The 57,671-nt window shown below is 37.5% G+C and carries 52 protein-coding genes and 1 pseudogene (2 of these 53 cut by a window edge); 11 read left to right on the top strand and 42 right to left on the bottom strand.

Annotated elements, in window-relative coordinates:
- Together L990_RS04775 and L990_RS04770 are read left to right on the top strand one after the other, a co-directional pair.
- A protein-coding gene (locus L990_RS04775) for a hypothetical protein (protein ID WP_047446041.1) crosses the window boundary here: on the top strand, nucleotides 1-433 show its 3' portion. It extends 242 nt beyond the left edge of the window; the window shows 433 of its 675 coding nt (coding positions 243-675); its start codon lies beyond the left edge, outside the window; it ends in the stop codon at nucleotides 431-433.
- A 112-nt stretch (nucleotides 434-545) separates the two neighbouring features.
- Complete coding sequence (locus L990_RS04770) at nucleotides 546-1,001, top strand: copper resistance protein NlpE (RefSeq protein ID WP_047446151.1); 456 nt, start codon at nucleotides 546-548, stop codon at nucleotides 999-1,001.
- A gap of 10 nt (nucleotides 1,002-1,011) precedes the next feature.
- Here the strand turns inward: L990_RS04770 and L990_RS04765 are convergent, their stop codons facing one another.
- Nucleotides 1,012-1,488, bottom strand: coding sequence for a DUF1847 domain-containing protein (locus L990_RS04765; protein WP_052180735.1), 477 nt, complete (start codon nucleotides 1,486-1,488; stop codon nucleotides 1,012-1,014).
- 132 nt (nucleotides 1,489-1,620) lie between these two features.
- Here L990_RS04765 and L990_RS04760 point away from each other — a divergent pair, with 132 nt between their 5' ends.
- Nucleotides 1,621-2,319, top strand: a complete 699-nt coding sequence (locus tag L990_RS04760; RefSeq protein ID WP_081981597.1) for an SIMPL domain-containing protein — start codon at nucleotides 1,621-1,623, stop codon at nucleotides 2,317-2,319.
- A gap of 69 nt (nucleotides 2,320-2,388) precedes the next feature.
- On the opposite strand, the gene L990_RS04755 is transcribed toward L990_RS04760, so the two are convergent.
- The 33 genes and pseudogenes from L990_RS04755 to L990_RS04590 form a co-directional block, all read right to left on the bottom strand.
- Nucleotides 2,389-3,693 (bottom strand): sugar MFS transporter, encoded by a 1,305-nt coding sequence (locus L990_RS04755; protein WP_052180734.1) that lies wholly within the window; start codon nucleotides 3,691-3,693, stop codon nucleotides 2,389-2,391.
- 1 nt (nucleotide 3,694) lies between these two features.
- Nucleotides 3,695-4,090, bottom strand: coding sequence for an L-rhamnose mutarotase (locus L990_RS04750; protein WP_047446037.1), 396 nt, complete (start codon nucleotides 4,088-4,090; stop codon nucleotides 3,695-3,697).
- Nucleotides 4,091-4,100: 10 nt separating this feature from the next.
- Nucleotides 4,101-6,965, bottom strand: coding sequence for a bifunctional fucokinase/fucose-1-phosphate guanylyltransferase (locus L990_RS04745; RefSeq protein WP_047446034.1), 2,865 nt, complete (start codon nucleotides 6,963-6,965; stop codon nucleotides 4,101-4,103).
- A gap of 199 nt (nucleotides 6,966-7,164) precedes the next feature.
- Nucleotides 7,165-8,265: a GDP-L-fucose synthase family protein gene (locus L990_RS04740; protein ID WP_047446033.1), complete on the bottom strand. Its 1,101-nt coding sequence runs from the start codon at nucleotides 8,263-8,265 to the stop codon at nucleotides 7,165-7,167.
- Between the two features lie 56 nt (nucleotides 8,266-8,321).
- Nucleotides 8,322-8,696, bottom strand: a complete 375-nt coding sequence (locus L990_RS04735) for a GxxExxY protein (protein WP_047446031.1) — start codon at nucleotides 8,694-8,696, stop codon at nucleotides 8,322-8,324.
- A 99-nt stretch (nucleotides 8,697-8,795) separates the two neighbouring features.
- Entirely contained in the window at nucleotides 8,796-9,953 is a 1,158-nt protein-coding gene (gene gmd, locus L990_RS04730) for a GDP-mannose 4,6-dehydratase (RefSeq protein ID WP_047446029.1), read from the bottom strand.
- A gap of 256 nt (nucleotides 9,954-10,209) precedes the next feature.
- Nucleotides 10,210-11,166 (bottom strand): carboxypeptidase-like regulatory domain-containing protein, encoded by a 957-nt coding sequence (locus L990_RS04725; protein ID WP_197057236.1) that lies wholly within the window; start codon nucleotides 11,164-11,166, stop codon nucleotides 10,210-10,212.
- Between the two features lie 899 nt (nucleotides 11,167-12,065).
- Nucleotides 12,066-13,280, bottom strand: coding sequence for a glycosyltransferase family 4 protein (locus tag L990_RS04715; protein ID WP_047446022.1), 1,215 nt, complete (start codon nucleotides 13,278-13,280; stop codon nucleotides 12,066-12,068).
- A complete protein-coding gene (gene wecB / locus L990_RS04710; RefSeq protein WP_047446020.1) occupies nucleotides 13,280-14,410 on the bottom strand; it encodes a non-hydrolyzing UDP-N-acetylglucosamine 2-epimerase in 1,131 nt (376 codons plus the stop codon). Before wecB ends, L990_RS04715 begins: the two co-directional genes overlap by 1 nt.
- Nucleotides 14,411-14,461: 51 nt before the next feature.
- A complete protein-coding gene (locus L990_RS04705; protein ID WP_047446018.1) occupies nucleotides 14,462-14,833 on the bottom strand; it encodes a GxxExxY protein in 372 nt (123 codons plus the stop codon).
- A 127-nt stretch (nucleotides 14,834-14,960) separates the two neighbouring features.
- The gene (locus tag L990_RS04700; protein WP_047446016.1) at nucleotides 14,961-16,085 is read right to left on the bottom strand and encodes an NAD-dependent epimerase/dehydratase family protein; all 1,125 of its coding nucleotides are present in this window, start codon (nucleotides 16,083-16,085) and stop codon (nucleotides 14,961-14,963) included.
- A 10-nt stretch (nucleotides 16,086-16,095) separates the two neighbouring features.
- Nucleotides 16,096-16,530, bottom strand: a complete 435-nt coding sequence (locus tag L990_RS04695; RefSeq protein ID WP_047446014.1) for a dTDP-4-dehydrorhamnose 3,5-epimerase family protein — start codon at nucleotides 16,528-16,530, stop codon at nucleotides 16,096-16,098.
- A 107-nt stretch (nucleotides 16,531-16,637) separates the two neighbouring features.
- Complete coding sequence (locus L990_RS04690) at nucleotides 16,638-17,654, bottom strand: polysaccharide biosynthesis protein (protein WP_047446012.1); 1,017 nt, start codon at nucleotides 17,652-17,654, stop codon at nucleotides 16,638-16,640.
- A 5-nt stretch (nucleotides 17,655-17,659) separates the two neighbouring features.
- Nucleotides 17,660-18,436, bottom strand: a complete 777-nt coding sequence (locus L990_RS04685) for an AglZ/HisF2 family acetamidino modification protein (RefSeq protein ID WP_047446010.1) — start codon at nucleotides 18,434-18,436, stop codon at nucleotides 17,660-17,662.
- Between the two features lies 1 nt (nucleotide 18,437).
- Nucleotides 18,438-19,052: an imidazole glycerol phosphate synthase subunit HisH gene (hisH, locus tag L990_RS04680; RefSeq protein ID WP_047446008.1), complete on the bottom strand. Its 615-nt coding sequence runs from the start codon at nucleotides 19,050-19,052 to the stop codon at nucleotides 18,438-18,440.
- Complete coding sequence (locus L990_RS04675; protein WP_047446007.1) at nucleotides 19,049-20,185, bottom strand: N-acetyl sugar amidotransferase; 1,137 nt, start codon at nucleotides 20,183-20,185, stop codon at nucleotides 19,049-19,051. The genes hisH and L990_RS04675 overlap by 4 nt, the downstream gene beginning before the upstream one ends.
- Nucleotides 20,175-21,413 (bottom strand): glycosyltransferase, encoded by a 1,239-nt coding sequence (locus L990_RS04670; RefSeq protein ID WP_047446005.1) that lies wholly within the window; start codon nucleotides 21,411-21,413, stop codon nucleotides 20,175-20,177. Before L990_RS04670 ends, L990_RS04675 begins: the two co-directional genes overlap by 11 nt.
- Complete coding sequence (locus tag L990_RS04665) at nucleotides 21,385-22,629, bottom strand: O-antigen polymerase (protein WP_047446003.1); 1,245 nt, start codon at nucleotides 22,627-22,629, stop codon at nucleotides 21,385-21,387. Before L990_RS04665 ends, L990_RS04670 begins: the two co-directional genes overlap by 29 nt.
- A 1-nt stretch (nucleotide 22,630) precedes the next feature.
- The gene (locus L990_RS04660) at nucleotides 22,631-23,836 is read right to left on the bottom strand and encodes a hypothetical protein (RefSeq protein ID WP_047446001.1); all 1,206 of its coding nucleotides are present in this window, start codon (nucleotides 23,834-23,836) and stop codon (nucleotides 22,631-22,633) included.
- Nucleotides 23,817-25,262 carry a hypothetical protein gene (locus tag L990_RS04655; RefSeq protein WP_047445998.1) on the bottom strand — a complete coding sequence of 482 codons (1,446 nt, stop codon included), beginning with the start codon at nucleotides 25,260-25,262 and terminating at the stop codon, nucleotides 23,817-23,819. Before L990_RS04655 ends, L990_RS04660 begins: the two co-directional genes overlap by 20 nt.
- A 279-nt stretch (nucleotides 25,263-25,541) precedes the next feature.
- Complete coding sequence (locus tag L990_RS04650) at nucleotides 25,542-26,273, bottom strand: SDR family oxidoreductase (RefSeq protein WP_047445997.1); 732 nt, start codon at nucleotides 26,271-26,273, stop codon at nucleotides 25,542-25,544.
- Nucleotides 26,263-27,147, bottom strand: a complete 885-nt coding sequence (locus tag L990_RS04645; RefSeq protein WP_047446146.1) for a Gfo/Idh/MocA family oxidoreductase — start codon at nucleotides 27,145-27,147, stop codon at nucleotides 26,263-26,265. The genes L990_RS04650 and L990_RS04645 overlap by 11 nt, the downstream gene beginning before the upstream one ends.
- 1 nt (nucleotide 27,148) lies before the next feature.
- Nucleotides 27,149-27,874: an SDR family NAD(P)-dependent oxidoreductase gene (locus tag L990_RS04640; RefSeq protein ID WP_047445995.1), complete on the bottom strand. Its 726-nt coding sequence runs from the start codon at nucleotides 27,872-27,874 to the stop codon at nucleotides 27,149-27,151.
- Nucleotides 27,846-28,574, bottom strand: a complete 729-nt coding sequence (locus L990_RS04635) for a cytidylyltransferase domain-containing protein (RefSeq protein WP_047445993.1) — start codon at nucleotides 28,572-28,574, stop codon at nucleotides 27,846-27,848. Before L990_RS04635 ends, L990_RS04640 begins: the two co-directional genes overlap by 29 nt.
- Entirely contained in the window at nucleotides 28,574-29,620 is a 1,047-nt protein-coding gene (locus L990_RS04630; RefSeq protein ID WP_047445992.1) for a sugar phosphate nucleotidyltransferase, read from the bottom strand. The genes L990_RS04635 and L990_RS04630 overlap by 1 nt, the downstream gene beginning before the upstream one ends.
- Nucleotides 29,614-30,777, bottom strand: coding sequence for a UDP-N-acetylglucosamine 2-epimerase (gene neuC, locus L990_RS04625; RefSeq protein WP_047445990.1), 1,164 nt, complete (start codon nucleotides 30,775-30,777; stop codon nucleotides 29,614-29,616). Before neuC ends, L990_RS04630 begins: the two co-directional genes overlap by 7 nt.
- On the bottom strand, nucleotides 30,778-31,800 hold the full coding sequence (neuB, locus tag L990_RS04620) for an N-acetylneuraminate synthase (RefSeq protein ID WP_316932975.1): 1,023 nt from the start codon (nucleotides 31,798-31,800) through the stop codon (nucleotides 30,778-30,780). It abuts the gene before it with no gap.
- The gene (locus L990_RS04615; protein WP_047445988.1) at nucleotides 31,797-32,429 is read right to left on the bottom strand and encodes an acetyltransferase; all 633 of its coding nucleotides are present in this window, start codon (nucleotides 32,427-32,429) and stop codon (nucleotides 31,797-31,799) included. The genes neuB and L990_RS04615 overlap by 4 nt, the downstream gene beginning before the upstream one ends.
- On the bottom strand, nucleotides 32,426-33,574 hold the full coding sequence (locus L990_RS04610) for a LegC family aminotransferase (protein ID WP_047445986.1): 1,149 nt from the start codon (nucleotides 33,572-33,574) through the stop codon (nucleotides 32,426-32,428). Before L990_RS04610 ends, L990_RS04615 begins: the two co-directional genes overlap by 4 nt.
- 10 nt (nucleotides 33,575-33,584) lie before the next feature.
- Nucleotides 33,585-34,562: an NAD-dependent 4,6-dehydratase LegB gene (locus L990_RS04605; RefSeq protein ID WP_047445984.1), complete on the bottom strand. Its 978-nt coding sequence runs from the start codon at nucleotides 34,560-34,562 to the stop codon at nucleotides 33,585-33,587.
- Nucleotides 34,555-35,706 (bottom strand): Wzz/FepE/Etk N-terminal domain-containing protein, encoded by a 1,152-nt coding sequence (locus L990_RS04600; protein ID WP_081981595.1) that lies wholly within the window; start codon nucleotides 35,704-35,706, stop codon nucleotides 34,555-34,557. Before L990_RS04600 ends, L990_RS04605 begins: the two co-directional genes overlap by 8 nt.
- A 161-nt stretch (nucleotides 35,707-35,867) precedes the next feature.
- Nucleotides 35,868-36,136: pseudogene (locus tag L990_RS04595) on the bottom strand (four helix bundle protein).
- 186 nt (nucleotides 36,137-36,322) lie between these two features.
- Nucleotides 36,323-38,680, bottom strand: coding sequence for an SLBB domain-containing protein (locus L990_RS04590; protein WP_047445982.1), 2,358 nt, complete (start codon nucleotides 38,678-38,680; stop codon nucleotides 36,323-36,325).
- Nucleotides 38,681-39,051: 371 nt separating this feature from the next.
- On the opposite strand from L990_RS04590, the gene L990_RS04585 reads away from it, so the two are divergent.
- Together L990_RS04585 and L990_RS04580 are read left to right on the top strand one after the other, a co-directional pair.
- Nucleotides 39,052-39,636 carry a DUF3575 domain-containing protein gene (locus L990_RS04585; protein ID WP_047445980.1) on the top strand — a complete coding sequence of 195 codons (585 nt, stop codon included), beginning with the start codon at nucleotides 39,052-39,054 and terminating at the stop codon, nucleotides 39,634-39,636.
- Nucleotides 39,637-39,741: 105 nt separating this feature from the next.
- A complete protein-coding gene (locus L990_RS04580; protein ID WP_047445978.1) occupies nucleotides 39,742-40,899 on the top strand; it encodes a DUF4493 domain-containing protein in 1,158 nt (385 codons plus the stop codon).
- A 215-nt stretch (nucleotides 40,900-41,114) separates the two neighbouring features.
- On the opposite strand, the gene L990_RS04575 is transcribed toward L990_RS04580, so the two are convergent.
- From L990_RS04575 to meaB, 6 genes are all read right to left on the bottom strand, one after another.
- Nucleotides 41,115-42,407 carry a nucleotide sugar dehydrogenase gene (locus tag L990_RS04575; RefSeq protein WP_047445976.1) on the bottom strand — a complete coding sequence of 431 codons (1,293 nt, stop codon included), beginning with the start codon at nucleotides 42,405-42,407 and terminating at the stop codon, nucleotides 41,115-41,117.
- A gap of 150 nt (nucleotides 42,408-42,557) precedes the next feature.
- A complete protein-coding gene (locus L990_RS04570) occupies nucleotides 42,558-43,493 on the bottom strand; it encodes a Gfo/Idh/MocA family oxidoreductase (RefSeq protein WP_047445973.1) in 936 nt (311 codons plus the stop codon).
- A gap of 53 nt (nucleotides 43,494-43,546) precedes the next feature.
- Nucleotides 43,547-44,119: an acyltransferase gene (locus tag L990_RS04565; RefSeq protein WP_047445971.1), complete on the bottom strand. Its 573-nt coding sequence runs from the start codon at nucleotides 44,117-44,119 to the stop codon at nucleotides 43,547-43,549.
- 15 nt (nucleotides 44,120-44,134) lie between these two features.
- Nucleotides 44,135-45,274 (bottom strand): DegT/DnrJ/EryC1/StrS family aminotransferase, encoded by a 1,140-nt coding sequence (locus L990_RS04560; RefSeq protein WP_047445969.1) that lies wholly within the window; start codon nucleotides 45,272-45,274, stop codon nucleotides 44,135-44,137.
- Nucleotides 45,275-45,433: 159 nt separating this feature from the next.
- Entirely contained in the window at nucleotides 45,434-46,549 is a 1,116-nt protein-coding gene (locus L990_RS04555; RefSeq protein WP_081981594.1) for an AhpC/TSA family protein, read from the bottom strand.
- 167 nt (nucleotides 46,550-46,716) lie between these two features.
- On the bottom strand, nucleotides 46,717-47,808 hold the full coding sequence (gene meaB, locus L990_RS04550) for a methylmalonyl Co-A mutase-associated GTPase MeaB (RefSeq protein ID WP_047445967.1): 1,092 nt from the start codon (nucleotides 47,806-47,808) through the stop codon (nucleotides 46,717-46,719).
- Between the two features lie 233 nt (nucleotides 47,809-48,041).
- Between meaB and prmA the strand changes: the two genes are divergently transcribed.
- Entirely contained in the window at nucleotides 48,042-48,884 is an 843-nt protein-coding gene (prmA, locus tag L990_RS04545) for a 50S ribosomal protein L11 methyltransferase (RefSeq protein WP_047445964.1), read from the top strand.
- 105 nt (nucleotides 48,885-48,989) lie between these two features.
- On the opposite strand, the gene L990_RS04540 is transcribed toward prmA, so the two are convergent.
- The gene (locus tag L990_RS04540) at nucleotides 48,990-50,165 is read right to left on the bottom strand and encodes a hypothetical protein (RefSeq protein WP_047445962.1); all 1,176 of its coding nucleotides are present in this window, start codon (nucleotides 50,163-50,165) and stop codon (nucleotides 48,990-48,992) included.
- Nucleotides 50,166-50,328: 163 nt separating this feature from the next.
- Here L990_RS04540 and L990_RS04535 point away from each other — a divergent pair, with 163 nt between their 5' ends.
- The 4 genes from L990_RS04535 (at nucleotide 50,329) to L990_RS04520 (ending at nucleotide 54,502) form a co-directional block, all read left to right on the top strand.
- Nucleotides 50,329-51,051, top strand: a complete 723-nt coding sequence (locus L990_RS04535) for a hypothetical protein (RefSeq protein ID WP_197057235.1) — start codon at nucleotides 50,329-50,331, stop codon at nucleotides 51,049-51,051.
- Nucleotides 51,052-52,010: 959 nt separating this feature from the next.
- The gene (pckA, locus tag L990_RS04530) at nucleotides 52,011-53,618 is read left to right on the top strand and encodes a phosphoenolpyruvate carboxykinase (ATP) (protein ID WP_047446138.1); all 1,608 of its coding nucleotides are present in this window, start codon (nucleotides 52,011-52,013) and stop codon (nucleotides 53,616-53,618) included.
- Nucleotides 53,619-53,726: 108 nt separating this feature from the next.
- A complete protein-coding gene (locus tag L990_RS04525) occupies nucleotides 53,727-53,936 on the top strand; it encodes a YwbE family protein (protein ID WP_047445958.1) in 210 nt (69 codons plus the stop codon).
- A 2-nt stretch (nucleotides 53,937-53,938) separates the two neighbouring features.
- Nucleotides 53,939-54,502: a pentapeptide repeat-containing protein gene (locus L990_RS04520; protein ID WP_047445956.1), complete on the top strand. Its 564-nt coding sequence runs from the start codon at nucleotides 53,939-53,941 to the stop codon at nucleotides 54,500-54,502.
- Nucleotides 54,503-54,572: 70 nt separating this feature from the next.
- Here L990_RS04520 and L990_RS04515 read toward each other — a convergent pair whose 3' ends face one another.
- On the bottom strand, nucleotides 54,573-56,366 hold the full coding sequence (locus L990_RS04515) for a hypothetical protein (RefSeq protein ID WP_047445949.1): 1,794 nt from the start codon (nucleotides 56,364-56,366) through the stop codon (nucleotides 54,573-54,575).
- Nucleotides 56,367-56,701: 335 nt separating this feature from the next.
- On the opposite strand from L990_RS04515, the gene L990_RS04510 reads away from it, so the two are divergent.
- Nucleotides 56,702-57,671, top strand: the beginning of a protein-coding gene (locus L990_RS04510; RefSeq protein ID WP_047445947.1) for a glycoside hydrolase family 3 protein. Its footprint extends 1,691 nt past the window's final position; only the first 970 of its 2,661 coding nucleotides appear in the window; it begins with the start codon at nucleotides 56,702-56,704; its stop codon lies beyond the right edge, outside the window.

Genomic DNA, 57,671 nt, shown 5'->3' with positions numbered 1-57,671 from the left:
TATGCCAGCAGGCTACGAGCCTCCAATCTGGCGCCAATTCGAAAAAATTGCCAACCCTAGCGACCTTTCCGACTCTCTAATCATCGAAAAAATTGCCTATGGCCCAAGAATGCGCCTATTTGTCGACCCAATCACCACCCAAGTTCCCAAATTTACCATTCGGAATATTGGCTTTTCTGTTGGGACTTATGGTTCGGGAATCAGCATCGACTTAGGTGCCCATAAAGAGCCATTGCAGTCTTTTATCATCATAAAAGGGAAAAATCAGCCAATATTTATCACCCCAAAAAACTTTAGTAGGCTCTACTTCGTGCTTTTTAACGACTGCAACGAGTTTATGACCTTCATAAACAACCATCCCGAATATAAACGTTTCGAGGAGCTTCCGAATTTGGTAAGCGAGTATAACCGCTGCTGCAGCTACGTAAGATAGGATGCTAAGCTAAAACTTTATGGCTCGGTACATCTCCAAATCATTACATTACCACTAAACATTCGAGCCATTTTGTTTATCTTGCATGGGTAAAACCCAAATTATAAGATTTATGAAAACAAACCTTTACATTACAGCCCTTATGCTAGGCATTTCGCTAATTTCCTGCCAAAGCAAACCTGCAGGCCAACTAAATGCAGATTCGGCCAACAACACGGACACCGTACAGGTTGCAGACATGCATAATGCAGAAAATTCGCTTGATATTGCAGGAACTTATGCGGGAACAACTCCATGCGCCGATTGCCCTGGAATTAAAACGGAGGTAACCCTAAACAAAGACAATACCTACACCAAATCGATGCTTTACCTCGAAAAAAATGACAACAAACCATTTATTGAAACAGGAAAATGGAGCATCAAAGGATACGTAATTACCATTACCCCATCAGATAATAGCGGAGAAATGAAGCTGTTTGCTGGCGAAAATTATATTCAAATGCTAGATGCAGACGGAAATAAGATAGCAGGCGACCTCGAAAAGATGTACATTCTTAATAAGAAATAAAAAAGGCGCTTTAAAGCGCCTTTTTACTATTTATACCTTCGAGTGGATTGTGCTTATGCGCCCGATCCTTTACAAGTAGCGTTGTTGTTGGCACGTGGCTGTTCATTCCAAAAACCATATCGTGACCAACGCAAAGCCCCATCACAATATTCATTTGAGCGCCACATTCGGCCAAATAGGCTGCCTGCCCCATCGGGTTGCAGCTAATACCAACCAAGCTGCCATCATCTAACATTTCGCTTTTAGGAAATTTCCCGGTTTTGCAGTCGATGCGTACCACCTCAAAATCTTTCGACAAAAAATGGTCTACAACCTCGGCCTCCTTGGCTACCGCAGCGCAGTAGGCAATTCCGATCTTCTTAAACCCCGAGTTCAGCGCAAAATTTCGCACCTCAATAAGACGATCGGCCCCCTTTTCCAGCGATGCCTCCGCCAGCTTCATTAGCGCCAAATCGCTATCGGCATATAGAGCTTTTAAATCTTCCATTTCTTAAAATTTGGGGCAAAAGTAACAAAATGAAGCCCAAACCATCAAAAAAAACTGTTTTTATCCTATCTTTAGGTAGCGATTGTAACTTTTATATCACATCAATCGTCACAGTATTAAAACCCAAACAGTATGAAGAAGCTACTTTTACCACTTTTATTTTTGATGCCCAGCATCGGACTATTTGCTCAAGAACAGGAGCAAAAGCGATTCATTGAAGTTGCAGGAGCAACAAGAATAGAGGTTACTCCAGACATTGCCTACTTTAACCTACTCCTGGCTGATAATCCCAAAGAGGGAATTAGCGTAGAAAAGCAGGAGGTGGAGATGGCTAAAATTCTAAAAAAGTACAATGTACCTGCCGAAAATCTCACCATCGACAAGCTAAGCGGAATTCGCCAAAAAGTAAGCTTTTGGGGAACCAAAGATGTTGTTAACCAAAAGCTATACCTGCTTAAGCTAACCAACATCAGCAATACCGACAACATCGTAGAGGAGCTTTCGAAGCTGAAAATTAATTCGATTAGCCTTTTGAAGGTTGAGAGCAGCCAAATTGAGAAGTATAAGCTAGAAGCCTGCGAAAAGGCAGCCAGAAATGCCAAAGAAAAAGCGGCAGCAATGGCCAAAGGCATTGACGTAACGCTAACCGCTCCCCTAAACATTTACGAGCAAACCCTTTTTGTATCGGGCGAAGAGGAAGAGTATCAGCCCAGATATATGATGATGGCCAAGGCAAGTGAAGCTGCCGAAATGCAGGATAGCCAGCCACAACAAAACTTTAAGAACATTATCGTAAAATGCACCGTTAGGGCTAAGGTGGAGATTAAGTAAAATCCGCTATAAAAAAGAAGAGGGGGCTTTTATAAAGCCCCCTCTTCTTTTATTCTAAAAAGTTATCTGCTACGACACCAGCTCCTCCTCCAAAATTTCGCTCCCTACCTTCTCTTTTATATTCTGAGCCTTTGCATAAAAAGCAAACAGCATAATACCTGCAAAGCAAGCCAGAGGAACAATAAATGCAAGGCTCATATTTAATGCGTCAGCAATAGCGCCCATTAAAATTGGCGATAGTGCACCTCCTACAATCGACATTATGATAATAGAAGAACCTTTCTCCTTCTTGTCCCCCAAGTTTCGAATTCCAATCGAGAATATGGTAGGAAACATAATGGACATAAAGAAATAGGTAAGAAAAAGAGCAATAATCGATGCGAAACCCAAATTGACAACCGTAACTGCCATCAGTATGGTACTGCAAATGGCGTAAAGCATCAGCAATTTTTCAGGCTCAACCTTTTTCATTATAAAGCTACCAGATAGGCGACCTATAAAGAAACACCCCATTCCTCCAAAGGAAAGAATCACAGCAGCAGTTGCCTCTGGAGAAGCAAACATCGATAAAGTAGGGCTTAAGCCAAGCACGCCAGCTAAGGTGATATTTATATTTGCAGCATTTTCAACAACATAGTTTATAAACATGCTATTTACGCCTGTTTGTGCCGCTACATATAAAAACTGAGCACTAACTGCAAAAATGAAGAGCCTATTCTGTAGTAGGCTACCCGAATTTGCCTTTACTGAAGTTTTTTCATGCCTAACATCGGGCAACTTCACAAACATAAAGAGCAACGCTACGGCAAACACAGAAAAACCAAGAATTATGTAAGGTATCGAAAGAGAATCAAAATGATTTCCACCTCCACCAAAAACTATTAAACCGGCAAGAGGTCCAATAATCCATCCTATCCCGTTTAGCGACTGAGAAAGATTTATTCGTCGTTCGGCCGATTCTTTTGGCCCAAGTATGGTTGAGTATGGATTTGCAGCGGTCTCCAAACATGCCAAACCGCATGCAATCGTAAACAAGGCAACCAATACCGCCCAAAATTCCTTTATATGGGCAATTGGAATAAACATAAATGCACCTGATGCAAAAAGCAACAAGCCAAGAACAATGGCCTTTCGATATCCAAATTTTCGGATAAAGTAACCAGCAGGAAGAGCGGCTACAAAGTATCCTCCATACATCGCAAACTGCACCAAACCCGATTTTGCCTTAGAAATACCAAGTACATCCTGAAAATGCTTATTCAAAACATCCAAAAGGCTGTGTGCTGTTCCCCAAAGCAAAAAAAGCAACGAAATTAGCACGAAAGGAAGCAAAAAACTCTTCCCATTTACGGTTACTAAATTTCCCTTACCCATACTACTCGATATTTTTAGACTTTATATGCGACTGAAATGAAAAAATTCGCTCCATCTCTACCCATTTCGTATTATCGGTAACCCAAGGAAGCCTTTGCTGGAATTTCCACATAAACTCCTCCCATTCCTGCTGCCTATCCATTGTTGCAAGCTGCCCCATCATCTTTTCGTAGTCGAAATCTACTGGCACATCCAAAATCATGAACATTCTGCCATGTGTTAGGTATATCTCCATATCGTAGATACCAATAGACGAAAGCCCTTGCAATATTTCGGGCCAAATACCTTTAGCATGGTAATACCGATACTCCGCAATCAGCGAGTCATCGTCTTTTAAATCTAACGTAAAGCAGTAACGCTTTACAGACAAATGTTGATCTACGATCTTTCCCTCCATAGTAATTAGGTTAGCTTCGGGTTACCTTAAACCCTGTTTTAGATATTTCAATATCAACAAAACGTGCCTTTTTATTGATTGGATTTGCTTCTAGCGCCGATTTAATGCGACCTGCCGCCGCCAAATCTTTAGCAACCATCAGCATAAAGCCACCACCACCGGCACCTAGCAGCTTAAACGCCTTTAAATCGTTTCTGATAGGCTCCACTATTCGTTCTATCTCTGGTGTCGAAGTTCCGCTATCTAACGTCTTGTTTAACTCCCACGACGTAGCCACTGTTTGCGATAAAGCCTCATGGTTGCCGCGCATAACCGCATCAAACACCACCGAAGCATGATTTTTTATCTTATCCAACGTCCGCAAGTGTTTTGCCGAGTTTAAAAACATCCCCTGAACAATTTCAGAGAGAATATTCTTTGCCGTACGGGTTATTCCTGTGTAGTATAGTAAAAAGGTCCCTTTAGTTTCGGGCATTTCGAATAAATCGGTTGGCAACCATTTCACAACAGGCAGCTGTTCGAACCCAGGCTCCGTTTCTATTAATTTTACACCATGTAAAACACCTCCTAGCTGATCTTGCCAACCGCCTCCTGTTGTTAGAAGCTGCTCGAGCACTAACGTTTTGCTACAAATTTTGATCTTATCCCAATCTAGTCCACAGAAGTTCGATAATGTTCCAAGAATTGTAGCGGCTAAAATCGAGCTAGTTCCCAAACCAGAGCCTTTCGGCACAGCTGCGAGTATGGAAATTTCTATTCCTGCCCCAAAGTCATTAAGCTGCTCCTCTAAGCTTTGGAAATTTAGTTTCGAGAACTTTGGATGAAATCCAACCAAGCAAAGCGCCGCCTTGGGGATGCTAAAAGGAGATCCAACCTGATCGTAACGCTCTAACTCCTCGTAGGTGGAGACAATTTCCTTTTCGCCTAAATCTATGGAGCTGATAATAATCTTCTTTTCAACCGAAGGCTTTACAAAAACCTGAATAGGAGGCTGACCGTTAAGCTCGACAGCCATATTTACAACTGCACCGCCATTAATAAAGCAGTAAGGAGGCGTATCCGACCATCCACCACCAATATCTAACCTTAAAGGACTTCTTCCCCAAACAATCTGGTCGTCTTTGACGCTCAGTAGAGGTTTCTCTACATTATATCCATGAGTTTGGAGGACACATTGATGCAATGCATAAAATGCCTTATCAGAGAACGCTTCCCCGCTCGAATTTTTAAACTGCTCGATTCGAGCACGAAGCATATAATCGCTAACCTGCTGCATCCCATTCAACTCTCCATTTAAAGGAAGCTCGATACTGTTACTTGCAATAGTTTGGGCTAGATTGCTTAAATCGAGCTGGTAGAATATGCTATTTCTGTAGTTGCGATAAATTGCAGGGATTGCCTGAACCAAGAAATGGCTCCGTTGAGCGTACAACCGGGAAAGGTTGGCCTCAAAACAAATTTGGGTAGCAGACAACCGTTCTGCATTCAAATATTTGCGCTTATACTCTTCGTTAACCTCGGGATTCTTTGAAATCAGCCAGGTTAGAAATCCTTCATCTATACTTTCGATATCTAAAATTGGGAAAATGGCCGCTTTCTGAATATCGACATCAGCTAAATCATCTATCGAAACGTTTCTTTTATCAAACCATTCGCGGGCAGCAGAATCCAACCATGCTGTTTTAGCGTCTCCAACTGCTCCCTTAAAATCATCATTAAAACCGTATGGCCGAATAGCATACTTTTGATCGCCAACAGGAACAAAATCTAAGCAAACACCGCTTGGCAAAGATAGGTTCCAGTTATTTTGAGGGACTCCCGTTACAATATGATTTTCGGCTAGCAACCATGTAGAAGGAATGTAAGAGTTCTCTATCCAAAGATTCTTATTTGCATCGCTCAGCGTTAGCTGGCTAATGCTATTTTGAATAAATATGGAGGGATGAGGTTTTACCTTTTTATGCCAAATCTCCTTTTGGTTTACCACCAAGTTTTGCAGCCTTACATTCGACTCAATGAGCTCGCTATTTCGACCAAAATGGTAAAATTCTCCATTTTCTAAGGTTACCAACGCAACGGAAAGCGTCGAAATTTCCTCGTCGAATACCGTCGGATTCGCGCCAAGCGACAGGCCAAAATCGGAGTACAAATCGTAATTCTTAGGAATTCCTCCCTCAAAATTGGCGGTTTGCGCATCCCAACCACATTTTTTCATCAAAACTTCGATGGCTCTATTGCTTAAAACCCAAATTCCAACATCCAAAAGGTAGTGATGCGACAAGGTGTTCGCCGCAATTTGGCTGTTATCCGGTTTTTGGAGCATAAAAGAGAACTCGCCCGAGCCATTTGTGGGTGTAAAGAAAACACCGTGGTTCGAAGCCTTCTCCGGTGTTCCCCAAATGCCATAGCAAACCACATCGGCATCGGGTATTGCGGGTAGCTTTCCCCTATTTCGCACCAAAACGTCGCCACTGGCAACTAACGTATTTTGTTTCGAATTTGTCTGAGCAATAATCTCCTCTAGTAGTGGCGATTGAATATCCAAGAGATTTTGATTCAATGCACTTCCCCTCCCCCAACGTAAAATTGGAATTGGAGCCAATATTTTCCCGGTATGCGCATATGCGGGCAGCCTTCGGCTTTCGCCACCTGCATGAATAACTATTTTTTTATCGCTGCATAACCAAGCGCTAAAATCATCGAGCTTTTCGTTCTGAAAAGCCTCCAACAACAGGTTGGCAGTACCGCCACCCGAGCCTACCTTCACACCTTGTGGGTCTACAGTGCAAAACCAGCTAGATTTTGCTCTGTTTTCCAAGCTATGAAAATCATTGATGGCAACCTGAGGAAGCGTTAGTAAATATTTGGTATACATATTTATGTGAGCTGAGCAGTTTGGTGTTTAGAAATCAATGTTTGATAGCAATATTACAAATACATCTTTGATGTTTTATCTTTTATCTGATTTTTATCTGCAATGGAAAAAGGAAAGCCACCATCGGGGCCTTCCTTCTATCTTATCTATAAATATTTTCTTATAACATCTTGAGGATGCTCTAATACAGCAGAAAAATCTATTCAGAATACCACGCATACATTTTTTGTACGCCTTCCTCTATTTCTATTTTATGATGCCAACCAAGAGTGTGCAGCTTAGAGGGATCGGTTAGCTTACGCATAGTTCCATCGGGCTTATCGGAATTAAATACGATTTCGCCACTAAAGCCAACAACCGCCTTAATGTGGTAGGCCAAATCTTTAATGGTTATTTCCTTCCCTGTCCCTATATTAATATGCGTATTTCTTACTTCGCGCAAACTACTTGAGCTGCTACGGATTTCGCTAACAAGATCGGCGAAATTGACATTCTCCATGCAGAAAACGCAGGCATCGGCCATCTCTTCGCTCCAAAGAAACTCGCGTAGCGGAGCGCCAGTACCCCACAACTCTACCGAGCACAAATCGTCAGATTTTACAATTCCGTATTTGCCCAAAACGGACAGAATATCACCTTCAGAAGCATTTCCATCTACCCCTTCAACCGGTCTTTTGCTTAAATCTGCACGCAAAGCATTCCAATCGTTATTCTGCAGGCATTTACCCAAATGCATTTTACGAATCATGGCCGGAAGCACATGAGACTTCTCCAAATCGAAGTTATCGTTTGGTCCGTAAAGGTTGGTGGGCATTACCGAAATAAAGTTGGTTCCATACTGCAAGTTGTAGCTCTCGCACATCTTAATCCCAGCAATCTTTGCAATTGCATAAGGTTCGTTGGTGTATTCGAGCGGAGCCGTTAGCAATTCGGTTTCGGTCATTGGCTGCTGGGCCTCGCGAGGGTAAATACAGGTGCTTCCTAAAAACAGAAGCTTTTTGGCATTATGCTTATAGGCGTTGTGGATAATGTTATTCTGTATTTGCAGGTTTTCGTAAATGAAATCGGCACGATAGGTGTTGTTGGCTACAATTCCGCCAACTTTTGCCGCTGCTAAAAAAACATACTCTGGCTTTTCAGTTGCAAAGAAATCTTCCACGGCCTTTTGATCGCGAAGATCGAGTTCCGATGAAGTTTTTCCTATCAAGTTGGTATATCCCTTCATCTGAAGGTTTTTCCAAATTGCTGATCCTACAAGCCCCTTGTGACCAGCGACGTATATTTTGGAATTTTTCTCCATAAATGTTCACAAATTGACACAAATTCTTTTTCCGATTAAGATCGAATAAAGGATTGCTATAGTATTATTCGCTTATACTGAAGTCTTTCGCTGCCAAAGTTAATTAGAATACCGAGACGCTTCCCTGTTGCCTTCAAGTAGTTTAAAACCTGAGCATAATGCTCCGAAGACAAGCTATTAACGGCTTTAAGTTCCACAATAATTTGATCGTAACACAAAAAATCAGCAATGAATTTTCTAGATAAAAGCATCCCTTTATATTTAATTTCAATAGACTTTTCCTTGCTATATGGAATTTTACCTTCATCAAATTCAAGAGCCAATGCTTCCTGATAAACAGATTCAAGGAACCCATATCCGAGTTCATTATGAACCTTTATAGCACAACCTATAATCTCATAACACTCTTCTCGAAAAATAAACTCTTCCATATTAACAGCTTCAAATCATTCACATAAAACACAAATGAACATAACAAATAAGTCTCAGTACAGATATTTGTGAATATTTGTGCCCATTTGTGGATAATGCTATTCAAAGTAGTTCATTACCTTGTAGCCACCTTCCATTAAGTAGGCATCCTTTTTAAATAGCTTAATGTCAGATTGCATCATATCTTCCACCAATCCTTTTAAATCGTATTTAGGCTCCCAGCCCAACTTGGTTTTCGATTTTGTTGGATCACCAATCAGCAAGTCTACCTCGGTAGGACGGAAATATTTAGGATCGACAGCGACAACCGACTCCTGAGCTTCAATTCGCTTTTTTATGGCATCTAAATACTTATCGCCAACCTTTTCGATAAACAAAGCCTCGTCTACAGCCACCAAATGGCCCGTTTCGTCGGCTCCCTCACCGCGAAAATCGATGGTTAAGCCAACTTCGTTGCCTGCCAACCGAATAAACTCGCGAATAGAGGTCGTAATTCCTGTAGCAATCACATAATCGCTAGGCTCATCCTGCTGAAGTATAAGGTGCATGGCTCTAATGTAATCTTTAGCATGCCCCCAATCGCGCTGCGAGCTAAGATTTCCCATATACATCTGATCTTGCATTCCTAAGGCAATTCGGCTCATTGCGCGCGTAACCTTACGCGTCACAAAAGTTTCTCCACGAATTGGAGACTCATGGTTGAATAGAATACCGTTGCTTGCATGCATTTTATAAGCTTCGCGATAGTTTACGGTAATCCAATAGCCATAAAGCTTAGCAACCGCGTATGGAGAGCGAGGATAAAACGGTGTAGTTTCGGTTTGAGGAACCGCCTGCACCAATCCGTAAAGCTCGGATGTAGACGCTTGATAAATTCTGGTCTTTTCTGTTAATCCAAGAAGGCGAACAGCTTCTAGAATTCGGAGGGTACCCAAGCCATCGGCATTACCAACATATTCTGGAGTTTCGAAGCTGACATGCACATGGCTCATCGCTGCAAGGTTGTAAATCTCGTCGGGTTGAACCTCCTGAATGATTCGGGTGATATTCATGCTATCTGTCAAGTCGCCGTAGTGAAGAATAAAATTTCTATTTTCAACATGCGGATCTTGGTAGATATGATCGATTCTATCTGTATTGAAAAGCGAAGAGCGACGCTTTATTCCATGTACTATGTATCCCTTTTTTAATAAATACTCTGATAAGTAGGCGCCATCCTGACCCGTGACACCTGTAATTAATGCAATTTTAGCCATGCTAGAAATTTTTTATTTTCGAGTGAAAGCCCCTCTATACCACAATAGATTGTCTATTTGCTCACAAAAATAAGCTTTACGCTCAGAATCTCTTATTTTTTTGAATAGATAATGTATTAAATGTATCAACCGCACTTTTTATGACTTACACCATCTCTATTTGTGCTTATTATAGCATTAGAAAAAAAGGTGGCTAATACATCTGCAAAAAAAGTAAGGAGGCTTTTTAGGCCTCCTTACTTATATCGAACAACATCTACTCCTCCTTAATCAGCTGAATAGTCAACCGTGTTGTCTCCTTCGAGTTTACAAATATGATAACTCGTTGAGTTTCGTATCCAGCCTTAGATATAACCACCACATAGCGGCCTGGTTCCAAATTCCGTACATTATAACGCCCATTCAAAGTTGTTTTTCGAACCAATACGGGAGTCATTGCATCTACCATCCCCTGATCTTCCTTAAATGCCCGTATGGTATCGTCGGTATTAAGATGATAAAACTTAACGGTGGCACTTTGAGCAGGTATACCTGTTAAAGCATCGGTTACAACCCCAAGTACGCTAACAGGCTGACCTGAAGAATACTTTATCTGTCTATTTAGCTTATATAAGTTGTAGGTTTCAGGGTATTCGTGGCTATAGCACTCCATCAAGATGTCCAAGTTTTTGATGGCGAGATCTGCCTTACCTATTTCAGCTCTAAGCATTGCCTCGCGAGCAAGCTCCGATGTCTTGGAAACCTCCTTCCGATCGTGATTATCTAGAAATGAATCAATAAGCGTAAGTAACATGGCCATCTCCTCCTCCTCGTAGCTCATTGCCACCAAAGCAGTTTTATTAGTCGTTATATAGCCCTTAACTTCGCGAATAAGGTTAATAAAATCGCGTTCAGATAAAACACTAAGAGAATTAACCGTTTGCTTAATAAATCGTGCTGGAATGGCAGCACCAATGGATAGCTTATGACCATTAATTTTTGCAATACCATGGCTTAAAAGAGGTAAAATAGCCTCACGAATGCGCTTTTTTTTGCTGGCAATACTTTTTGAAGATTCCTCGGGGGTGCCACAAATTTCGTCGATTTTGGAGACAACCACCTTAACTTTTGCAACCTGAGCCTTAACCTCTGGCCTATTTGCCAATTCCGAGTTGGCTTCCAATACCTTTACTGGCTTTTTAAAGCTTTCAATTTTTTTTTCTTTAGTATTCATAAGGCTTGAAAAAATTTTAATTATTACGAACCTCATCAAAATAGTGGTTGGCCGACTAATGCATCCATGCTGCATTGAATTGGGATCAACCGTAACTATAAAACTGGATATGCCATTTTTCGGTTCATTTTGGTGGGCTCTTTTTGCGACTACCGATTAAAATTGGCACTATTTAGCAGTATCCGCCTACTTTGTTAACAGATACTATTTTTCATCGGGTAAAGGAGATTATAAAGAAACGTTAGGCGGGTAAAATAGGGTAATTTGCAAAAGCAGGTGGCGGTAAATGTCAGAGAAAAGCGGCTTTTAGAAAGGCAATAAAAGCACAATACGCTAAATATCAACAAATAAAAAAACAAACACAATTTAAATAGATTTGATTAGCGCATCGCTTTGCTTATTCTTACTAAACCTTTCTATTCGAACATATTTTGCTTTTTAAATTCGATTTGGCGGACAAATTGCAGCACATTTTGTTCGTCAACGATACTTTACGTTTTATTTCTCCATCTTTTGCATGTAAAACAACATCTAAAATGATTTCGGCTACATCTTTTACAAAACGTTACAATCTTGCAGTTTTTTGCGGCCTCAAAAAGTTTTTTGGCGTCATCTTTTGGAAGTTTGATTGAATTTTATGCGCAACTTTCACCATTTTACTCCGCCAAAGTTTAGCTTGAGCAGATTTGACACCATCTTGTTCCCACAAAAAAAACATTGGTAGCATTCGGTTATAAGTTATATCCATGCAGTAGGATTTTCCCTCCGCCAATTTCGTTTGGTAAACTTTTTATGAGACCTAAACAGGAAATAATAAAATAACGACACATAAAAGGGTATAAAACAAGCCGAGCCGCAGGTTAGTGCGGCTCGGATGGGATATATATCGTAAAAACTTGCTATAAAAACAGCTGTTCTAGTTTACTTAATAAAGAATCCTTCATAAAAGTACTATCATAGTAAATACGACCATTATTTCCCATCGTCTTCAATTCATCTTTACTTAAGATAGAAGCTTGTAATATTACCTCTGCGAGTTTTTCGAAATTAGAAGGCTCCACACAAAATCCACATTTAGCCTCCGATATAATGTTTGCACCTTCTCCTGCAATCAAGCCGACAACGGCCTTACTAGAAGCCATATATGCCTGCAGCTTAGCTGGAACAGTTAATGCAAAAATGGGTTCATCTTTTAATGGAAGAAGCATAACATCTGCCTTATCAAAGAAAGCAGGCATGTGGCTAATGGGATAACGACCATACAAATGAACAGTATCTTCCAGCTCATTTCTTTTCACAAACTCTTCCACCCATGATCTTTTCCGTCCATCCCCAACAATACAGTAGTGAATATCTTTATGTCTTTTTGTAAGTAATGCTGCCTGCATTACAACTTCAAAGTTTTGAGCTTCGCCAATATTGCCTGCAAACATTACATTAAACCCCTTGGGGAAACTGGGAAGTTCTACATTACCTATTGGCTTAACAAAAATATCTTCGGCCCAATTAGGGAAATAGACAATTTTATCTCTAAAATCCCCCTTCTCCAATATTGACTTCTGAAATCCTTTCGAACTAATAAGAATTAAGTTGGAACTACGATATATGAACTTTACTAGCCTATCTATTTTATTAAGGATAAATTTGTTTTTAAGTCCACTTGCAGCAACTATACTTTCTGGCCATAAATCTAGCACCCAAAAAAACAGGGGTATTCGCTGTATTTTTTTTACGAGGATTGCAGGTAAACCGACTGTTACCGGAGATGTTTCATGCACAAACACATGAGAATATCGATGTCGTAATCCCAAAAACAAGCAAGTTAGGGTCGCAGTAATTAGATACGAAAGGTAGTTCAAACCTAGCATCACGCCTGAGCCATTCCCTCTCGGAATAACAGCCACTCGGTATACGCTAACCCCATTAATAGCTTCTCGCCTTTTCTTAAAAAGAGAATATCCGCTAAAGAATTTTCCTTGAGGATAGTTCGGGATACATGTTACAACAGATACCCCAAAACCTCTTTTTTGCAGATCAAAAGCAATATCGTTAACTTTAAAGTCCTCGGGATAAAAGTGAGGCGTTACAATAAGAATATTTTTCTTCTTACCCATTACTCGCTCCAAACAACCCTTTTGATATAGTCGGTATATGACAATATAATTCTCACTACTTTATCCGACACATTCGGCATAGAATAGTCGGCTACAGGTCTAAAATTTCTTACTTCGAGATTTTGATTTTTCAGCTGCTCCAATCCCTGCAATACTCGCTCAGGATTTAACCCAACCATCATAACCGATGCCTCTTCCATTGCCTCGGGACGCTCGTGCGCCTCGCGAATATTGAGTGCTCTGAAATTTAGAATGGATGATTCTTCTGAAATTGTGCCGCTATCGGAAAGAACTGCAGTTGAGTTTATTTGTAGGCAAATGTAGTCACTTAACCCCATAGGCTTCATCAAACGAACATTTTCGTGAAACTGAATGCCATGCTTCTCAATCATCTTGCGCGTACGCGGATGAGTAGAAACTATAATTGGGAAGCCATATTTTGCCGCAACAGTATTTAGCACTTCAACGAGATTAAAGAAATTCTTTTCGGATGCTATGTTCTCCTCCCTATGGGCTGATACAACAAAGTACTCACCCTTTGTAAGGTTCAAGCTATCTAAAATAGTCGATTTCTCTATTTTGGGCATGTAATTCATTAGAACCTCAAACATTGGACTTCCCGTCTTGATTACTCGATCAGGACGTAAGCCTTCTGCTAAAAGATACTCACGAGCAATATCACTATAAGTAAGATTGATGTCAGAAATATGATCAACAATCTTTCTATTGGTTTCTTCAGGAACGCGCTGATCGAAACAGCGATTACCTGCTTCCATATGAAAAATCGGAATATGGCGCTTTTTAGCCGCTATTGCACAAAGACAAGAATTAGTATCGCCCAACACCAAAAAAGCGTCTGGATTTTCCTGTTCTAATACGGGATCTATATTAATTAAAATTTGACCAGCAGTCTCTGTCGCATTCTTTCCTGCAGCATTTAAGAAGTGATCGGGCTTACGGAGACCTAAATCTTCAAAAAATACTTCGTTCAACTCATAGTCATAATTCTGACCTGTATGGACTAAAATATGCTCGATTGCTTCGGATTGATCTAATTTTTGTAAAACGCACGATAAGCGAATTATTTCAGGGCGTGTGCCCACAACGGTAAGAACCTTTAATTTCTTCATAATATTGTTTCACAGAGTTACACGGTGGCAAACACAGAGTAACACAATGTTTTATAAGATAAATCGTTTAATGCCTTCTTTCAGGCTTTTGACATTGAAGTTAATCAGCAATCCATACTTGATTTTTGATAGCTTCATATAGGTGAGAATTTGTGCTTGGTGAACTTCTGTAAATTGGTCTACTGTTTTCAGTTCGATTATAACTCTATTGTCTACAAGCAAATCAATTCGATAGCCACAATCTAACTTTACCTCTTCATAAACCAATGGAAGAGGCTTTTCTGACTCAACTTTGAAACCCTTTTTCTTTAACTCATAGCTCAAACATGCTTGATAGGCAGATTCCAGAAGCCCAGGACCAAGTGCAGTATGTACTTTATAAGCAGAGTCTAAAATCTCGTGAGTTATGTCGTTTATATGCATATTTCATAAGTTTCACAGAGTTCCTCAGTGTAATTTCACAGTGTCTCACAGAGTCTAATTTTTAGAAATAATAAAACACCGTGAAACTCTGTGCTTAACACCGTGTGACCCTGTGCAACTAAGAATGCTACACAACTTCGAAGTAGGTGTCCCCATCCTCCGGGTTGTACCACTCGTTTATCCAAAATTGGGTATACAGCTCCTCATCTCCAATGTTGGTAATGTTATGAGTATACCAAATTGGCATATCGACATATGACGGCTCCTTTCCATCGAGGTCAAAGTTCAATACTTCGTCAGTCCCTATTTTACGCAGCTGAATACGCGCTTTTCCCTTTATAACAGTAAAGCGTTCAATCTTGCGAGTATGGTAATGGTTCCCTCTGGTTATTCCTGGAACTGTAGTAGAAAAAGAAACTTGCCCGCCTACTCCTAATTTTACGGTTTCCACAAATACTCCCCTAGCATCGGCATGTTGTACCAACTTTACAGGAAAATGCGTCTCATTATCGATGTAGCAACGAAAGGTGTTGAAAAGATTTACATCATTGATATTATCTAAAACAGGAATTATTCCATCTAAAAGGTATTGAGCCTTATACACTTCCAGTTTCGCCAATATCTCACTCACCTTCATCTCAAAATCATACGGCACCTCATCCCGCGTAACCCTGCATTTACCTCCTTGTAAGTCTGTGAAAATTTTAATAATAAATTCACAAAGCGAACCAACATAAATCAGTTTCACGCTACCATCCACGTCAATACGAGGCTGCTCATCATGAGTTAACTGATGACAAAAGGTCGCAATAAACGAATTGTAGTATGGTTTTCCAAATGGTCCATACACATTAGGGACAACAAGTCCTGAAAATGATGCTTTATTACGGGTAGCCCACTGCTCTAATAGCTCACGCCCTTCCCTTTTTGATTTGCCATAAAGGTTATCTCGCTCCTCTTGGGTCGAAGATGAAAATATAACATGAGGAGTAACCGCTTCAATCTCCATTGCTGCAATTAGCTCCTTTACCAACTGAATATTGGTATCGTATATCACCTGAGGGTCGTCGTGACGATTCATTGCTGCCAGATGTACTATTACATCGCAACTTCTTACAAAATCTCTAAGTTTTGTACGGTTTGTAAAGTAACTATCTTCGAAAGGGATTCTTTCTATACTACTTTGTAGTCCAAGGCTGTTGTAAAGGTGTGTCCCAACAAACCCTGCCTGACCGGTTATTCCTACTCTCATCTTTAATTTATTAATATTTACTCCAATCTAGCCACATATCCTTATTGTACCTCCAACTATCGTTAACCGCTTCTGATAAAATCTTATTGGAATACACTATCAGAATACTATCTGGTTCGTTGGCTTTTAACCCATTGGCATAGCCTTCGGGGATACACAAAACTTGGCTTTTGCTACCTGATAATGTATACACCTCTGGTTTCAAATCTAGAGAAGGATTTTCCCAGTTATCTAGTCGTACAAAGGCCATTGTAAAAGAACCTTTTAAGGCATAGAAATACTTTTTCTCGAATTGGTGGCCATGCCAAGCACGTATTACGGAGGTATCGCTCTGATGGATAACGTAAAAACGCTCAACGTCGCTCATATCAAAATTGTTGACATGCGCTATTGCACCACGCTCATCTACCGAAATACCTCCTTCTACTACTTTAATCTCTTCCATTTTCTTATTTCACAGAGTTTCTCAGTGTTCTCACAGAGTCTCACAGTATCATTAAATACTTCACAGTGCAACTCTGTGCAACCTCCGTGTAACTCTGTGATATCACTTTAATTTATTCCAAGGTCTTCACATATAAACTCCAACTTCAGCAGCAGCTGCTTCATACCATCCACATCCAAACGAGTAGTATTATGCGAGTGATAATCGTCAATTTTCGAAACATCCTCTTCGCCTTCACTAAAGTACTTGTCGTAGTTGAGATCGCGATTATCGCTTGGAATCCTAAAGTAGTTTCCCATATCCTCCGACTTTGCCATCTCTTCTCGAGTTACCAAAGTTTCATACAATTTTTCGCCATGTCGCGTTCCAATAACGCGCACTGGTGTACTTTTTGCATAAAGCTGTTTTAATGATTCTGCCAAGACATCCAAAGTTGCAGCAGGAGCCTTTTGAACAAACAGATCTCCGTTACTCCCATTCTTAAACGCATAAAGGACCAAATCAACCGCATCGTCCAATGTCATCATAAAGCGAGTCATATTGGGATCAGTTACCGTAATTTCACCTTCACTCTTTATCTGATCAACCCATAAAGGAATAACAGAACCTCGGCTAGCCATTACATTCCCGTAACGGGTGCAACAAATAGTGGTCGCTGCATTTTCACCCAACTGACGAGCCTTAGCAATAGCAACCTTCTCCATCATCGCCTTAGAAATACCCATTGCATTAATGGGATAGGCAGCCTTATCAGTAGACAAAACAACTACATTCTTCACTCCATGCTGAATAGCAGAATCCAGTACATTCTCGGTCCCAATTACATTTGTACGAACAGCTTGCATTGGAAAAAATTCGCAAGAAGGAACTTGCTTTAAAGCTGCAGCATGAAATATATAATCAACGCCATGCATTGCACCATCAACGCTACGCTTATCGCGAACATCTCCAATATAAAACTTCACCTTGGGATTCTGAAGCATATGGCGCATATCGTCCTGCTTCTTTTCATCGCGCGAAAAGATTCTTATCTCTTTGATATCAGTATCTAGAAATCTTTTTAAAACTGCATTACCGAAGGAGCCTGTCCCACCAGTAATTAGTAGAACTTTATTTTTGAACATTTATATCAAATTATATTGTTTTTAATCATTTCGTGCTTTACAATAGGAAGCGGGTAATTTATTAAAACAGCCCTAAACTTGCCTTTAAAAACAAAAAAACTACCTGCAGCAACACCTATAATCCCATGCTTTTTTATTACAGCTGCCATATCTTCTATAGAGCCTGCACCTCCAAGGACTGTTAAGGGTATTGAAATTACATCTCGTATTTTATCAATTAAATCCAGGTCGTATCCCTTCATTACTCCATCTTGATCTATAGAATTAATTACAATCTCACCTGCACCTAATCTTTCTAATTCAGCAGCAAATACGATAGGATCTATACCCGTTGACTTTTTCCCATTATTGATGTAAACCTCGTATTTCGAACTAAACGTTTTTTTCTTTACATCAAGAACAACTACGACACTTTGACTACCAACACGTTCTGCAAGTTCTGTTATTATAGAAGGATTTTCGATTGCAAGCGAACTTATTGCTATTTTTTCGACACCAAGACTAAAAATACGCTGAGCCTGCTCGACTGTTTTAATACCACCACCATAGCATAATGGCATACGACATTCTATAGCTAGTTTTTCAATTAAGTTGTAATCAGGCTCACTATTTTTAACAGAAGCATCGATATCTACAACGATTAATTCATCAACTTCTTTTTCATTAAAAATTTTTACCGCATTTATAGGATCTCCCACATATTTGGGGTCTTTAAATTTGGTTGTTTTAACAAGTCCCTTGTTATGAACAAGTAAACATGGTATTATTCTGGGCTGTAGCATACTAAAGAAGCGCAAAATTTTTAAGTAGGTTTATTCCATTAGAATGGCTCTTTTCAGGATGAAACTGTATCCCGTAAATATTATTTCTATTTACAGCACTGGCATACTTAATACCATATTCTGTTTCTGAAATAATATCATTTACGTTATTACACTGGAAATAGTAAGAGTGTAAAAAATAAAACCTCGCTTCTTCATCAAAACCTTCAAGTAAAGGTGTTTCCTTTACTTTCTTCATAGTATTCCACCCCATATGAGGTAATCTTGTCTTATATGGAATTAGAGAAGCATCAAACTTTCTAACATGGCCATCAATCCATCCTAACCCCTTCTCAACACCCTCATCACTATCATTTGCAAGCATTTGCATTCCAACACATATCCCCATTATTGGGGTATTTCTTTCTATAACTAAGAATTCAAGTTGAGAGCGCATTCCAGAGGCATTTAATCGATTCATAGCATAATCAAAATGGCCAACTCCAGGAAGAATTATCTTTTGAGCATCAACTAAATCTTCGGATGTTTTTGCAACTTTAGTAGGAATATTCAACCTATCGTATACATTTACAAATGCATTGATATTTCCTAATCCATAATCGACAATAGTTATCATTTTTTTCGTTTTACAACTTTTTCTATTCCAAGCAAATTCATAACCCTAGCACCAAACCTAAAAATATTTTGTTGATTTTTATAATCCCAATAGAACTTTTTAGGCATTTCAAAATATCGTCTTAACTCTTCAGAACTTATACCGAGTTTTGTTGCTATATAGTTGAATTCGTCAACAATAGTTTCAGGATTATATGCAGGCTTACTCAAAATAGCCAATGCCTCTTCTCTTGTCATTTGACCAGTTAGTATCAAACTGGATAGCTGCACCTTACGTGTATCATAACCAAAACGTTCAGGCAGCCAATATCCTTCGTAAAACTTTGTAAACCTCGATTCAAAATGTTTTTGAGGGTATGGTTTCCAACCATATTCTTTTTCTAGCAACTTCAACGCCTTCTCTTTAATGAAAGGCCTATAGTTTAATGGTTTAACAACATGAACACCTTTTATGTACTTTAAGTATATTTTATGTCGATATATTGAACTGAATGGATATGTATCCATTGATATTGTTCCAAACCTTTTACGAATATCATTGATTTGAGACATATCAGTCCCATAGTAAAACCACTCCATTGGATACTGCACACACTCAGTAGAAAAGTTACCACCATTTAATATGTACTTAATCTTATGCTTTTCGGCAAAGTAGTATAGAGTAGCAACAAATGCATGATCTTGTGGAATATCTAAGTGCGGTACCCCTGACTTAAAGAAAGCCAACTGAAAATCCTTCATTTCTTCCCAATTGATAACCTCGGTATATAAATCTAACCCAAGTTTATCAATCATGACATTGATATTGTGAACGGCCAATTCTGAATTCCAACCACCATCAACATGAAATACAAGAGGACGTAATCCAAACTCCTTTACAGCTAAATGTAATAGATAAGAACTATCCACTCCACCACTTAAACCAAGAATACAATCAAATTCCTTATTTATACCTTTTCCCTTTATTTTAGTAATTATCTTTTCTAACTCATACGTCCCTTTATCATCAGTATGCCAGTTAGGCTTCACATTATTTTCGAAATCATGGCAATGATCGCAAACTCCATTTTCATCGAAATGAATATTTGGATCAGTTGTGTCCATTACACATTTTGAACAGATTTTATATTCCATTATTATGCTTTTTTTTGTTACTCAAAAGTTGTTCGTATAAAGAGATGTACCTTTTGAAAGAATTTGTCCTATTATAAAACATCTCTGCTTTATTCCTGCATTTTTTACTATAAACGTCTTTTCCTCTACCTACCACAATATCGATAGATTTACAAATTCCATCAACATCACCCTTTTCTACTACAAAACCAACATCCTCTGAGATAGACTCTACACTCCCTCCTGTTCGATATGTTATTACAGGAGTACCACAAGCTAAAGATTCTAAATTGGTAGTTGGAAAAGTATCTTCAAATGTAGGATTTACAAAAACTGTTGCCATTGAATAAAGTTTTGCTAATTCAAAAACATTTTCAGTTCTCTCAATCCCAATAATTGAATCAGGAAGTTTTTTAATTTGACTCTTCGAAAGGCCTACAAGAACAATTGTATAACTTCTTTTTATAATCATATTTAATTTAAAAAACTCTTCGAATCCTTTTTTGTTATCCCATTTACTTGCAACTCCAAGTACAATTGTTCTATTAGTAATTTTGTATTTGCTATATATATGACTATCAAATATCGGTTTAAATAGATCAATATCAATTCCATTATGTATAACCTCAACATTATTCTTGTTTAAAAACGACTGCTCTACTTGTGTTTTTAGCCAGTTAGAAACAGGAACAATCGTCAAATTAGAAAGTGAATTAAACAACGCTCTTTTTTGAAGATAATTAGTTTTAGATCTGTCTATAAAATAACTAGCAGGATACTCCTTCTTCTGCTCACAAGAAAAACATCCAGTCTTCCACTTCTCACAACCAATAAACTCATAATGTGCACAATGACCAGTAAATGCCCAACAGTCATGGAATGTCCAGACAATAGGGATATCACAACTCTGAAGATATTCAAACAAAATCTTCATATTTATAAAATAGCCATGAATATGATGAAGATGAATGATATCTGGTCTAATTTGTTCAATATTAGAAATCAATTTTTTAGTAGCAGATTTTGATTCTAAACAATGATTATCAAAGATACGAGTTTTTAAACCATGCCAGTAAATATTATATTTATTCCCAATTTTTAATGTAATTGATCTGCTAGGCAAATTATTTCTAGCATAGGTTACATAACTCACCCAACCTCTTGCGAGAACCTCAAGACCAATTTGTTCTGCAATTCGACCAACAGAACCACTATTAACTTCAATTGATATTTGTAGTATAATTGCCATTAAAGTTATTTTTTTTATTGTTAATTTTAAATTCAACAACAGGAACAACAAATCTATAATTCATTACAAATAAAACCAAAAAGAAAATTACAATATAAGGAAATAAATTAACAAGTTCGCCTGAAAAATAATTCCCAAAAAAGGAGTTAAATATTGCCTTTTGCAAAACGGCAATCATTAAGATCCAATAATTACGCCCAAAACTTGCATTAAAATAAAATACTGATATAACTACACCTAAAGTAAAAGGGAAAAAGACTATCCCTAAATATTTATAATCATGATAAAATCCATATACATAAGGGACTGCATTAAACATATTTAACTGTGTTGTTGAGACAACTTGAAAATGTTCTTTCATGCCAATTAAAGTCCAAAAGGGTGCAAAAGTAGCATTTCCAAGAAAATGATAAGAATTATTTTGATTAATAAAATCATTAAGATTTGCATAACATGTAGCAATATAACTGTAAAATATACTAAAATAAGGATTTGATGTAGTATTCATAACAATAGACCCACTTGAAACACGTAACAACATACCTCCAACAACTACAGTTATAAATATTGCTAGAATAAAAATAATTTTTCTGAAATTTATTTTATAATATCTGGTATAAATAAACAAAAAAGAAAATATATATATCATCATGTCACCTCTAGACATTTTAAACAACAACGAAGTAGAAACGACAATAAGTATTATCAATAAATCTAAGAATTGCTTCTTCTCAGAATTAATATACCGAAAATATGTAAGAACTGCAATATATGGGAAAAATATGGTACCATAATGAATCCCTGGTATATCTCCATCCATTTGCGATTTAACATCTCCATTTATATTACTTACAAATAAAGATATTTGCCCTCCTCCATTTAACCATTCAACTATTGTGGTTCCAAAACAAATAACAAACAACAATCTTATAATAATAGTATACGTACTTGACACTTCACTTATTGTTAAACATTTCGTACTAACTTTGTTTAGAAAAAATAATGATCCAATCCAAAAGGAAATACCGCTAACAATAACTACTAAAAACATTTCAGAAGACCAAGGTGCCATAAAATCATTATAATCAATACTTGAAATTGAACTCGTCAAATACCATATAAAAAGAAACGAAGAACAAGGGTTCAAAACATCACGTGTATAATAATAATAAAATGCAAAAAATAATAATGCAAAAAATAACAACAAAAGGCTCATACTAATTAACTCTCTTTGAACAAATAAAAGAAGATATTAAAGTCAACAACATCAACAAGAAGAAACTTGCAATTTTCAAATAAATTAAAAATTCCAAAGAGCACACTCCTTTTAACAAAAAAAATAGTATAATAAAATAAATACTTGTTGAAATAATATTGACACCTAAAAGAATTTCCCTTTTATCAATGGCGTGTAAATATGAATTTAATATAGGTAAAAAAGAATATGGTATGACACCTATTAATATTAACCTAATATCATTAATACAATTAGTATATTTTGGAATAAATAAGTCTATAAAAAAAGGCAATATAAAAAATGCTAATACAGTAAAAACAAAGACAAATGAAACTAAAAATAAAGCTTGTCTAATTACATATTTAAATGATTTTTTTAAAATAATTTTATTCATAATCAACTCAGTATAATTGACCGATAACAAAGAAAAAACACTAAAAAAGAACATTACAACACCAAATACACCTAAAAATTCAAGACCCCAATATTTAGCAATAAAAAACCTATCCCCTGTAGAAGCCAAAAAACTAACAATAGAAGAAATAAATACTAAATATCCACTCTTTAGTAGTTTTAACAAAACATTTAAAGATTCCTTAGTTAACTTAATAATTTTAATATCGTACCAAAAATAACAGATCAAATAGGAAAATAAATAAGAAACTAAATGAGACGTTATAAAACCATACAAACCAAACAAATAGACTCCAACAATCTGAAATATTAAAGGAATTATAGTTGCATAAAAAGAAATACTGACAAAAGATGTTTTATCATCCTCTGCTCTATAATATATTCGATATATTGTAACTATTGAATAAAAGACACCTGATATATAAAAAAAACTATAAAAAGCAACATTACTAACATCATAAAAAAACCAAAACAGAACAAAGAACAAAGAAAATAATGTTGAAAATACAAAACCTATTGTAAATATCTCTGAACTTTCTTTTAATTCTTTACAATGAGGCAAATATCGATCAAGACCATATCGAACACCCAAATGCGAAAAGTCAAATGATTGGAACATTGACTTACCTAAAGTAACTTTACCAAAAGAACTTATATCTAATAACTTTATTAAAAGCAGGTTCAATATTACATTTAGAAAAGCACTAATATATCCCAAACCTAGATATCGAACTAGATTGCTTCTCGATAACTTAAGAACTAAATTTTTCATTTATAGCATTAATAAATGGATCTACAAATTGGCTATCTTTATACTGATTGGAAAGGCTATAGTATATATTCCCTTCATATGATATTCTTAAATATGCAGCAATAAATTTTTGATTAACTTCATTACTAATAGTTACTTTTGTATTTTTCAATATATTAAACAATTCTTCGTAATTATTTAATTTAACACAATTTGGATGCGCTTTATAGAAGGTTTCACCAAAAATAAAAACAGGCTTATTCATTAATAATGCCTCAAAGCCAACTGTACTTGTTAAAGTAATAACCCCATCAGCATTCTTAATTAAATCTTTAGTATTTGCATTGTGCGATATCAATTTTACATTAGGTATACTCCTTAATTCTTTATAATATGAATTTTTCATTCTTCCAAAATTCACAAAATGTTCTTTAACATACAACAATTTCCCAAAAGGTAAGTTAAATGCTATGTTCCGGATAACATTTATATCATCACAAAAATGGCGTGCTAAAACAGAAGTAGAAGCCTCAGGCTTAAAATGCTGAGGATATAAATAGTAGGAATCTTTATAATCAATCTCACTAAAATACTTATCTGCAACTCTGATATTCACTTGCTTTTTTAATTGCTTTAAAAAGTGTCTCATCAACTCAATCAAAGGATTATCATTCTGATAAGAGTAGTATATATATTGTCTTTCAAAAATAGAATATTTTATCGCACCTGTAATCAATCGAATTTTACTACGATCGAAGTATCTTTTAAAAATTGAAAAATTCCAATCAAGAGAAGTGTTTTTAGGATGATATGATGGCAAACTATCTTGATCTGAATATTGAGATAAATAATTATCAATATATTTTAAATCAACTGGATCAATATCGCCAATGTTGATTTTGTTAAATTTTTCTTTAAAAACTCCGACAGATCCAAACTCTTCAGTATATAATTCAAATCTATTCTTTAATCTACAACCGGCATATCCACAATACCGAACACCATTGAGTTTTAAAACTTCAAAAGCAGCATACGCAAAACTATTAGAAATACTTTCATAAATACAGATATCAACATTATGTCTCTTGTAAATATAATCAAAAAAATTAATTAAGTTACACATTAAACTTTTATAATAATCATTACCCTTAAATTTCATGCTAGAATAAACTATATTTCTATCGTAGTCAGAAAAGAATAGTTTATTAATGTTAATATTGTAATATTTTTCATCAACTGATATGTTTTTAAAATTTTCTTTAAAAAATTCAGAAAACACATAAACTTGCTGCCCTGAAAAATCTATATTTTCGGTATACATAGGTAACTTATCTGCAAAAGCATAAACGATCTCACACCCTTCCTTCTGCAGTTTATCACCTAAAGCTTTATGAAAATGCCCCATTTTGAAAGCGGCATTTACTAAAATCAAATATTTTTTTTTCATATATTATTAGATACAGTAACTACTCAGGTCTTTTTTTGTTGATTTTAAACATTTACTCGTCAAGAGAACTTATACTAGAAGTTAAACGGGAATAGACGGAAGTTAAACAGAAGTAATACGAAATGGCTTACGCCAAATACACATTGGCTTTCTACTTCTCTGCTATTTCAAAATACCGTTTAACTTCGGTTTAACTTCCGAGTAAACTCGGCTTTACTTCTACATCCGTAATTTCAACGTTAAATCACTTAGATGCAATACAGAAGTCCTGAGTAATTACTAGATACAAGTCCAACCTCCATCAACAATCAAATTTTGTCCAGTAATGTATTTTGCTTCATCTGAAAGCAAAAATGATACAGCAGGGGCAATATCGTCAGGTCTACCTAACCTCCCCATTGGAACCTTTGCTTCATACCTTGAAACAAATGAATGGTGTTGATTATCAAAAATGCCACCAGGTGATACACTGTTAACTCGAATACCTTTCCTGCCATAATACGAAGCAAGATATCGAGTAAAATTAATTAATCCACCCTTTATGGCAGAGTAAGCAGCTGGAGAGGTACCTCCATATTCTTCATATAGCGTAAAATCGTTGCCTACAACACCGTAAATAGATGCTATATTAACGATAGAACCAAACCCTTGTAATGCCATCTGTTTTAATACTTTCTGACTAATCACAAAGTAACTATTCAACTGCATATCTATATTTTTTCTCCAAGAATTGGGCTCTATAAGTTCAAATCTATTTCCCCAATCACTTGTTCTTGGATATGCATTATTAACTAAACCATCAATCCTACCAAAATGATCAATAATAGCGTCAATTCCTTTATTAATATCATTATCATTAGTGATGTCTATATTAATTATACCATTTTCTAAATTTGTATCAACATTAATATCTACAATTATTGGCAATCCCCCTTTCCTTTTGATATTATTTACTATTTCTTTTCCAATTAGCCCCATTCCCCCTGTAATAATTATTATCTTATTTTTCATTTCTACCCCTTATTAAAGATTTTATTATTGAAACAGTTTCGTATGATGGTATCGGAGATTTCCCAGTTATAAGCATTGTGTTAAAACCTTCCAACATCCTCTTAAAGCAAGAAAAATTATCATCAAAGACTACCTTAAATTCCTGATTGCTTGTATAGATATACGATTTAAGACCAATGGAAACATCTGTATGTAATTGAATCAACAAATATTTACCAGAAGAGTAAGTAACTTTAACAATATAATGATTTTTTCCATTGAGATTTTCAACGTTAACAATATCACTTCCCAACAAAGGTGTAACACCTTCTAAAACATGTATTCCATATTTATTCCAATCTAGCAAAGTAAAAGCATTTGCATATATAATGTCATTTTTATCCAATTCACCATCAAAACTCGTTACTATTTCATCCTTATAACGTAAACCCGAACAGGACATTAATAAACCATTTTCTAGAAATGGTTTATAATAATCTAACTCGGTAAAAGAAATACACAATGGTTTATCAATAAAAACTGGTGTTCCTCTTTCTAGAAAGAATGAGGCAATTTTGAAATGAGATTCTACGTCATCCCTTGCTATAATAACAGCATCAACTTGACCAGCCATATCCTCATACTTATCTACAATATTATCGATATAAGTACATTTAGAAATATCGATAGATACTTTCTCAGAAGGCGTCCAAACGTGAGTTACTCGCAAATTACCTATCCCAAATTCATTTTCATTCCTTTTTTGCAAATAATTATATATGGTTTTATATGGACAATGGCTCATATAATCCTTATCGTATCCATTAATTATTGCCGAAAAAGAATATGGATGACCATTGCCATCGTTATATCCAATTATTCCAATTTTTTTCACTTTACAAGATTTTATTAAATCTATCACTTGCAATACCATTAAGCCAATCTATACCTTCAAGATCAGGAGAAAGAGGAATTTCATATCCCAACCAGTAAAATTTCCCCGTATCAGCTACTTCATTTAATAAGTATTCAACTGTAGGAATACAAATTGATGGTTCTAACAAAGCATCAGGTGCCATCTCACTTTTAACAGGTCCTGGGCTCATTAGATTTATTTTTATATCATACTCCATCATTTCTTTTGCCAAGGTTACGGTTAAAGTATTTAAAATAGATTTAGATGCACTATATGCACCAACACCTTTAAAACAGTTTAAAGGAGCACCTGACGTTAGATTTATGATTCTTCCAAAATTGTTTTTTTTCATTCCTGGAAGAAAGAATTTTACAATTTCTATAGGAGATATTGCATTTACCGTTATAGATTTCATTAAATCATCAGTAGACACTAGCTCTACATCTCCTTTATGCATTATACCTGCATTGTTAATAATACAATCAACTCTTTGATATTTTTTAGTTATTTCATTCAATACATCACACAAATCTGACATAGAAGCTAAATCGGCTTTGTATATGTCAACATTGGGATTATTTGAAAAAGCACTACGCATTTCTTCAACACGTCTAGCAATAGTTATTACTTTGTATTGGTTAGAAAAGTACTCAACAAGAGTTTTTCCAACTCCACTACTACCCCCTGTTATTAAAATTGTTTTCATTTTTTGACATTAAAAATTCTATATACTCAAAATCAGACATATCATCAATATCAGTTGAAATATCTCTTTTTGTAATTAAAGGAAATACATTATCTGTTATTATTTGAGGTTTAGCCATACTTTTCAATACATTTACACGTATTCCATATAATAACCCATTCAATTTATACGCAACCGACAATTGCTGTCGTGGCTTAAAAGCATTATTGCTCTGAGACATTAATCGCGGAGAATTATTTTCGATTAACCAAATTCTTTCAAGAGGCAATTCTATCTCAGAAAAAGTTGCAATAGAATCAATCTCAGTATTTTCTTTCAATATGGTTATTGCTTCATCAACCAATTCTACATTTCTCATAGGAGAAGTTGGCTCAAATAATAATACAATATCATACATTTCTCCAATAGAAGAAAAATAATCAATTGCTTCAATAACAGCATCGATTACTAATGAATTATCTTTTGCCAATAACTCATTTCGCAAGAAAGGTACTTCAATCTCATTATTAACGGCAATATTTCTAATTTCTTTACTATCCGTAGATACGAATATTCTATCTATATACTTGGACAATTTTAACACATCAATTGTCCAAGTAATTAAGGGTTTCCCTAATAAATTTTTAATATTTTTCCCGGGCACTCCCTTACTACCACCTCTTGCAGGTATAATTGCAAGTATTTTTTTTTCATTCAACATTATTGAAAGTGTAAGTGTTTAACATAATCTTGAACCCTATTGAAATCTTCATGCCGTCCAATATCAACCCAATATCCAAGAAGCGGATACCTAATAACATTCTTCTTTTTACTAATCAACAACTCTATCATATCGGTTGCATTAAAACACTGATCGGTAGGAATTAAATTAAGAAGATCCTTCTTTATAAGATATATACCCGAATTAGCGTAGTAGTTATAGGTAGGTTTCTCTTTTAACGATGTGATATTCCTACCATCCAGCTCAAATATGCCAAATGGTATATTTACAGTATAGGGAACAGAAGCTACAGACATATCTGCATCCTTTTCTAGAAAATGCCTATAAAAATCGGACAAATCTATATTGGTGAATAAATCTGAATTCATAATCAACACCACATCATGCTTAAATCCATCAACCAGTTTAACTGCACCCATGGTACCGTAAAATCTAGGTTCTCGTACACACTTTACCTTCACCCCTTGCTTCGGATTTGCGAAGTGTTCTTCGAGTTGATCTGCCAAATAGTTTACGGTAACGCTAATGTTTTCAACACCATTTAGCAGTAAGCTTTCAATATTGTAGTCTATAATAGCTTTATCTCCTACTTTAAGCAATGGTTTAGGTGTTGTTTCTGTCAAAGGTCGTAAACGCTCTCCCTTACCCCCTGCCATTAAAACAGCATCAATAGGAAGTATTGCTTTTAACTTCTTTAGGTTGTATATCTTTACGATTTCACCTTTTTCATTAATGCTTGGTAATAACTGAATGCTTCTATTCCGAAAGTCGACTTGACGTAGAAAAGGATTTTCATCATCCTTGAGATAACTAAAATCCTTTTTCATAATCTTATCCACACTATCAGTCAATTGAACTCCATTTATTAATCCTCTTCTAGCATCACCATCCGTAAGTGTACCTACCAACCTACCTTCATCTAATACAAATAGTGTCAGTACATCATTTGAGAGTGCGTTTAACTTTATCAAAGCACCACGTACTGTAAAATCTCGATTGATAATATATTTACTATAGTCTAGCATATATCGTAGAATTTCTTTACGGTAAGATTATCCAATTCTAACTCCTTAAGAGTTTTCATAATAGTAGCAGCTGTTTCATCCTTTTCGTAAGGGTTTTCAACATCTTTTAAGCGTCTATCCTTAGCCAAACCGATTGCATTGCTAATAGCATTAGTAATATCTTCACTAGTAACATTACAGTTCAAGACACTTTGAGCAGCAATCCTTCCTTTTTGACGATTACCAATATTTACGGTAGGAATCCCAAAACTTGGAACCTCAAGTATTCCGCTTGATGAGTTACCTATTACAACATCAACATACTTAAGAGCTGATAAGTATCGTAAATGACCTAATGATGTAAAAACTTTACATCGGTCACCATTAGCTATAGCGTAAGCATCTATCATCTTAGAAATAATATAGCTATCGGCATCAGAATTAGGTTTTGTAAATATGATCGTTGCATCAGGAAATCTATCAAGCGCTTGAAGCAAATTATCAACTGCCGCTTCAGAACATATACGATCAAGAGTTGCCGGATGATAGGTAACTAAGAATGTAAGCTTACCTAACTTAAAATCTATCGACTTTTCAAACTCTTCCTTAGCAAGAAAATTTGAATGCTTAATATTGTCTATTCCTATGGCACCTACATTAAAGACACGATCAGGATTCTCCCCTAATTGGATAACACGATTTCTATAAGCTTCGGTAGAGGTAAAATGTATGTGACTCATTTTAGTTATAGAATGACGTATGGCATCATCAATCGCGCCTTCTGTTAGCTCTCCTCCATGTAAGTGAGCGATGGGTATCCTTATAAACAATGCAGCAACAGCAACTGCCAACATCTCATACCTATCGCCTAGTATAAGAATCAAATTAGGAGCCAACTCTTCAAATGCCTTTGCAAACTCTGATACTGCCAAACCTGTTGATTGTGCAACACCTACATTGCTATTTCCAAATTTCAGTATATCAATCTTTTTACTAATACTAAAACCATCTGCTTCTATCTCCTTATATGTACTCCCATAGTTTGAACTAAGATGCATATTAGTTACTATAATTTGAAGTTCTAATTCAGCATCTTCCTGAATCATCTTCATCAATTTACTTAGCAACCCATACTCAGCCCTAGTGCCTGTAACTACACAGATTTTTCTTTTATTCATTTAAAGATAATCCTCATCAATTAGTTCATCAGGCATATAATCTCTCGTTGCCTCTTTCCCAATAACAAATTCCCATTTCATAGGCGAAATGCCAGTTCCTGGCCGTTTTGCAGCTAGATTAAACTCGCTAAACACCTCACCCTTATATATCGCTTTAGAGGCAACTATGCTTTTTCGGGCAACACTAATATTCTTCAGTTCCGATTCAGAAGGCTCTTTTATACCTGTACCCATTGCTTTTTCGATATTTCTAATAGCAAAAATCATTTCTGATAGTTCTAAAGGATCTAAAGAAGCAATATGATCTGGACCTTCCATATTCTTATCCAAGGTAAAGTGCTTTTCAATTATTTTAGCACCTAAAGCGACAGCTGCAATAGGAACCTCTATTCCTAATGTGTGATCAGAATAACCTACATTGACACCAAATTCTTCACGAATAGAAACCATTGCATTCAAATTCACATCTTGCATTGGTGTCGGATATTCGGTATTGCAGTGAAGTACAGAAATATCAGATTTCGAAAGTCCATTAGCCGTTAATACATTCAAAGCATTTCGGATGTCCTCAACTGTACACATCCCTGTCGAGAAAATAACAGGCTTACCTAATAAAGCTATTCTTTTTAAATATGGATAGTTAGTTATTTCGCCTGATGGTACTTTAAAAAAAGGAATCAGAGGTTCTAAAAAATTTATTGTTTCGAGATCGAAAGGAGTTGAAAGAAATCCTATATTTTTCTCTTTGCAATATTCAGATAGCAGAATAAAATCATCAAAAGAAAGCTCCAACTTACGCAACATTTCCAATTGCGACTCATTGTTCTTATTTGTATTTTCCTTTTGGTAATCAGCTTTGGAGGCTGTTACTGTTACAAGTTTTTCAGCTTTAAACGTCTGAAATTTGACATAATCAGCACCTGCATTAGCCGCAGCATCAACTAATCGTTTAGCCAATTCAAAACTACCATTATGATTAACGCCAGCTTCGGCAATAACTAATGTCTTATGCTTCCCCATCATAATCTTTTAATCAACTTAGCAGGATTACCAAAGTAGACACCACGGATGGCTAGTGACTTATGTAAAAATGAACCTGCCGAAATTATACAGCCATCAACAACTTTAACGCCATGAGCCAAAACTGATTGACTACCAACAAAGCAATCATTGCCAATTATACAACCACCATTAACCATTGCGCCTGTTGAAATGTGACAAAAATCGCCAATTGTTACATCGTGTTCAACATTCGAAAGAGTATTGATAATACATCCAAAGCCAATTGAAGCATCCGCATTAATAACCGAATTATGCAGTACAACCGTGCCATCCTCTACTTTCGAATAATTCGAAACATGCGACTTTGGTGAAATAACGGTACGCAGTTGCCCCCCCGCTTCTAGTATTTTTCTATGAATTCTTTTTCGTAAGTCAGGATTCTTTATCTGCCCAACAGTCACAACAAAATCAAAATCATTAACATAATCAATAATTTTATCATCTGATCCAATTATTGAATAGTTTAAAATTGATTCCCCAATATTCTCAGGCAAATCGAGAATCCCGTGAATTTCAAAACCCGCTTGTTCAGCAACATCAATCACCGATTTACAGTGACCACCTCCGCCAACAAGAATTAAAGGTCTCATAGCTTTACAGTACTTGTAACATTTACGACACGATCTTCCAACCACTCTGCATTAGAAAGATCGCCACATTGGCAATTTTCGAACATCGACAACTTATTCATCAATCGCCATATTGGGCGAGTCATAACTCCATTCTCATTCGAGAACTTAAGGAATGCATCTCTTTCTTCTTTATTCTCTAGAATTATAGCGCAAAGCCAATAGTTACTTTGTGTTCCTTTAGGCTCAATAGCAAACCTAATACCCAATGAAGAAAAGAATTCATTATACAAAGATGCAACTTCACGTTTTTTCTCAATAAATAGGGGAAGACTTTCCATTTGCGCACAACCTAAAGCCGCATTAATATTTGGCATACGATAGTTGTATCCAATATGATCGTGAACAAACTCCCAAGGATGAGGCACTTTTGCCTGTGTTGTAATATGTTTTGCATACTTTCCTAACTCTTCATCAGTAAAAAGCAGCATCCCCCCACCACCTGTAGTAATGGTTTTATTCCCGTTGAAGCTGAGAATTCCAACTTTTCCAAAAGTTCCAGTATGCTTACCTTTATAGTAGCTACCAATACTTTCTGCAGCATCTTCTACTAGCTCAATCATATACCTATTACAAAGATCAACTAGCTCATCTAAATGAACAGGATGCCCAAAAGTATGCATTGGAACACACGCCTTAATACGACGTTGAGTTATCTTATTATAGCAACCATCTTCCTTTACCTCTGCATTGAGAACAAGCCATTCTTCCATTTTCACAGGAGAAAGCCCCATGGTATCTAAATCGACATCAATAAAAACAGGGTGTGCATTAGCATAAGAAATTGCATTTGCTGTAGCGATAAATGTTAATGGCTGTGTTATAACCTCATCTCCTGCTTGAACACCAACCAGCTGCAATGCAAGATGAAGTGCATTTGTTCCATTAACGCATACAACAGCCTTTTTTGCTCCAGTATACTCTGCAACCATCTCTTCAAATCGGTCAACGAATTTACCAACGCTAGACACAAATGTCGTATCGATGCATTCGCTGATATACTTTTTTTCGTTGCCAATAAAGGTTGGCTCATGCAATGGGATAAAACCTTCAGGTTTATTGAATGTATCTCTTATGAATGAAACTATCTTGCTAAACTTATCCACAAATCCACTATTAGATATTATAAATCCCGGCCTTATACTTTTTAAGATTTTCAGGATTTTTAAACCATTCTATGGTTTCCTTTAAACCTTCTTCAATGCTATATTTTGGAGAAAAACCTGTTAATCCTTTGATTTTCGTATTATCTCCCCACAAGCGGAACACCTCCGAATTTTGAGGTCTGATACGCTGTTCATCTTCTACAAACTTAACATCGGCATCCATAATCTTAGCAATTAGTTCCAATGTATCGCGCATCGATATTTCGTAGTTTGAGGCAATATTCACCTCTTGCCCTATTGCTTCATCACACTTAGATAATTCAATAAAACCACGACATGTATCCTTTACGAAGTTAAAATCGCGAGTTGGAGTTAAATCTCCTAACTTTATTTCCTTAATTCCATTAGCAATTTGAGCAATAATAGTAGGAATTATTGCTCTTGCCGATTGGCGAGGTCCATAGGTATTAAACGGTCTTACAATAACTACAGGTAACTCAAACGCATTATAGAAGCTCATTGCCATCATATCAGCACCTATTTTAGATGCTGAATATGGAGATTGCGGCTGCTTTGGATGCTTTTCATCAATTGGGACATATTGTGCAGTACCGTAAACTTCTGATGTTGAAGTTACCAATACTCGCTTAACCCCATTTTCTTTTGCAGCTTGACAAATATTTAGCGTCCCTTTTACATTGGTATCAACGTAACTATCAGGTGCAACATAAGAATAAGGAATTGCAATAAGTGCAGCTAAATGAAATATTGTATCTACATTCTTTGTAATATGCTTGCAAAAATGAGGATCTCTAACATCACCAGTTACAACTTCAAGATTAGGATGCTTAATATCATCCAACCATCCCCAATAGTTAAACGAGTTATATTGTGATAGAGCCTTTACCTTATAGCCCTCTGCAAGTAACATTTCTGTAAGGTGCGATCCAATAAATCCATCAGCACCTGTTACCAATACCTTATTCATTATTCTTGTGTTTATTCGCTATAAAATTATTTTTTAACTCCTTAAACAAAAGGAAACCAACCGCAATAAATCCTCCAAAGAAAGCAAAACCAATTAGGATCAGAGGCCGATTAGGTTTCGATTTCTGATTAGGCACAACCGCAGGCTCAACAACCGTCAATACTGGTGTTGCATCCTTCACCTTAATTTTAGCCTGCTCCAGCTGCTTTGCCAACTCGGAATAGACGCTATATAGTAAGCTATACTCAGCGTTAAGACGTTCTCCAGACGTTTGTACAGAAGCCAATATTACATTACGGTTACCATCCTTAAAGGCTGCCAGCTGCATCTGCTTTTGTTCGAAATTTCTTTTTGCTTCGTTGTAACGCTGTTGTATAAAATCAAGGTTTTGTTTAACCTTATCCACCTTGAAATCTGTTATATACTTCTGCAGAAGCAAGCGTGCAGCCTCTACCACCTGAGTAGAAACCAATGCCTCTGACATATTGGCCGTAAGATTCAAAGTTCCCTCCTTTTCATTGATTGCTAGAGAAACCTTCGAAGACAAGATCTTGGCTACAGCTTCTTCCTTTTGAGAAAGTCTCAGGTATTTCGATTCGCGACTCCCGACTCCCGACTCCCGACTTTCCCCTTTCATGGCTTTTAGAATTACTCCAGGCAACCCAATAGTATACTTCTTTATTGTATTAAGTAGATTGAACGGTTGATAATCCTTATTGGTATAGTAGTCGTAAAGGGTAATTTCGTGTGGTATATTCTCGAATTTTACCTTGGTATGCATTAAATCCTTCTTAAAAGGAACGCTAGCCATTATTTTGGGATAGATAGTTGGAGAAAGTTCGCTTCCTCCTCCTAAATCGCCAAGGTTAACCCCTGCCATTGCAGCCAAACCTGCCAAGCCTCCAGCCTTGCTTTTACCATCGCTTAATTGAGGAACCATAGTGACACTAGAGGTATACTCTTTAGCCGAAAAAATGGCCACAAATAGTCCTACTGCAGCAAAAATTGCGGTAACCTTTAGTATAAATCTTCGATTATCCCAAAGTTTACGGGCAATTTCCAGAAGATCGATTTCTATTTCGCCGGATTTTTTTGTTGGCGGAGTTTCAATTGGGGTTTGTTGGTTGTTTGGAGTATTGGTCATTTGCTTATTGTTTTCTGTATTGGGGAGTCGGGAATCGGAAGTCGGGAGTCGAAATGACAACTCCGATTTGACTCTGGGTATCTCTGTATCTTTGTGTTTCTGTGTTGATCAGGAGTCGTTAATCGGGAATCGGAAGTCGACTAACTACAACCTACTAACGACTAACGCTTCTCTTCCTTCTCTTTTAGTACTTTAATTAGATTAAGTAGCATTTTCTTTACGTGCTCTATTTTATCGAGGAGTTCAATAGAAATTTCTGCAAATCCAAGTCGTTTTATCAGCTCCAATTGAGTATCGACCTCCGAAGCTGATCCTAAAGCCACATAAAAAAATTGTACATATTCCTTTAAACTCTTCCTCGTGCCCCTTCTGCAATATTTGATGGTACAGATACTAAGGCTCGACGGATTTGTGAGGTTAAACCAAACATTTCAGACTTAGGTAAGTTTCTGTAATTTGATAAATATCAACCACCAACTCCATTGATAATCTCCAAACGTCAAGGTCTTTGTGTGTCATATAATCGGGAGTCGGGAGTTGGCAGATGTTAATCGTTAATAGAGGATTAGGAGTCGCCTAACGATTTCCTACTAACTACTAACCTAATTATCAACATCTACTTAAACACATTGTAGAATGTAGCCATCATAGCTGCGATTGAAGCTACAGATGTAGTATAGCCCAATATTTCGCCTGCCGAGGTTCCTTTTCTATTCGGTTTATTGGGGATCACAATTTCGCAACCAGGTTCTATTCGAGGAGAAGAAAGCCATTTTTTCCGTGCGGCCATACCATTCATGTAAATGACAAACGCTTTCCTCTTCTTAGCACCATCTCCATACCCTCCTGCCATGGAAACATAGTCTTTTAAAGAATAGCTGCTACTAAACGAAACCGTGTTGGGATATAGCACTGCTCCGCTAATTTTTACCGTATTATTAAATTGAGGCACGTTAATAACATCGCCATCTTTTAAAATAACGTCTGCTTCGGAACCTGGATTTTTTAGAGCTTCAGCCAAATTAATTCCGACATAATATTCAGAACCTAAATCCAACTTTTTAAAATCAACCGAATCCCTTTTATTATTGGCTGTTATCTTTAACATATTAATAACCCTTAGAGAGTCGTCAAAGGTCATCTTACGAGACAATCGAGCACCTTTTATATAGGCCTGAGGAGTAACACCTCCAGCATTTTTTACAACATCGCTAATACGCTGGTTTTTTGAAGAAAGAACAAAATCACCTCCAAAAACAATTTCACCTTTTAAGGTTACAGACTGCTGCTTCTCGTATCCAGGAGATGTTCGAACAGTAACGACATCGAAAGGTTGCAGAACAAAAGATTTAGCGCCACTTGAAATTGTCAAATCGGAATTTATATCAAACTCAAAGATCTCGGCCGTTTTTTCTGTGGGTGTTAATGAATACGGATCACGAATTCGTCTTGCGACCTCTATCCGCTTTAAAGAAGCATCATATTTTAGACCACCAGCCATCACAATTAAGTCCTCAACAGTCATATCCTTCTTGTAATCATACGATTTTGGATTAGAAACGGCACCATTTATCGAGATTCTAAAATCTCTCTGCAGATCGTATATGGAGGGAACATAAAGAACATCCTTATTCTGAAGCTCTATATCGCCTGTTTTATTGTTAAGTAAAGCATATAAGTCAACAGCCACCATTTGCTTAGAAGAATCAGGAAGCACTCTGGTTATTTGAGCCCTAGTCAAGAAAGCATCCCCTCTAACACCCTCCGCTTTATCAATAAGCTGCTTAACGGTAGCAATTTTCTCGTTATGAGCATAAATACCAGGACGGTAAACCGCACCTCTAATTTCTAACTTATTAGCAAAAGTTTTTACAACCACACCAACACCAACGCTATCTCCATCTTGCAATTTAAATTTGGGAAAGTCTGCATTTTCGATAGTATGTATTTCGTACTGACGACCGTTGCTCCGTTTTACTAAAACATTTTGGGAATAGGCATCAGCTTTAAATCCACCAGCAAATCGAATAGCATCGTTTAACGTCTCCCCCTTTTTTAGCTCAAAAATTCTCGATCTCTTCACAGCACCTGTCAACGAAACCAAACTCTGATAAGGAGACACAACTATCATATCGTTATCTTCGAGCCTAACATTAGAGCCAAACTGACCATTTAGTAAGTAATCGTACACATCAAGATCACCAACCAATTTTGTTCCTCTATATACCTTTACGCTACGAAGAGATCCAATATCATTTATCCCGCCAGCCATGTAAAGAGCATTAAATAGAGTTGCTAACGAAGGGAGTGTGTAGGTTCCAGGAACAACCACCTCGCCAACAATATTTACCTTAATGCTACGAATATTTCTTAGCGAAAGTGTTAAATGGGTAGAGCCACTATTTAGTCCTCCATAAATTTTAGACATCGCAGACCTAAGCTTACTTTCGGCTCCCTCTATAGAAAGTCCTGACAAGGAAACTGGTCCTAAAGTTGGAATTACAATTTTCCCATCTGCACTTACCTTTTGCTGAATATTATCTTCAGAAGCTCCATATACGTTAATCATAAGATCATCTCCCGGACCAATACGATAACTTTTAGGCGTTGCTAGGTTAAAATTAGGAGTAAAGGTTAGATTCTTTTGCTTAAAGATTTCACGACCAAAAACCATTAATTTTTTGGCCGAGTCTTCTACTGCCCGTCCCGTTTCTTTTAGCTGAGTAGCATAAATACTATCAGCTCTAGAATTACGATCGATGCTAGATGTATTAACACGAGGTTTTGCAACTACTGTAGAGGGTGCATTACCTTGCTGCTGCTGCTTCAAGGCTGCATCAATTTGCTGCTGAGAAACACCTGCAGCCTTTGCCTTTTCGATCATATCTGGAGTAATGTTTTGCGACATTACCTCATTAGAAATTAGTAAGATAGACAAAGATATTGCAAGTATAAAACTAACCTTTTGTATCATTTATTATTTAATTAACGTTACTCAAAATTTATTTACAGCAAAGCTTCGTCGATTACAGCCACTAAAACAGAAACGGCTGATCAACAAAGAGTTTATATATGAATTTTGACCAAAACAACGTGCATTTTGGCTACACATATTTCCACAAAAGTGCTGCAAAGATAATGGTTTTTAACTTAGATCGAACACGGACCGCAAGAAGAATCTCTTTTTTATGAATTCCTTAAATTCTTCGCATATACGTTCCGTCCTCTTCACTAACCTTACACATAGATAAATATTCACTTTTATGATAAAATACAAATCCCATTTTCAACCTATTTGATTTATTGTCTTTCTTTGTTTAATAAACATTATCCATAACTACTTTTATGCAACGATTTCTCATTTTTATTCTTTTCTGCGTATCAATCCCCTCTTTTGGACAGACTTACGCAAAATTCAACTTAGCAACACCCTTCATCGGAGGGGTTAATCCATCAGTAGAAACAGCCATATCCAACCATTGGACCTTTTCGTTTGATGTTCTGGCCACTTTTAAAAACGAAACATCGACAAGTGGTCCAATGCGTATTTTAATGGTGATGCCCGAAGGACGCTACTTTTTAAAGGAGAAGTTTCACGGTTTTTATGGCGGCATTAATTTTGGTTACGCCATGTCGAGAATGTCAAAACCGGGATGGTTAGATAGTGATTATAAGAATACCAATATATTTGATTATTCGTGGACAATGCTTGCAGGAGTTACATTAGGCTACGAATATCAATTTAACGATAGATGGATGGCCGAAGTTTTTGTAGGAGGAGGTCGAGCATGGACCATGCATGATAGATATACCTTTCCAGACGGGCAAAAGCCAAACTATGCAGATGGCAGCCCTATTAAATTAAACGGAAGCGAAGAGTATTTGCCGTATAAGGGTGGGATTAATATATGCTACAGGCTAGGGAAATAACTTTTTCTTCAGCCGGTACTTGCATAATTTTCCACTTAAAATTTCAACAAATCGCATAAAATCGTTGTTTTTTAGTTAATTTCTAATTTTTTAACTAAAACCTCAATGAAAATTGCAACTGCGCTTTTTGCATTGGCTGTTTTATTTTTAGCTCAATGCACCAAAGATGAGATCAAGAAAGAAAATTATAGTAAAGGCTACTTAGATTTAAGAGCAGCTGTAGATCCTTTAGTTCGATTTAAAGGAGTCTTGATTGTTGCTGATTATGATTTTACAATTCGAGGGAAAACTGATCCGACCTTTAAGGTCGAAGGGAAAGTTGCACTACTTAATACCCCTTTAGAACTAACTAAAGGGGAGTATAGCATCACCGTATCCTCACCAACTCTTTTGTTACCACAATTTGAAGCACCTATATACGGTGCTTCAAAAGACTTTTCGATAAGTGCAGGTGTGACAACATCTCTTAACCTCATCTGCCTACAAACAAATGCAGGGGTTAAAGTTGTTTATACTGATAAATTTAAGAAATACTGTGCAGACAATTATCTTACCTATTCTACAACAATAAATCAAGGTTCCGACAGCTTATTTTATGCAAATGGAGAATCAAAGATAGGATACTTTGCGGCAGGGAATATTACATCCAAAGTAAAAATTGGAGAAAGAGTGTTCAGTAAAAGTTACGTCCTCGCAGCACAGGATCTTTTAACCCTAACAGTTGATATAGCTGAATCTAATCAGGCAACAGTCACAATTTCGATTTCAGGAAGCGATGCGGTTAATGAAATTGGGGAAACTTTCACTATAGATCCAAATACTCCAACCCAAAATCAGACTTTAATAATGCAAGAAAACTTTGATGCTATACTAACAGGCAGTAGCACTAGTACCTCTGGCTCCAATACCGACTGGGAAGGTAATGGAAATTTTACGAACCTAACAACCATAAAAAAGGCAGGAGGAGCAATAAAAGTTGGAACAGCGAGTACGAATGGCAGCATAACAACCATCCCATTAAATCTTTCAGCCAACAGCGGAGACGTTACAGTCAAAATTAAAATTAAAGGTTGGACAACTATTCTTTCGGACGTAACAATTAAAGTTGGGGCAATCGAAAAGAGTCTCTCATATACGGCTGTAATGCTTAATGAATTTCAAGAAATAAGTGCAGTCTTCCAAAAAGCAGGTAATGCTTCCTGCTCTGTTACAATATCTAGCCAAAAGGCCCTTTTTATAGATGATATAAAGATACTTAATTAAAGAAAAAGGACTGTCCAATATATAATTGGACAGTCCTTATCTCTATTTTTAAGAGTTTTCTTTTCGAATTTCATAAGTCTCATGCCTACGAAATATATCGCTCTTTGTATTCGGAACTAGATATAACTACTACTTATATTTTGTAGAATACCCCAAAATATTCCATTAAATAATAAGAAACAGCGAAATCCCCTCCTACGTTAATATGTTTTCGACTACAAACTCCAATAGGTAAATTGATCTCTCAATTGTCTAAAGATGCCTTTTACATCAACAAACACACAGCCTTTAGCCGCTATTGATTTAAAATATTCGGAATCCAACGAAATATAATCCTTGTGAGAAACGGCAACTATAATTGCATCATACTTATCATCAACCTGTTCCTTTAGCGAAAATCCGTACTCCTCAAAAACTTCATGAGATGAAGCATATGGATCAACCACGTCAATCTGCTGAATACCGTAAGATTTCAGTTCATTGTAGATATCTACAACCTTTGAATTTCTGATATCGGCAACATCCTCCTTGAAGGTTACTCCCATTACTAAGATCTTAGCCTTTTTAACCTCCTTGTCAGCAGCAATTACCTTTTTCACTATCTGCTTGGCAATGTAGCCTCCCATAGAGTCGTTTATAAAACGACCTGAATTAATTATCTGAGCATGATAGCCAAGTGCTTTGGCCTTATAGGATAAGTAGTACGGATCGACTCCGATACAATGGCCCCCAACCAATCCTGGGAAAAATTTCAAGAAATTCCATTTTGTTCCTGCAGCCTCTAGAACTTCAAATGTATTAATACCCATTCTGCTAAAAATAATAGACAGTTCGTTCATAAACGCAATGTTTATATCGCGCTGAGTATTTTCGATAATCTTAGCAGCTTCCGCAACCTTTATACAGCTAGCCCTATGAACCCCTGGTTTTATAATAGCTTCATAGGTTTTGGCTATTTGTTCGGCAGATTCAGAATCCCCTCCTGAGGTTATTTTAATTACATTTGTTAGCGTATGAATATGATCTCCAGGGTTAATTCTTTCGGGGGAAAAACCTACCTTAAAATCCTCATTATATGTTAGTCCAGAAAGTTGCTCAAGCAGAGGAATACAATCTTCTTCTGTACAACCAGGATATACAGTTGACTCAAAAACTACATAATCTCCCTTTTTTAGCACTTTACCAACTGTACGAGTAGCCGCCAATAATGGCTTTAAATCGGGAAGATTGTGGGCATCGATTGGTGTAGGAACAGCGACTATAAAAAAGTTTACATTCCTTAGCGTTTCAACATCGGAAGTAAAAAGGATATCCGCATCAGCAAAGGCTTCAGCAGCCAACTCTCGGCTAGGATCAACACCTCGCCTCATTAATTCAACTCGCTCTTCCTTAATGTCAAAGCCAACAACCTTGAACTTACGAGCAAACTCTAATGCTATAGGCAACCCAACATATCCTAGTCCAATAACGCCTAGGGTCGCTTCTTTTTTTACTAATCTTTCGTACATTGTAAATTAACTTAGTGACAAAAGGGACTTTTAACTAGATGTTCTACAAAAGTAGTGCAACCTACCAGGCCTCCTTGGAATTCAGTTTGCTATCTCGGAAGAAAATGACTCCATCTAAAGAACCAGAACTAACAAAATCAAAGCAAAACTCTATTTTACAAAAGGATGATAGTCGCCCACCTTTCCTACAGGAGCTCCATTTCTGATATCATGCACAATTTGTATCGACTGACGAGCGCATTCTAATCCAAATCCTTCTCCTTCCAAAATATGCTTGTAGCTTGCAGTATGTAAATCTGTAAAGCCATCGCTAAATTCGATTTCATTCCCTTCTACTGTTATTGAACGGTATGTTCTTGCACCCTTTTCTTTTACTTCTTGAGGGATATCATTATAATCGATACTAAGAAACCAACGAACGCGAGCATTTTTCAAGTTTAGAAAACCGGCTGAACGACTAGGCTCAAGTACATGAACAACATTCTGCTGAACCTCTCCAAAAATCCAAGTCAACATATCGTAGAAATGAACCCCTATGTTTGTTGCAATACCACCTGATTTTTGAACATCTCCCTTCCAAGAAGTGTAATACCAGTTACCTCTACTAGTGATATACGTCAAATCAATGTCGTATACTTTATCTTTTGGTCCATTTTCAATTTGCTGCTTTAAAGCAATTATTGCAGGATGTAAACGTAATTGAAGAATGTTATGAATTTTTTTACCAGTTTCCTTCTCTATAACACCAAGAGCATCAATATTCCAAGGGTTGAGAACCAACGGCTTTTCGCAGATGGCATCTGCACCTTGACGAAGAGCAAATCGGATATGTGAATCATGCAGGTAATTCGGTGTACAAATGCTTACATAATCAATTTTATGTCCAGCGCGCTTTAACTTGTCAAAATGACGATCAAATCTCTCAAACTCGACGAAAAAGTCTGCTTTGGGGAAATAGCTATCAATAATCCCCACACTATCAAACTTATCTAAAGCGGCTAGAAGATTATTATTTGTTTCCTTTATTGCTCTTAGGTGGCGTACTGCAATAAACCCAGCAGCACCTATCAATCCAAAATTCTTCATGGTTCAATATTTTTTAGATACGCTCCCTCCATTAAAACAAGGAGAATACTCCGTTACATTTTACTTACAAGCCCATTAATCAGCTTGTAACGAGCTGCGCTCTCTGGACAAACGGCAATACCAGACTCGTCAAACTCCAATCGATGTCCGTACTCACTCATCCATCCAATCTGTCTGGCTGGATTCCCGACTACCAGCGCATATGGTAGCACTGTCTTAGTAACAACCGCACCTGCACCAATAAAGGCAAATGCGCCAATATCATGGCCACAAACTATAGTTGCATTTGCGCCAATAGTTGCACCTTTTCCAACCGTTGTTGTTCGATACTCGCTCTTACGGTTCACAGCACTACGAGGATTAGTTACATTCGTAAAAACCATAGAAGGGCCTAAAAAAACATCATCCTCGCAAATTACTCCCGTATAAAGGGATACATTGTTTTGAACTTTACAGTTATCCCCTAAAATAACATTGGGAGAAATTACCACATTCTGACCAATGTTACATTGCCGCCCAATTTGGGAACCAGCCATTATATGCGAAAAATGCCAAATTTTAGTTCCTTCGCCTATGCTGCATCCTTCATCAACTACAGCTGTTTCGTGTGCAAAATATTTTTCCATTAGGAATAGACTAACCTATTTATTTTGAGATAAAAACTCAATAACAGAATCAGATATATACTTTTGCTGCTCAGCATCTAATTCGGTATGCATTGGCAATGAAAAAACTCGGGAACAAAGCATCTCTGTTACAGGAAAATCTCTATCGTTACCTTTTGCAATCCCCATAGCCTCTTGCCTATGAAGTGGAATTGGGTAGTAAACCATAGACGGAATTCCTTTGCTATCAAGAAATTTCATCAAATCATCTCGATTAACCCAAGCGTCTAAAACGAGCGTATACTGGTGGAAAATATGCGTTGAGTTTTCTGCTCTAACAGGTATTGATACGCCTGCTACATCAGCAAATGCATTATCGTAAAAATCTGCTGCCGCGCAGCGAGCCTTATTATACTGATCGAGATATTTCAGCTTAACATCTAAAACTGCAGCCTGCAAGGTGTCGAGCCTTGAGTTAACACCGATCATATCATGATGGTAGCGAACCTTCATTCCGTGGTTTGCAACCATTCTTACCCTATCTGCAATATTGTCATCTTTAACAAATAATGCCCCTCCATCACCAAAGCAGCCCAAATTTTTAGAAGGAAAGAAAGAGGTAGTTCCTATATCCCCCATCGTACCTGCATGCATCACAGTTCCATCCGAAAAAGTATAGGTGGCACCAGTTGCCTGCGCGGTATCTTCTATAACAAACAGTTTATGCTTATGAGCCAGCTGTAGGATTGGCTCCATATCTGCGCACTGACCGAATAAATGGACAGGGATAATAGCCTTGGTTCGTGGCGTTATTGCCTTTTCCAACTTTTCAATGTCGATGGTATAAGTCTCGGGATCAACATCTACAAGAACAGGCTTCAGCCCCAATAGAGCAACAACCTCAACTGTGGCAATAAAAGTAAAGTCTGCAGTAATAACTTCGTCTCCATGCTTTAACCCTAAAGCCATTAAGGCTATTTGCAATGCATCAGTTCCATTACCACATGTAATAACATGGTTTACATTTAAATACCTAGACAAATGACATTCAAAAGTTCTAACCTGAGGACCTTTAATAAACGCAGCGGTATCAATAACCTCCTGCATTTTGCTGTCAATCTCATCTTTTATTTTGTAGTACTGACCTTTTAGGTCTACCATACTAATATGCCCCATCCTTATCCGTATTTTGTATATATTGAAGTCCACAAATTTAGTATTTCTGAGATAACCTAGAAATATAATAGGATTAACCTGTATTAAAGTCGCTTTTTCAAAAAATAAAAACTCCATCAAACAGTCGTATGATGGAGTTTTCTATATACTCAACTATGCTTACTTACCGCCAGAAGTTCCTAAAATTTCAGCAATCTTTGCATCTAAAGCATCTCCTCTCAAATCTCGAGCAACAATTTTGCCTCCACTAATAAGGTATGTTGCAGGAATAGCCTTTACGCCATAAATGGCCGCAGCGCTAGATTTCCACCCTTTCAGATCGGAAAGTTGAATCCACGTAATGGCATCCTTCTGAATAGCCTCCAACCATTTGCTTTTTTTCTCATCTAAAGAAACACCAACAATCTGAAGGCCTACACTCTTATACTTCTCGTAAATCTTCACTACATGAGGATTTTCTGCACGACAAGGGCCACACCAAGAGGCCCAAAAATCGAGGAGCACCAGCTTAGAATTAGCCGCAATCGAAGAAAAAGCGAACTCTTTCCCATTAGTATCTGGCAGTTTAAAATCAAGGAAAGGCTGCCCAACTGCAGTTGCCTTTAAAATGCTTACATCCTTTTGCATTGCCTTAACGACATGACATTCCGCCAAATCTTTAGATAAAGCATTAAATAGTTCCTCGAATTTTTCGGGTGCTAAACCGTACTTTTCTTGAGATAAAATAGCAGCAGAAGCGATGCTTCCTGTATTATCCTTAATAAACTTCTCCACAAATAGCGTACGACTCTGATTGATTGCATCATACGAATCCTTGATACTCTTATCTAGATCAGCGGTTAATTTCCCAGCAACCTGAGCATTTACATATTTTTGATAGATTGAATCCATCTTAAAACGAAACGCTTTATCGCTGTTTCTAAATTCAACAAATTTCTGATTACCAGCCGTACCAGACAATTTAAAATCGGCCACCTTGTCGAGGTCTGCTTCCAACTTTACCTCTCCTTTTTCTAAAATTATAGGAAAATAGATGTCGTTAGTAAGCTGTAAAACGGCGAACTCAGGAGACTCTACTGTACCTTTAATTACAAATTTGCCATCCTTCACATCTACACTGTCAATCGTTTTGGGTTCATCCTCTCCCATTAACAGTTTAAGGTAGACTTTTGTGGGTAAAGCATTACCTTTCAACTCCCCGGTAATCGTATAACGATTCTGGGTGCACGATGCTAGCAATAGCACCACTAATGCTAAGAACAAATACTTCTTCATTTTCAAACTATTAGTTAATAATTAATTCTTGCATAATGCAGAAATAAAAATCACAAGTTAACAAAATCGGGAGTATTTTGATTTAAAATCCCAAAGAGCCTCATTTTTATACAAAAAAACGGCCTCGAGAAGTATTCTCAAAGCCGTATAACCAGTATATGATAAAGCTACTTTTGGCTACTGAAATATATTGAAAGCAGTTTTTTTGCTGCAGCAAATGAGCTTATTTTATCTTCCAAAACCATCTCTTCCAAAATTTCGAGATTCTCTTTTACTGCTTCATTCCCGTAAAAATTTCTCATCAAGCTATTATTGATAGCCTCTATCATCCAATACTTCGCCTGCTCTTTTCGTCTGGTGTAGAAAAAATTATTGCTCTTAACAAGACTTGTGTAGGACTCGATATGCTCCCATATCTTCATGATTCCAACCTTATCAACCGACGAGCACGTTTCGACCAAAGGACTCCAACCTGATTCTGTTGCTGGGAATAGCATTAGAGCGCTTTGGTACTCAATTTTGGCGGACTTCGCTTTCATGGCATTGGCGCCATCGGCCTTTGTAATGGCAATTAAATCTGCCATTTCCATAATACCTCGCTTTATTCCCTGCAGCTCATCTCCCGCACCAGCCAGCATCAGCAACAAAAAGAAATCAACCATTGAATGCACCGCAGTCTCGGACTGACCAACACCAACTGTTTCTATAAAAATAACGTCAAACCCAGCTGCTTCACAAAGAATAATTGATTCACGCGTTTTGCGGGCCACTCCACCCAAAGATCCAGCCGAAGGACTTGGCCTAATAAATGCCTTTGGATCAGCACACAATGTTTCCATCCGTGTTTTATCTCCAAGAATACTTCCTTTAGAACGCTCGGAACTCGGATCTATCGCAAGTACCGCCAGCTGATGACCCAAAGCTGTAATTTGACTGCCGATGGCTTCAATGAAAGTACTCTTTCCAACACCAGGAACTCCTGTAATACCAATACGAACAGAATTTCCGGTATATGGTAAGCACCGTTCTATAATTTGCTGAGCCAACTCATTATGCTCTGGCAATGAGCTTTCTATTAAGGTAATAGCTTGACTTAAAATTGTTCTATTCCCTGAACGAATCCCATCAACATACTCTTCGAGAGTCAACGGATTCCGTTTTTTACGCTTAAATTGCGCGAAGGCGTTGGGATTTACAATTGGTGGTTGTTCTACGCCACTATTTACGCTCAATGCGCTTTTAGCATCTTTTTCTTCCATAGCGATACTCTTTGACGAACCTAAATGTTCTAGGCAAAATTAAAACAATCCGAACAGGAAACTACCAAAACGGATATATAACATAAAAACGAAATACGAATAGGACATAGATCGATGCAAAACCATTTTGAACTTGATCCACGTAACAAAAGCACTCCTGCCTCATCTCTCCCCTCTTTCATCTTAACCTCTTAAATCTTACCTTTACACCATCATTTATCATACCTAATAAAATGGACTACATAGAGCTAAAGGTTACGCTTACTCCCTACAACGATGAATTGGCAGAAATACTAGTTGCAGAACTAGGTGATGCTGGTTATGAAAGTTTTACGGATATAGAGCATGGTTTTAACGCTTACATTCAAGAAAATGAATTTAATGAAGTAGTCTTTGATTCGATCAAGCAAATTACATTAGAGCATCAAAGTACTCCGACAATAGAGCATACCAAAATTATATCCCAAAACTGGAATGCCGTATGGGAGTCTAATTTTGACCCCATTATTATAGACGACGAATGTATTCTTTTAGCTCATTTCCATAACGTTGAGAAAGAGTACAACTATCGCATTGTAATGGAACCCAAAATGGCCTTTGGGACAGGACACCATGAAACAACCTACTTAATGGCATCTGGAATTCTAAAGCACGACTGCACGAACAAAAATGTGCTTGACATGGGAACAGGGACAGGTGTTCTTGGCATTTTAGCAGCAATGCGTGGTGCTGCGCTGGTTGATGCTATAGATATCGACTCGTGGTCGTACGAGAGTGCTGTTGAAAATGCTCAATTCAATAATGTTGCAGGCCAAATGAATGTATTCTGCGGAGACGCCTCCCTCCTCACATCACCAAACAAATATGATTTAGTACTAGCCAATATCAATCGCAACATCTTAATTAAAGATATGCCAACCTACTATCAATCGATGAAACAAGGTGCTACCATCATGTTTAGTGGTATTTTACTGGAGGATATCCCTGCTATAGAAGTATCTGCAGCAGCGTTACGACTTAAGAAAGTTGGTGAAAACAGACGAAACAAATGGGCGTTCCTAGCTTTTGAAAAATAGCATCTGAAATACCTTGAGGAAAAAGGCTAAAAATTTTGGTTGCTTTAAAATATAACATTTCCTAAAAGAGCTCAATATATTAACATTGAGCCCTTTTAGGAGCTTTTATTTATATAAACGCAAGCCTAAACCTATAGAAAAATGGTTCATCCACAATTTTTGTGTAGGATTATCGGTGGCACGAGGATCAGTAACCGATAAACGACCAAGTCCCAGCCCTGCGCTTAATCCAACACCAACATTGGGTGTGATAATGTACTCGAGGCTAACGCCCAATTTACCACCAGCACCATTTGCCGACATGTTATTATTAAGCGGTGTAGCATCTGAAAAATCAGGTTTAGTATACTCTTTTTGGGTGTCTTTGTACAATAAATAACCCGCTGATGCGGAAAATACGGCCGACATACGCCCTTTAAAAAACAGGTTACGGACATAAAAGGCAGGACCAACGTAGGAAATAGCAATCTGGTCAGACAAGTACCTATTTTTACTAGGATTAATCTGATCGACAATTGTCCCTTTCTCGGTACTTGATGCAAATGACGAGAATGTTACACCTGCGCCATAAAATGGTTTAAAAAAATAGGCTAAATCGCCATTATAGATAGTCCCCTTTTTTAAAGCATCACGGTGAGCTACTTCCGAAGGATCGACATTGCTAAGGGAGTTACCAAAACACTTACCCGTACCATAGTTGGCGGCAAGATAAAATTTAGATTTAGGAAAGATATCATCATCTGCACTCACATAGTATTCAGTCTCATCGGGTTCCTGTTCAATTCCCGGGGTGATAAGTTCCAAAATAGACTGACGAACTTCCTTTACAGGGGTATTCCGGCCAGTAGATTGAATGGCGGCACCTTCATAGATCATCGAAACGGAGGAATCTTTTAGCGACATCCCTTTAAGCCAAAATCTGTAAAATGACGGATCAGATTCGTTAATCCAGTAATCTTTATAGGTTATAATAATTCCTTTAGCCTCTTTTGGAATACCCTTGTCTATAATTTGTGGCTTGTAGCGCAGCGATTTCAGCTCTTTGTAAAGTAGGCTATCGATACGATAAAAGGATTCGACCTTTTTGTCCGGAGTAAACTTGTAGGCATCACCATATTTTTCGAGTTGCGCATCGGAGTAAATAAATGATGAGTCGGCTTTTTCAATATACACCACATCCCTCTTATTCATCTTGTAAAACGGAGCACGGTATACTTTCGTGGTAGATACGCACGAAACGGCCAGTACTCCTACAAGCAGCACATAAAATCCCTTTCTCATATTCCCTCAACTTAATTTTTTAACGTTTAAAGATGTTCACGTTTATTTAGAATTGCAAGCGGAATACATCTGTTTTGAAATCATTTTTTTTGCCGCTACTTTTGGGGAAAATGAGGTGCATTAAAATCACCATCTTGCCAGAACCGTAATTAATTAAATGAAAATGAAGGTATCAAAACTCTGCTTTCTCATAGCAATACCAGCAGAAGCAAAACCATTGATTGAGCATTTTGGACTAATACACCATCCCAATCTTTTCGGAGCTCTTCCACCAATTGCCTATAAAGGAGTATACAAAAATATCGAGTTAATGGTAGTAGTAAACGGGAAAGATCAGCAACTGGGGGTCGACCTAGTGGGAACTCAACCCGCAACACTTGCGGCCCATCTAGCCATCGAACATTTCAACCCTGATTTGATTATTAACGCAGGAACTGCAGGTGCGTTTGCCCGTAATGGCTCGCAGATTGGCAATGTTTACCTAAGTCACAAGTACATCGTTTTCCACGATCGCCGTATTCCTATTCCTGGTTGGGACGCCTATGGAGTGGGACGATACCCCACCTTTAACACTTCGGTATTGGCTGCACGCCTAGGATTCAAGCAGGGCGTGGTTACTTCAGGTAATTCATTAGACATGCCTGAAGTTGATGAACGCACCATCAACGAAATCGGAGGAGAAATAAAGGATATGGAAGCAGCAGCAATGGCTTGGGTAGCCTCGCTTTACGAAAAACCTTTTTTTTGCATAAAATCAATAACCGACCTTATGGATTCGGAAAAGACCACACAGGAGGAGTTCCTCGAAAACCTGCATATGGCTTCAATCTCACTCAAGGACGCCTGCTTCAAAGTGGTGGAGCACCTAAGCAATAGCGACATTTAGCATTAACACTTTCATAAAAGGAGGACTGCTATCACAGCTGTCCTCCTTCATCTTAAATAGTTACTAAACTACTTATTACCAGTATTAACTCGGTTTATTTCGTCTTCCACACCCGTTGTACGCTACATGGCAAATTTGCTGCTATTTTTCAAAAACAGGAAGGTAAGATTCAGCTTTCACTAGCCATTAAGTTAAATTAATTCAAATCAAGACATTACATTAAACTTATCTTAGTCAAATCCAGCCCTACATTTCATCCTTTTAAACAGATCCTAAAACCTCTTAAAAAAAGAAATTTTCTCAGCCCATCTATGCTTAACCGGAAATTGCTATAAGAACAAACTCCATTTCGGCTTATTGAAATCTTAACCTTTTCTTCAATTACTATTTTGATTATGTCAATATGACGCTACAATAGCAAATTCGTTACAGGCTAACTCTATATTTGGATAGTTTTTGCAGATACTTAAAGCCAAGCACCACAAATAGCCTATCAAAAAACACTAAAACATCCTGTTAATATTTACAAATACCGAATATTCATAAAAATCGACCTAAAAAAATCGCCTTTTATGAAAGTTTGTAAAGAATAAATGACACAGCACTCCTTACTTGTGTTTAAAAGCATGCATAAAATCTACAAAACTGATAAACAAGCAGTAAATCACGACTCCCGTTACCTTAAAATACGAAACAACAGAAAAATAAGCTCTTTTTTAAACAAAATGAGGAAAAAGGCAACCAGTATGTAAATAATTTGTATTTTGAAAGAGCTTTTTTAATGCAAACGTTTGAACTCAATTCTTCCGTAGTGTGCTGATAGATGCATCGTTCTGCTTACTATTGTTAAGCATATAACATCTTGAAGTTTCATTATGAAACAGAATATTGACGTTTTACACAAAAACTGTAAGCGGTTTTTCATTAAACTAACTACAACTATAATAGAAATTACCCCTATGAGTAAGCTAGTAGATTTACGCAAGTATGGAGTTGCTGGTGATTTTGAAATCGTCCACAACCCAAGTTATGATGATCTTTACATTGCCGAAACCGATCCTAAAAATGAAGGTTTCGAAAAAGGCATTCCAACAACCACCGGTGCCATATCTGTAGATACAGGGAAATTCACAGGCCGGTCGCCGAAAGATAGATACATCGTTAAGGATGCGACCACTGAAAATACAATTTGGTGGGATTGCGTTATCAACAAGCCAGTGGATACTGCAGTCTGGAATGACCTGAAGAGCATTGCGGTAAATCAGCTATCCTCTTCGAAAAAACTTTATGTGGTAGACACCTATTCGGGAACAAACCCAGATACCCGACTGAAGGTGCGCTTTGTAATGGAAGTTGCTTGGCAAGCACACTTTGTCACCAATATGTTTATCCGCCCATCTCTTTATGAGCTAGAAAACTATGGAGAACCAGACTTTGTCGTACTAGCCGCCTCTAAGGCCGTTACCCCCAAATGGAAAGAGCAAGGTCTAAACTCTGAAGTTTTTGTTTGCTTTAACCTTACCGAACGGATGCAGGTTATTGGAGGAACATGGTACGGAGGAGAGATGAAGAAGGGGATGTTCTCGATGCAAAACTACTACCTGCCTCTTCGCGGTATTGCCTCAATGCACTGCTCTGCAAATGTAGGTGAAGCTGGTGATGTTGCAATCTTCTTTGGCTTGTCTGGTACTGGAAAAACAACCCTCTCTGCCGACCCCAAACGCTTCCTAATTGGTGATGATGAGCATGGTTGGGATGAAAAAGGCGTATTTAACCTAGAAGGAGGCTGCTACGCAAAGGTCATTAACCTGAGCAAAGAGAATGAACCAGACATATGGAATGCTATTCGCCGCGACTCTCTTTTAGAAAATGTGGTGGTTAAAGAAGATGGAACACCCGATTTCTCAGATGCCTCTAAAACTGAGAACACTCGCGTATCTTATCCTATTTACTTCATCAACAAGATTGTGCTCCCATCGCGCGCTGGACATGCAAAAAAAGTTATTTATCTTTCTGCAGACGCATTTGGGGTACTTCCTCCCGTTTCTATTCTTGATGAAAATCAAGCACAATACCACTTCCTTTGCGGTTTCACCTCCAAGCTAGCAGGAACAGAACGTGGAATCACAGAGCCTGTTCCCTCCTTCTCTCCTGCATTTGGAGAAGCGTTCTTAACGCTTCATCCTACAATGTATGCCAAAACCCTTGTTTCGAAGATGAAAGAGCATGGAGCAAAGGCTTATCTAGTTAATACAGGATGGAATGGAACAGGCAAACGAATCTCCATTAAAGATACTCGCGCAATTATTGACGCAATAATTGATGGCTCTATCGAAAACGCAGAGAAGGTACACATCCCAATTATGAATCTCACAGCACCAAAGAGTTTACCAGGAGTTTCTGATATTTTAGATCCTCGTAAAACTTACAGCGATATTAAGGAGTGGGAGCATAAGGCAACTAGTCTCGCTGGAATGTATATTGAAAACTTTAAGCAGTACTGCGATAATGATGCAGCAAAATCGCTTATACCTTCGGGTCCACAGCTAGAACCGAACCTTGTTTAGCTTACCAAACAATCAATTATAGAGGGGGTGACTGATGTCACCCCTTTTTGATTACTTTTACACCCAACATGCTGTAACTTAAAGTTGCAGTGTTATACCATCATTACCATGGACGGAAGAAAAAGAAGTAACATAAAAATAGGTCTGCTGGTTAATATCGTACTTAAGGAAGATCAGCGTACAGGAAACCTAACAGAAGGTGTCGTGAAAAATATTTTAACAAACTCGCCCAACCACCCTCATGGCATAAAAGTGAGGTTAGAAACTGGCGAGGTTGGACGTGTAAAAGAAATTTTAGAAGACCCCGAAAACTGCTAAAAATGATTTATGATGATCAGACTTTCATTGGCATCGATTTTTCTACGAAAGGCATAGATGGCATTGAATACAACGGGTGTCGTTTCGAGAATTGTAATTTTACAAATCTGCAGCTAAGGGGCGTAGAGCTTATTGATTGCGAGATGGTGCAATGCAACCTTTCACAAGTTAAACTTCCGAAAGCAGGACTTAAAAATGTATCATTTACAGGATGTAAGCTGTTGGGTGTCGATTTTTCGCTAGCTAGCGACTTTCTTTTTGCGGCCACATTTGACGAATGCAACCTTGATTACGCCATTTTTATAAAAAAGAGCATGAAGGGATTTCTCTTTCGCAAATCCTCCTTAAAAGCTGCAATTTTTGAAAGTTGCACCCTATCTAATGCGGTATTTGACAATTGCGATCTGACAGGAACAACCTTTATACAAAACAACCTTCAACAAGCCGACTTTCGTACAGCCTCTGGTTATATTATAGATATCAATCAAAATAAAATCAAAGGCGGAAAGTTCTCCTATCCTGGAATCATCGGATTGTTAGACAGCTATCAAATTGATATAGACTAAAAAAAGCCGAGAAGACTTTTGTTGCTCACAAAAATATCATCTCGGCCCTATTTCTTGCTTTTCGGGATTCTTACACGGCACATTTAAGGCTACAGAAAAGCTTACTTATTTGCTTTTCTGCCTCAACCAGCTGCTTTAGTGCTTTATTACTATCCTTCGTTACTTCTTTAAATATAGAACGGTAGTACTCTATTCCCTTCAAAAGATTGTCTTTAAATGTTGAAAAATATTTGGTGTCCTTCGCGTTAATATCGTCACCACATTCCATTATTTTTCTCTTTAAATAGTCAACATACAAATAAAGCTCCTTTACGAACATATGAGGACGATCTAACCGTTCGATAATATTATTAGCACCATAAATGTGCCCAACCATCTTCTTTAATGAAACCTCTTTAGAAAAATAAGCCATGTTAGGGCCTGGACAAATCGTAATTCCGTTATATTCCTTCCCTCCATCAACCCCGTGTTCGGAGTAGGCTGATGTTACAAGTCCGATACAAAGGCATGATTTTTCAGTTATCTTGTTGTACTGGATCTCATATTCGCTTGCCGTAAGCTGCTTTTCGTTTAACTCCTTCAATTTTCTCTTAATATAGGAAACAGAAGCCGTACATTCTCCACGATCGTTATGCTCCTTACTAAGTGCTAAAAACCGCTTAAGGCAATGGCTACCTGGGCGACCTTGCTGAATCAACAGATCTCTTTTCATCTCCATAGAGCTACCACGGAGGTTATTAAACATTACCCCTAAAGGAGAAATGTTGCTTAAGTACAAGTCATTTTCTGTAGCCTTAGCCAGCCGCTGACGGGTATCATCATCAACACATGTTGCTTCTTTAACCAGCAGAAATGGGGATCCCCAACCCACAGAATCAACTTTATAGCGGCTAATCAGCATCTGGTGCTCTTCGTTAGTTCCAACACCACCCTGTACGCTAATTTTTAGGCAAGGAGCCTCAGTTGGTACAAATTTAGATTTTTGCTCTAGCGCTTTAACGTAGATTTCGAAGGTTGAATCTATCAGCATCTGTCGGTTGTCTACAAATTCCTGCAGAATTGGACCAAGAAGCAGCCCATCGCTTGCAAATGCATGCCCCCCACAGTTTAATCCAGATTCAATCCGATATTCCGAAACCCAAATTCCTTTTTTCGCCAGAAACTTACCCTGAATAAGCGCTGATCTAAAATCAGATACCTTCAAGGTAACCTTCTTCTTTAGCTCAAAATTAGAGGTAGGATAGAAATCTTCAAAATTCTCAATGTATCCGTATAGCTTAGGATTCATCCCTGCTGATAGCACCAACGACGACGAAACCTCGCTCTGGGCAAAGCCCCTAAGAGCAGCATGGGCATCGTTGAATTCATCAGACAACTTTTCTCCATTGCTGTAATTTTCTTTGTCCACTTTGGTCATGATATTTACATCTATCAAGCCACTCGTCAGACTTTCCTTGAGCTTATTCCAAAATTCTTTGGTAGAGTTAGTGCCATTTTCAATAACCCTGTTCAACTCCATCTTTATGGTGGAGGTATTAGGAAGCATATCTGAGAATTTCTTCAAATCTGTTTTTGATTTTTTAGAAAGAAGTTCATCTACTTTTTCCTTTACAATACGATCCATCATGTTGAGGTAGGACGTGATTCTCTTCGCTCTTGCATCTATCTCGCTCGATGTGATAGGGCTAAATGGCAGCTCAAACTTTTTGCTATAAAGTTCTCGCATCTTCTCCATTAGCAAATCATCCACCAGCGAAATAACCGACGATATCCCAAACTCAGCCACCCTCAGTGGCGAATCAATGGTGTAGGCAACCCCCATCACTGGGATGTGAAATGAATGAAGCGGTTTTCTACTTTGCATGCTTGCACAAAATAAGTTATGCCACAAAGGAATGCTTAATTTAATAGAATTAACTATGTGTGAAATGCAATCAAGCTAAATAAAACCGAGTTAATGATATTATAACAGTTGCATCGTAAATTACTCCCAATTATTGAACTTACACATATTACCAAATGGAAGAAACGAGTCTATAAATACTGACTAACACTTATAAATCAATCACTTACCAACATACTTAGCGTACATTATAAACACAACTACATCTAATCGACTCATTTCATTTAACTTGCCTTTAAAAAGACTACTTTTGTCTAATAGCAGACAAAGCCAAATCAAAACATAAACACAAGTACATGAGATTTTTAACCATTTCTATTTTGGGACTTATTTGTGCAATATCAGCAAATGCACAACCATACAAAGATCCCAAGCAGCCTATAGAGAAGAGGGTAGCAGACCTTCTTGCGCGCATGACCCCAGAGGAAAAGTTTTGGCAACTTTTTATGATTCCTGGCGATCTGAGCGTTGACAAAGATCGTTATAAAACTGGAATTTTTGGATTTCAAATAAGTACCGTCGGACAAACAGGCAACGCTGCTGGGCAAATGCTAAGCTACAGCGCAGGAGCCTCTGCTGCTGAAACCGCCGAAATGGTAAATAGCATGCAGCGTTTCTTTCTTAAGGAAAGCCGACTAGGAATTCCTATAATTCCTTTTGACGAGGCACTTCATGGTCTTGTGAGACAAGGTGCAACGGCATTTCCACAATCAATTGGGCTTGCGGCTACATGGGATACGACTTTAATGCACCGTGTTTCGAAAGCCATAGCCAAAGAATGCTACACCCGAGGGTTAAGACAAATATTATCACCGGTTGTCAATATTGCCAGCGATGTGCGCTGGGGCCGGACAGAAGAGACTTACGGAGAAGACCCTTTGCTCGCATCCATGATGGGCGTAGCATACGTATCCGAATTAGAAAAAATGGGGATAATCTCCACTCCAAAACATTTTCTGGCCAATGTTGGTGATGGCGGAAGGGACAGCTATCCAATACATTTCAACGAGCGACTACTTCGCGAAATCTACCTACCTCCATTTGAAGCATGCTTTAAAGAAGGCGGATCTCGATCGGTAATGACAGCCTACAACTCTCTCGATGGAAGTCCAAGCACTGGAAACAGCTGGCTTTTGAACGAATATCTAAAAAAAGAACTCAACTTCAAAGGCTTTACCATTTCGGATGCTGGTGCAACAGGTGGTGCTAACGTACTTCATTTCACGGCAAAAGATTATCCCGACGCAACAGCTAAATCAATAACAA

The organism is Alistipes sp. ZOR0009, from assembly GCF_000798815.1.
GTDB lineage: Bacteria > Bacteroidota > Bacteroidia > Bacteroidales > ZOR0009 > Acetobacteroides.
The sequence above is the reverse complement of the archived record's forward strand: the minus strand, read 5'-3'. Positions and strand labels throughout refer to the sequence as shown.

Bases quoted from the DNA above. Each gene is read 5' to 3' on its own strand.
- L990_RS04770 (WP_047446151.1), top strand. From the start codon at position 546: ATGAAAACAAACCTTTACATTACAGCCCTTATGCTAGGCATTTCGCTA.
- L990_RS04765 (WP_052180735.1), bottom strand. From the start codon at position 1,488: ATGGAAGATTTAAAAGCTCTATATGCCGATAGCGATTTGGCGCTAATG.
- L990_RS04760 (WP_081981597.1), top strand. From the start codon at position 1,621: ATGAAGAAGCTACTTTTACCACTTTTATTTTTGATGCCCAGCATCGGA.
- L990_RS04755 (WP_052180734.1), bottom strand. From the start codon at position 3,693: ATGGGTAAGGGAAATTTAGTAACCGTAAATGGGAAGAGTTTTTTGCTT.
- L990_RS04750 (WP_047446037.1), bottom strand. From the start codon at position 4,090: ATGGAGGGAAAGATCGTAGATCAACATTTGTCTGTAAAGCGTTACTGC.
- L990_RS04745 (WP_047446034.1), bottom strand. From the start codon at position 6,965: ATGTATACCAAATATTTACTAACGCTTCCTCAGGTTGCCATCAATGAT.
- L990_RS04740 (WP_047446033.1), bottom strand. From the start codon at position 8,265: ATGGAGAAAAATTCCAAAATATACGTCGCTGGTCACAAGGGGCTTGTA.
- L990_RS04735 (WP_047446031.1), bottom strand. From the start codon at position 8,696: ATGGAAGAGTTTATTTTTCGAGAAGAGTGTTATGAGATTATAGGTTGT.
- gmd (WP_047446029.1), bottom strand. From the start codon at position 9,953: ATGGCTAAAATTGCATTAATTACAGGTGTCACGGGTCAGGATGGCGCC.
- L990_RS04725 (WP_197057236.1), bottom strand. From the start codon at position 11,166: ATGAATACTAAAGAAAAAAAAATTGAAAGCTTTAAAAAGCCAGTAAAG.
- L990_RS04715 (WP_047446022.1), bottom strand. From the start codon at position 13,280: ATGGGTAAGAAGAAAAATATTCTTATTGTAACGCCTCACTTTTATCCC.
- wecB (WP_047446020.1), bottom strand. From the start codon at position 14,410: ATGAAGAAATTAAAGGTTCTTACCGTTGTGGGCACACGCCCTGAAATA.
- L990_RS04705 (WP_047446018.1), bottom strand. From the start codon at position 14,833: ATGCATATAAACGACATAACTCACGAGATTTTAGACTCTGCTTATAAA.
- L990_RS04700 (WP_047446016.1), bottom strand. From the start codon at position 16,085: ATGAGAGTAGGAATAACCGGTCAGGCAGGGTTTGTTGGGACACACCTT.
- L990_RS04695 (WP_047446014.1), bottom strand. From the start codon at position 16,530: ATGGAAGAGATTAAAGTAGTAGAAGGAGGTATTTCGGTAGATGAGCGT.
- L990_RS04690 (WP_047446012.1), bottom strand. From the start codon at position 17,654: ATGTTCAAAAATAAAGTTCTACTAATTACTGGTGGGACAGGCTCCTTC.
- L990_RS04685 (WP_047446010.1), bottom strand. From the start codon at position 18,436: ATGCTACAGCCCAGAATAATACCATGTTTACTTGTTCATAACAAGGGA.
- hisH (WP_047446008.1), bottom strand. From the start codon at position 19,052: ATGATAACTATTGTCGATTATGGATTAGGAAATATCAATGCATTTGTA.
- L990_RS04675 (WP_047446007.1), bottom strand. From the start codon at position 20,185: ATGGAATATAAAATCTGTTCAAAATGTGTAATGGACACAACTGATCCA.
- L990_RS04670 (WP_047446005.1), bottom strand. From the start codon at position 21,413: ATGGCAATTATACTACAAATATCAATTGAAGTTAATAGTGGTTCTGTT.
- L990_RS04665 (WP_047446003.1), bottom strand. From the start codon at position 22,629: ATGAGCCTTTTGTTGTTATTTTTTGCATTATTATTTTTTGCATTTTAT.
- L990_RS04660 (WP_047446001.1), bottom strand. From the start codon at position 23,836: ATGAAAAATTTAGTTCTTAAGTTATCGAGAAGCAATCTAGTTCGATAT.
- L990_RS04655 (WP_047445998.1), bottom strand. From the start codon at position 25,262: ATGAAAAAAAAATATTTGATTTTAGTAAATGCCGCTTTCAAAATGGGG.
- L990_RS04650 (WP_047445997.1), bottom strand. From the start codon at position 26,273: ATGAAAAATAAGATAATAATTATTACAGGGGGAATGGGGCTAATTGGA.
- L990_RS04640 (WP_047445995.1), bottom strand. From the start codon at position 27,874: ATGAAAACAATTTTAATAACAGGGGGTAGTAGTGGAGTTGGAAAAACT.
- L990_RS04635 (WP_047445993.1), bottom strand. From the start codon at position 28,574: ATGTTGAATGAAAAAAAAATACTTGCAATTATACCTGCAAGAGGTGGT.
- L990_RS04630 (WP_047445992.1), bottom strand. From the start codon at position 29,620: ATGCTAGACTATAGTAAATATATTATCAATCGAGATTTTACAGTACGT.
- neuC (WP_047445990.1), bottom strand. From the start codon at position 30,777: ATGAATAAAAGAAAAATCTGTGTAGTTACAGGCACTAGGGCTGAGTAT.
- neuB (WP_316932975.1), bottom strand. From the start codon at position 31,800: ATGATGGGGAAGCATAAGACATTAGTTATTGCCGAAGCTGGCGTTAAT.
- L990_RS04615 (WP_047445988.1), bottom strand. From the start codon at position 32,429: ATGAGACCTTTAATTCTTGTTGGCGGAGGTGGTCACTGTAAATCGGTG.
- L990_RS04605 (WP_047445984.1), bottom strand. From the start codon at position 34,562: ATGAATAAGGTATTGGTAACAGGTGCTGATGGATTTATTGGATCGCAC.
- L990_RS04600 (WP_081981595.1), bottom strand. From the start codon at position 35,706: ATGACCAATACTCCAAACAACCAACAAACCCCAATTGAAACTCCGCCA.
- L990_RS04590 (WP_047445982.1), bottom strand. From the start codon at position 38,680: ATGATACAAAAGGTTAGTTTTATACTTGCAATATCTTTGTCTATCTTA.
- L990_RS04585 (WP_047445980.1), top strand. From the start codon at position 39,052: ATGCAACGATTTCTCATTTTTATTCTTTTCTGCGTATCAATCCCCTCT.
- L990_RS04580 (WP_047445978.1), top strand. From the start codon at position 39,742: ATGAAAATTGCAACTGCGCTTTTTGCATTGGCTGTTTTATTTTTAGCT.
- L990_RS04575 (WP_047445976.1), bottom strand. From the start codon at position 42,407: ATGTACGAAAGATTAGTAAAAAAAGAAGCGACCCTAGGCGTTATTGGA.
- L990_RS04570 (WP_047445973.1), bottom strand. From the start codon at position 43,493: ATGAAGAATTTTGGATTGATAGGTGCTGCTGGGTTTATTGCAGTACGC.
- L990_RS04565 (WP_047445971.1), bottom strand. From the start codon at position 44,119: ATGGAAAAATATTTTGCACACGAAACAGCTGTAGTTGATGAAGGATGC.
- L990_RS04560 (WP_047445969.1), bottom strand. From the start codon at position 45,274: ATGGGGCATATTAGTATGGTAGACCTAAAAGGTCAGTACTACAAAATA.
- L990_RS04555 (WP_081981594.1), bottom strand. From the start codon at position 46,549: ATGAAGAAGTATTTGTTCTTAGCATTAGTGGTGCTATTGCTAGCATCG.
- meaB (WP_047445967.1), bottom strand. From the start codon at position 47,808: ATGGAAGAAAAAGATGCTAAAAGCGCATTGAGCGTAAATAGTGGCGTA.
- prmA (WP_047445964.1), top strand. From the start codon at position 48,042: ATGGACTACATAGAGCTAAAGGTTACGCTTACTCCCTACAACGATGAA.
- L990_RS04540 (WP_047445962.1), bottom strand. From the start codon at position 50,165: ATGAGAAAGGGATTTTATGTGCTGCTTGTAGGAGTACTGGCCGTTTCG.
- L990_RS04535 (WP_197057235.1), top strand. From the start codon at position 50,329: ATGAAGGTATCAAAACTCTGCTTTCTCATAGCAATACCAGCAGAAGCA.
- pckA (WP_047446138.1), top strand. From the start codon at position 52,011: ATGAGTAAGCTAGTAGATTTACGCAAGTATGGAGTTGCTGGTGATTTT.
- L990_RS04525 (WP_047445958.1), top strand. From the start codon at position 53,727: ATGGACGGAAGAAAAAGAAGTAACATAAAAATAGGTCTGCTGGTTAAT.
- L990_RS04520 (WP_047445956.1), top strand. From the start codon at position 53,939: ATGATTTATGATGATCAGACTTTCATTGGCATCGATTTTTCTACGAAA.
- L990_RS04515 (WP_047445949.1), bottom strand. From the start codon at position 56,366: ATGCAAAGTAGAAAACCGCTTCATTCATTTCACATCCCAGTGATGGGG.